The 55380-nt window shown below is 61.5% G+C and carries 51 protein-coding genes and 14 tRNA genes (2 of these 65 only partly in view); 44 read left to right on the top strand and 21 right to left on the bottom strand.

All coding sequences use genetic code 11. The annotated features are described in order from the left end of the window. Positions 1–25, bottom strand: partial view of an aromatic amino acid transaminase gene (locus Aeroheme_RS17395; RefSeq protein WP_289981527.1) — the start only. The gene continues 1172 nt to the left of window position 1, outside the view; only the first 25 of its 1197 coding nucleotides appear in the window; the start codon lies at positions 23–25; its stop codon lies off the left edge, out of view. 147 nt (positions 26–172) lie between these two features. Further along, entirely contained in the window at positions 173–448 is a 276-nt protein-coding gene (locus tag Aeroheme_RS17390; protein WP_106884936.1) for a metal/formaldehyde-sensitive transcriptional repressor, read from the bottom strand. A gap of 69 nt (positions 449–517) precedes the next feature. Between Aeroheme_RS17390 and dmeF the strand changes: the two genes are divergently transcribed. Continuing rightward, a complete protein-coding gene (gene dmeF / locus Aeroheme_RS17385; RefSeq protein WP_111913643.1) occupies positions 518–1483 on the top strand; it encodes a CDF family Co(II)/Ni(II) efflux transporter DmeF in 966 nt (321 codons plus the stop codon). A 27-nt stretch (positions 1484–1510) separates the two neighbouring features. Here dmeF and Aeroheme_RS17380 read toward each other — a convergent pair whose 3' ends face one another. Continuing rightward, positions 1511–1924 (bottom strand): hypothetical protein, encoded by a 414-nt coding sequence (locus tag Aeroheme_RS17380; protein WP_111913645.1) that lies wholly within the window; start codon positions 1922–1924, stop codon positions 1511–1513. A gap of 267 nt (positions 1925–2191) precedes the next feature. Here Aeroheme_RS17380 and pulA point away from each other — a divergent pair, with 267 nt between their 5' ends. Further along, positions 2192–6241: a pullulanase-type alpha-1,6-glucosidase gene (gene pulA, locus Aeroheme_RS17375; RefSeq protein WP_411166275.1), complete on the top strand. Its 4050-nt coding sequence runs from the start codon at positions 2192–2194 to the stop codon at positions 6239–6241. Positions 6242–6451: 210 nt separating this feature from the next. Here pulA and Aeroheme_RS17370 read toward each other — a convergent pair whose 3' ends face one another. Further along, positions 6452–8884, bottom strand: a complete 2433-nt coding sequence (locus tag Aeroheme_RS17370) for a zinc/cadmium/mercury/lead-transporting ATPase (RefSeq protein WP_411166274.1) — start codon at positions 8882–8884, stop codon at positions 6452–6454. Between the two features lie 223 nt (positions 8885–9107). Here Aeroheme_RS17370 and tpx point away from each other — a divergent pair, with 223 nt between their 5' ends. Together tpx and Aeroheme_RS17360 are read left to right on the top strand one after the other, a co-directional pair. Next, on the top strand, positions 9108–9608 hold the full coding sequence (tpx, locus tag Aeroheme_RS17365; RefSeq protein ID WP_042044238.1) for a thiol peroxidase: 501 nt from the start codon (positions 9108–9110) through the stop codon (positions 9606–9608). A 188-nt stretch (positions 9609–9796) separates the two neighbouring features. Continuing rightward, complete coding sequence (locus tag Aeroheme_RS17360) at positions 9797–11017, top strand: DEAD/DEAH box helicase (protein WP_411166273.1); 1221 nt, start codon at positions 9797–9799, stop codon at positions 11015–11017. Between the two features lie 52 nt (positions 11018–11069). Here the strand turns inward: Aeroheme_RS17360 and Aeroheme_RS17355 are convergent, their stop codons facing one another. The 4 genes from Aeroheme_RS17355 to Aeroheme_RS17340 all read right to left on the bottom strand — a co-directional run bounded on the left by Aeroheme_RS17355 (position 11070) and on the right by Aeroheme_RS17340 (position 15294). Beyond that, positions 11070–11402, bottom strand: a complete 333-nt coding sequence (locus tag Aeroheme_RS17355; protein WP_411166272.1) for a hypothetical protein — start codon at positions 11400–11402, stop codon at positions 11070–11072. A 151-nt stretch (positions 11403–11553) separates the two neighbouring features. Further along, on the bottom strand, positions 11554–13113 hold the full coding sequence (locus Aeroheme_RS17350; RefSeq protein ID WP_395948976.1) for a methyl-accepting chemotaxis protein: 1560 nt from the start codon (positions 13111–13113) through the stop codon (positions 11554–11556). Between the two features lie 167 nt (positions 13114–13280). Then, a complete protein-coding gene (locus tag Aeroheme_RS17345) occupies positions 13281–13580 on the bottom strand; it encodes a hypothetical protein (protein WP_025325786.1) in 300 nt (99 codons plus the stop codon). A 109-nt stretch (positions 13581–13689) separates the two neighbouring features. Next, positions 13690–15294 carry an ABC transporter substrate-binding protein gene (locus Aeroheme_RS17340; protein WP_411166271.1) on the bottom strand — a complete coding sequence of 535 codons (1605 nt, stop codon included), beginning with the start codon at positions 15292–15294 and terminating at the stop codon, positions 13690–13692. A gap of 173 nt (positions 15295–15467) precedes the next feature. On the opposite strand from Aeroheme_RS17340, the gene Aeroheme_RS17335 reads away from it, so the two are divergent. After that, on the top strand, positions 15468–16175 hold the full coding sequence (locus Aeroheme_RS17335) for a ParB-like protein (RefSeq protein ID WP_111913657.1): 708 nt from the start codon (positions 15468–15470) through the stop codon (positions 16173–16175). Positions 16176–16211: 36 nt separating this feature from the next. Here the strand turns inward: Aeroheme_RS17335 and Aeroheme_RS17330 are convergent, their stop codons facing one another. After that, positions 16212–16877, bottom strand: coding sequence for a CatB-related O-acetyltransferase (locus Aeroheme_RS17330; protein WP_163138179.1), 666 nt, complete (start codon positions 16875–16877; stop codon positions 16212–16214). A gap of 295 nt (positions 16878–17172) precedes the next feature. On the opposite strand from Aeroheme_RS17330, the gene Aeroheme_RS17325 reads away from it, so the two are divergent. Further along, positions 17173–17601: a DUF2753 family protein gene (locus Aeroheme_RS17325; protein WP_106884927.1), complete on the top strand. Its 429-nt coding sequence runs from the start codon at positions 17173–17175 to the stop codon at positions 17599–17601. On the opposite strand, the gene Aeroheme_RS17320 is transcribed toward Aeroheme_RS17325, so the two are convergent. Next, the gene (locus Aeroheme_RS17320) at positions 17594–18349 is read right to left on the bottom strand and encodes an enoyl-CoA hydratase-related protein (protein ID WP_368170111.1); all 756 of its coding nucleotides are present in this window, start codon (positions 18347–18349) and stop codon (positions 17594–17596) included. The genes Aeroheme_RS17325 and Aeroheme_RS17320 overlap by 8 nt on opposite strands. A gap of 89 nt (positions 18350–18438) precedes the next feature. Here Aeroheme_RS17320 and Aeroheme_RS17315 point away from each other — a divergent pair, with 89 nt between their 5' ends. The 3 genes from Aeroheme_RS17315 to Aeroheme_RS17305 all read left to right on the top strand — a co-directional run bounded on the left by Aeroheme_RS17315 (position 18439) and on the right by Aeroheme_RS17305 (position 20347). Then, positions 18439–18879 (top strand): copper chaperone PCu(A)C, encoded by a 441-nt coding sequence (locus Aeroheme_RS17315; protein ID WP_368170112.1) that lies wholly within the window; start codon positions 18439–18441, stop codon positions 18877–18879. A gap of 92 nt (positions 18880–18971) precedes the next feature. After that, positions 18972–19601, top strand: a complete 630-nt coding sequence (locus Aeroheme_RS17310; protein WP_106884924.1) for a TIGR04219 family outer membrane beta-barrel protein — start codon at positions 18972–18974, stop codon at positions 19599–19601. A 65-nt stretch (positions 19602–19666) separates the two neighbouring features. Then, positions 19667–20347 carry an SDR family oxidoreductase gene (locus Aeroheme_RS17305; RefSeq protein WP_106884923.1) on the top strand — a complete coding sequence of 227 codons (681 nt, stop codon included), beginning with the start codon at positions 19667–19669 and terminating at the stop codon, positions 20345–20347. Between the two features lie 95 nt (positions 20348–20442). Here Aeroheme_RS17305 and Aeroheme_RS17300 read toward each other — a convergent pair whose 3' ends face one another. From Aeroheme_RS17300 to Aeroheme_RS17285, 4 genes are all read right to left on the bottom strand, one after another. After that, positions 20443–20574, bottom strand: coding sequence for a hypothetical protein (locus tag Aeroheme_RS17300; RefSeq protein ID WP_289986906.1), 132 nt, complete (start codon positions 20572–20574; stop codon positions 20443–20445). A gap of 253 nt (positions 20575–20827) precedes the next feature. Continuing rightward, a complete protein-coding gene (locus Aeroheme_RS17295) occupies positions 20828–21457 on the bottom strand; it encodes a PolC-type DNA polymerase III (protein WP_163157928.1) in 630 nt (209 codons plus the stop codon). Positions 21458–21652: 195 nt separating this feature from the next. Continuing rightward, complete coding sequence (locus Aeroheme_RS17290) at positions 21653–23377, bottom strand: proline--tRNA ligase (RefSeq protein ID WP_368170114.1); 1725 nt, start codon at positions 23375–23377, stop codon at positions 21653–21655. A gap of 133 nt (positions 23378–23510) precedes the next feature. Continuing rightward, on the bottom strand, positions 23511–25520 hold the full coding sequence (locus Aeroheme_RS17285) for a methyl-accepting chemotaxis protein (protein WP_368170115.1): 2010 nt from the start codon (positions 25518–25520) through the stop codon (positions 23511–23513). Positions 25521–25745: 225 nt separating this feature from the next. Here Aeroheme_RS17285 and ruvA point away from each other — a divergent pair, with 225 nt between their 5' ends. From ruvA to nadA, 28 genes are all read left to right on the top strand, one after another. Continuing rightward, positions 25746–26360, top strand: coding sequence for a Holliday junction branch migration protein RuvA (gene ruvA, locus Aeroheme_RS17280; RefSeq protein ID WP_043128860.1), 615 nt, complete (start codon positions 25746–25748; stop codon positions 26358–26360). Positions 26361–26435: 75 nt separating this feature from the next. Further along, positions 26436–27446: a Holliday junction branch migration DNA helicase RuvB gene (gene ruvB / locus Aeroheme_RS17275; RefSeq protein WP_025325798.1), complete on the top strand. Its 1011-nt coding sequence runs from the start codon at positions 26436–26438 to the stop codon at positions 27444–27446. 937 nt (positions 27447–28383) lie between these two features. Further along, positions 28384–29940: a cytochrome ubiquinol oxidase subunit I gene (gene cydA / locus Aeroheme_RS17270; RefSeq protein ID WP_289981565.1), complete on the top strand. Its 1557-nt coding sequence runs from the start codon at positions 28384–28386 to the stop codon at positions 29938–29940. A 12-nt stretch (positions 29941–29952) separates the two neighbouring features. After that, a complete protein-coding gene (gene cydB, locus Aeroheme_RS17265) occupies positions 29953–31089 on the top strand; it encodes a cytochrome d ubiquinol oxidase subunit II (RefSeq protein ID WP_163147369.1) in 1137 nt (378 codons plus the stop codon). 14 nt (positions 31090–31103) lie between these two features. Continuing rightward, positions 31104–31220, top strand: a complete 117-nt coding sequence (cydX, locus tag Aeroheme_RS17260) for a cytochrome bd-I oxidase subunit CydX (protein WP_005331536.1) — start codon at positions 31104–31106, stop codon at positions 31218–31220. Next, on the top strand, positions 31207–31518 hold the full coding sequence (locus tag Aeroheme_RS17255; RefSeq protein ID WP_041204185.1) for a cyd operon YbgE family protein: 312 nt from the start codon (positions 31207–31209) through the stop codon (positions 31516–31518). Before cydX ends, Aeroheme_RS17255 begins: the two co-directional genes overlap by 14 nt. A 208-nt stretch (positions 31519–31726) precedes the next feature. Further along, complete coding sequence (ybgC, locus tag Aeroheme_RS17250) at positions 31727–32134, top strand: tol-pal system-associated acyl-CoA thioesterase (protein ID WP_005331541.1); 408 nt, start codon at positions 31727–31729, stop codon at positions 32132–32134. Position 32135: 1 nt separating this feature from the next. Next, a complete protein-coding gene (tolQ, locus tag Aeroheme_RS17245; protein WP_213345242.1) occupies positions 32136–32813 on the top strand; it encodes a protein TolQ in 678 nt (225 codons plus the stop codon). Next, the gene (gene tolR / locus Aeroheme_RS17240; protein WP_005331545.1) at positions 32814–33260 is read left to right on the top strand and encodes a protein TolR; all 447 of its coding nucleotides are present in this window, start codon (positions 32814–32816) and stop codon (positions 33258–33260) included. 5 nt (positions 33261–33265) lie between these two features. Then, a complete protein-coding gene (gene tolA, locus Aeroheme_RS17235; protein WP_106884918.1) occupies positions 33266–34399 on the top strand; it encodes a cell envelope integrity protein TolA in 1134 nt (377 codons plus the stop codon). A gap of 93 nt (positions 34400–34492) precedes the next feature. Next, positions 34493–35818, top strand: a complete 1326-nt coding sequence (gene tolB, locus Aeroheme_RS17230; protein WP_041206742.1) for a Tol-Pal system beta propeller repeat protein TolB — start codon at positions 34493–34495, stop codon at positions 35816–35818. A gap of 50 nt (positions 35819–35868) precedes the next feature. Beyond that, positions 35869–36393: a peptidoglycan-associated lipoprotein Pal gene (gene pal, locus Aeroheme_RS17225; RefSeq protein ID WP_005331552.1), complete on the top strand. Its 525-nt coding sequence runs from the start codon at positions 35869–35871 to the stop codon at positions 36391–36393. Positions 36394–36551: 158 nt separating this feature from the next. Further along, a complete protein-coding gene (ybgF, locus tag Aeroheme_RS17220) occupies positions 36552–37358 on the top strand; it encodes a tol-pal system protein YbgF (protein ID WP_162520034.1) in 807 nt (268 codons plus the stop codon). Positions 37359–37532: 174 nt separating this feature from the next. Next, positions 37533–37608, top strand: a tRNA-Lys gene (locus Aeroheme_RS17215). A 32-nt stretch (positions 37609–37640) separates the two neighbouring features. Beyond that, a tRNA-Val gene (locus Aeroheme_RS17210) sits at positions 37641–37716 on the top strand. A 46-nt stretch (positions 37717–37762) separates the two neighbouring features. Next, positions 37763–37838 (top strand) — tRNA-Lys (locus Aeroheme_RS17205). A gap of 22 nt (positions 37839–37860) precedes the next feature. Then, positions 37861–37936: transfer RNA gene (locus tag Aeroheme_RS17200), tRNA-Val, on the top strand. Positions 37937–37982: 46 nt separating this feature from the next. Then, positions 37983–38058, top strand: a tRNA-Lys gene (locus Aeroheme_RS17195). A 22-nt stretch (positions 38059–38080) separates the two neighbouring features. Further along, a tRNA-Val gene (locus Aeroheme_RS17190) sits at positions 38081–38156 on the top strand. Between the two features lie 23 nt (positions 38157–38179). Further along, positions 38180–38255: transfer RNA gene (locus Aeroheme_RS17185), tRNA-Lys, on the top strand. Positions 38256–38273: 18 nt separating this feature from the next. Beyond that, positions 38274–38349 (top strand) — tRNA-Val (locus Aeroheme_RS17180). A 24-nt stretch (positions 38350–38373) separates the two neighbouring features. Further along, positions 38374–38449, top strand: a tRNA-Lys gene (locus Aeroheme_RS17175). Positions 38450–38467: 18 nt separating this feature from the next. Then, positions 38468–38543: transfer RNA gene (locus tag Aeroheme_RS17170), tRNA-Val, on the top strand. A 23-nt stretch (positions 38544–38566) separates the two neighbouring features. Continuing rightward, positions 38567–38642, top strand: a tRNA-Lys gene (locus Aeroheme_RS17165). A gap of 18 nt (positions 38643–38660) precedes the next feature. After that, positions 38661–38736: transfer RNA gene (locus Aeroheme_RS17160), tRNA-Val, on the top strand. Between the two features lie 24 nt (positions 38737–38760). Beyond that, a tRNA-Lys gene (locus tag Aeroheme_RS17155) sits at positions 38761–38836 on the top strand. 18 nt (positions 38837–38854) lie between these two features. After that, a tRNA-Val gene (locus tag Aeroheme_RS17150) sits at positions 38855–38930 on the top strand. A 153-nt stretch (positions 38931–39083) separates the two neighbouring features. Then, the gene (gene nadA, locus Aeroheme_RS17145) at positions 39084–40157 is read left to right on the top strand and encodes a quinolinate synthase NadA (RefSeq protein WP_408857997.1); all 1074 of its coding nucleotides are present in this window, start codon (positions 39084–39086) and stop codon (positions 40155–40157) included. A gap of 88 nt (positions 40158–40245) precedes the next feature. On the opposite strand, the gene Aeroheme_RS17140 is transcribed toward nadA, so the two are convergent. Then, positions 40246–41112, bottom strand: a complete 867-nt coding sequence (locus Aeroheme_RS17140; protein ID WP_289986894.1) for a D-hexose-6-phosphate mutarotase — start codon at positions 41110–41112, stop codon at positions 40246–40248. Between the two features lie 108 nt (positions 41113–41220). After that, on the bottom strand, positions 41221–42216 hold the full coding sequence (gap, locus tag Aeroheme_RS17135; protein ID WP_033129683.1) for a type I glyceraldehyde-3-phosphate dehydrogenase: 996 nt from the start codon (positions 42214–42216) through the stop codon (positions 41221–41223). Between the two features lie 345 nt (positions 42217–42561). Here gap and malQ point away from each other — a divergent pair, with 345 nt between their 5' ends. The 4 genes from malQ to msrB all read left to right on the top strand — a co-directional run bounded on the left by malQ (position 42562) and on the right by msrB (position 49601). Continuing rightward, positions 42562–44751: a 4-alpha-glucanotransferase gene (gene malQ / locus Aeroheme_RS17130; RefSeq protein WP_411166270.1), complete on the top strand. Its 2190-nt coding sequence runs from the start codon at positions 42562–42564 to the stop codon at positions 44749–44751. 82 nt (positions 44752–44833) lie between these two features. Continuing rightward, positions 44834–47011, top strand: coding sequence for a 1,4-alpha-glucan branching protein GlgB (gene glgB / locus Aeroheme_RS17125; protein ID WP_408753325.1), 2178 nt, complete (start codon positions 44834–44836; stop codon positions 47009–47011). Then, positions 47011–49152 (top strand): glycogen debranching protein GlgX, encoded by a 2142-nt coding sequence (gene glgX, locus Aeroheme_RS17120; RefSeq protein WP_411166269.1) that lies wholly within the window; start codon positions 47011–47013, stop codon positions 49150–49152. Before glgB ends, glgX begins: the two co-directional genes overlap by 1 nt. A 56-nt stretch (positions 49153–49208) precedes the next feature. Continuing rightward, positions 49209–49601 (top strand): peptide-methionine (R)-S-oxide reductase MsrB, encoded by a 393-nt coding sequence (gene msrB / locus Aeroheme_RS17115; RefSeq protein WP_111913281.1) that lies wholly within the window; start codon positions 49209–49211, stop codon positions 49599–49601. A 70-nt stretch (positions 49602–49671) separates the two neighbouring features. Here msrB and chrA read toward each other — a convergent pair whose 3' ends face one another. The 3 genes from chrA to Aeroheme_RS17100 all read right to left on the bottom strand — a co-directional run bounded on the left by chrA (position 49672) and on the right by Aeroheme_RS17100 (position 52830). Continuing rightward, on the bottom strand, positions 49672–50811 hold the full coding sequence (chrA, locus tag Aeroheme_RS17110) for a chromate efflux transporter (protein WP_411166268.1): 1140 nt from the start codon (positions 50809–50811) through the stop codon (positions 49672–49674). A 245-nt stretch (positions 50812–51056) separates the two neighbouring features. Further along, on the bottom strand, positions 51057–51497 hold the full coding sequence (locus Aeroheme_RS17105) for a nucleotide triphosphate diphosphatase NUDT15 (protein ID WP_411166267.1): 441 nt from the start codon (positions 51495–51497) through the stop codon (positions 51057–51059). 328 nt (positions 51498–51825) lie between these two features. After that, complete coding sequence (locus Aeroheme_RS17100; RefSeq protein WP_411166266.1) at positions 51826–52830, bottom strand: NADP-dependent oxidoreductase; 1005 nt, start codon at positions 52828–52830, stop codon at positions 51826–51828. 199 nt (positions 52831–53029) lie between these two features. On the opposite strand from Aeroheme_RS17100, the gene Aeroheme_RS17095 reads away from it, so the two are divergent. The 3 genes from Aeroheme_RS17095 to Aeroheme_RS17085 all read left to right on the top strand — a co-directional run bounded on the left by Aeroheme_RS17095 (position 53030) and on the right by Aeroheme_RS17085 (position 54178). Beyond that, positions 53030–53455 (top strand): MarR family winged helix-turn-helix transcriptional regulator, encoded by a 426-nt coding sequence (locus Aeroheme_RS17095; protein ID WP_411166265.1) that lies wholly within the window; start codon positions 53030–53032, stop codon positions 53453–53455. Between the two features lie 30 nt (positions 53456–53485). Further along, positions 53486–53716, top strand: coding sequence for a hypothetical protein (locus Aeroheme_RS17090; protein ID WP_262113666.1), 231 nt, complete (start codon positions 53486–53488; stop codon positions 53714–53716). Between the two features lie 144 nt (positions 53717–53860). Further along, on the top strand, positions 53861–54178 hold the full coding sequence (locus Aeroheme_RS17085) for a hypothetical protein (protein WP_005324594.1): 318 nt from the start codon (positions 53861–53863) through the stop codon (positions 54176–54178). Between the two features lie 94 nt (positions 54179–54272). Here Aeroheme_RS17085 and Aeroheme_RS17080 read toward each other — a convergent pair whose 3' ends face one another. Both Aeroheme_RS17080 and Aeroheme_RS17075 read right to left on the bottom strand, forming a co-directional pair. Next, positions 54273–54749: an Lrp/AsnC family transcriptional regulator gene (locus tag Aeroheme_RS17080; protein WP_025325819.1), complete on the bottom strand. Its 477-nt coding sequence runs from the start codon at positions 54747–54749 to the stop codon at positions 54273–54275. A 310-nt stretch (positions 54750–55059) separates the two neighbouring features. After that, a protein-coding gene (locus Aeroheme_RS17075; protein WP_411166264.1) for a helix-turn-helix transcriptional regulator crosses the window boundary here: on the bottom strand, positions 55060–55380 show its 3' portion. It continues 303 nt past the right edge of the window; the window shows 321 of its 624 coding nt (coding positions 304–624); its start codon lies beyond the right edge, outside the window — the gene reads right to left on this strand; it ends in the stop codon at positions 55060–55062.

Genomic DNA, 55380 nt, shown 5'->3' with positions numbered 1-55380 from the left:
CATAGGCATCGACGTGTTCAAACATGGGGGGTCCTTGCGAAGTGGAATCCAGATGACAGAGATAAACGATCGGCGGTCATCATGGCGTAAAGCGGGCGAGGGCTCAAGTCTGAAACGGTTCCGCCCAGCCTGCTCGACGACAGTATCCTATGGCAAGCAGGCAGGGGAGCCCTTACTTCAGGTAGGAGCGCAGTACCCTCACCACCTGATCCAGATCCTCCAGCCGCTCGGCCGGGGTCGCCTCCGGCGCCCCTAAATGCTCGCGCATATGGCCTTCCAGCACCTCCAGCATCAGGCCGTTGACGGCGCCGCGGATGGCGGCTATCTGCTGCAAGATGGCGGCGCAGTCTGTCTCCTGCTCCAGGGCGCTCTCCAGCGCACCTGTCTGTCCCTTGATGCGCCTGACCCTGGCCAGCAGCTTCTTCTTGTCGTGAACCGTGTGTGACATGGGATCCTCTCGCACAATAAAACTATACTGGGGTATAGTATATTTCATCGTGGCCCACAGGAGAAATCCATGTCATCCCTGCTCTCATTCCACTGCCATCAACCCGTCGTGCATCAGGGGAATCCGCTGGCGGAGCGCAAGACCCGCTGGGCCGTGCTGCTCACCCTCATCATGATGGTGGCGGAAATCGGCGGTGGCTGGTTCTACAACTCAATGGCGCTGCTGGCGGATGGCTGGCACATGAGCTCCCATGCCCTGGCGCTTGGCCTCTCCGTCGTGGCCTATCGCGCCGCCCGCCACTTCGCCCGGGATCACAGATTCAGCTTCGGTACCTGGAAGATAGAGGTGCTGGGAGGCTTCAGCAGCGCCCTGCTGCTGGTGGGGGTGGCGGGTCTGATGCTGTTCGAGTCGGTGGCCCGGCTGCTGGATCCCAGCCCTATCCACTATCAGCAGGCCATCGGCATCGCCCTGCTCGGCCTGCTGGTGAACCTGGCCTGCGCCTGGCTGCTCAGGGACGATCAGGGCCATCACCACGGCCACGCTCATCATCACGATCATCATCACGATCATCACCAGGGTCACGACCATGATGCTCACCCCCACGACCATGGCCATCAGGATCTGAACCTGCGTGCCGCCTACCTCCACGTGCTGGCGGATGCGGCCACCTCTGTGCTGGCCATCATCGCCCTGGTGGGGGGCATGCTGTGGGGGGCCGACTGGCTGGATCCCCTGATGGGCATAGTGGGGGCCGTGCTGGTGGCGGTCTGGGCCCGGGGGTTGCTGCGGGACACGGGGCGGGTGCTGCTGGATGCGGAGATGGACGCTCCCCTGGTGGCGGAGATCCGCGAGGTGATAGCCGAGCTGCCTGACGCCGAGATCCGCGATCTGCACGTCTGGCGGGTGGGACAGGTGCAGTATGCGGCCGTGCTCTCCCTGCGGATGGCGGTCCCAGTCCCGGCCCAGGCGATCCGCGAACGGCTCGCCATCCACGAGGAGCTGGTGCACCTGACCATAGAGATAGCGCAGGGATGAGGCCAGCCAGGCCTCCGGCGCCTGGCCTCAGTGTGGCGGGCGCTCGTTTTCCCCCTTGGCCTGATCCTGCCAGAGCGAGCCCAGCATCAGCTTGAGCAGCAATCCAGGGGGATCATCCAGCAGTCGACCCGGCTCCAGCAGCAGGTGGCCGTCGGCGCGAAAGCCCAGGCTGGCGTGGGTCTTTCCCTCGTCATCCAGGATCTGGATGATGCCGACCAGGGTTCCTCGCTCGCCGGGCTGACAGCGCAGCCGCAGCTCGCGGGGCTCACCCAGCAGGGTGAAGGCCCGGCAGAGGGGCGGTGTCTCTTCGTAATCGGGCCAGCTGAAGAAGTGATACTGCTCGGCGAGCCCCCCGGCCTGCTGGCAAAATTGGTGGAACAGCTGGGCAATCCCCTGATACTCCTGATCCAGCCGTTTTGCCTGCTCCTCGATCCGTTTCATAGGCCATGACTCCTTGCTATCCATTTGAACGGAAATTGATTTTTCCGCCATGAACCCCTCTCTCTGCTGGTATGGGCCCAAAGCCGGGGCGGGTCTGTGAGCGCGATCCAATTTTCGTTATGAAAACGTTATCTTGTTGAAACGGATTGGTTTTTTTTTGCCTTGCTGCTCACATTTACAACAATCTCCGCTGATTAATATGGCATCGCTCGGCTACGACCGGGTACCTCGAGTATCGAGACCAACTACAGCGGGAATTATAAAAAAATGGATATGAAAAAGACCAAAGTGGCGCTGGTAACAGCCTCACTGCTCGCGCTTTTGTCAGGCTGTAACGACAACAGTTCTTCGACTCCTACCCCCACCCCTCAGGATGAGCCCGTCGCTCGTCTTCCCAACGTCCAGCCCCCGGCCGAGCTGCTGGTGGCCGGTCCCGATGAGGCCGTGATCGCCCTGGTGGATACCCAGAGCAGCGCGGCGCGCGGTATCACAGGGCCCTTCGCCAGCCACAGCCTGCACCTGTGGAACAACGATGCCTGCAGCGCCATCGATAAGACCAAGGTTCCCAGCTATGACGATTGGGACAGCAAGGCGAATGTTCCAGCCGATGCGGACAGCTTCGGCCCGGCCTGGGTGGTGCCGCTGGCCAAGATGGAGGGCTGCATCAACTTCATCGCGCGCAACGGCGATCTGGCCAACCTGACAGGTGCCAACATGGAGGTCATCTTCAGCGATCACCCGGATCGCACAGTGGCCATAGTCGCGGGCAAGAACGAGATCTTCGGCAGCCGTGCCGAGGCCTTCACCGCCGCCTTCGGCGTGGCGGGGGCCAGTGCCCACCTGATCGACGGTAACACACTCATCTGGCAAGGGGGCAAGGACAAGCCCTATGTGCGCCTCTACCACACCGAATCAGGCACCATCACCGCCAATGCCGAAGGGGTATTCGACTTCCCCTATATCAAGCTGACCCCGACCAGCCTCTCGGCCTCGCAGCAGGCCAAGTACCCGCACCTCAAGGATGCCGCCGCCTTTGCCCTGCCATCGGGCGCGGATCTCAAGCCCCTGCTCAAGGGGGAACTGGTGGCCATAGGCACCGATGACGAGGGCGTGCTGCAGGGGGCTACCCTGGTGCAGAGCGCCGGTGCCCTCGATGCCCTCTATGCCGATGCCGCCACCAAGCTGGCCTATGGCGCCATAGTGGAAGGGGGCAACGTCACCTTCCGGCTCTGGGCACCGACCGCCAAGTCGGTCAAGCTGGCGCTCTTTGACGAGCAGCACAAGGCCCTCGGCGAGCGCGCCATGACACAAGACGAAGCCAGCGGCAGCTGGAGCCTGCAGGGCGGCAGCGACCTGGTGGGCAAGTACTATCGCTATGCCGTCGAGGTCTATCATCCGGTCAGCCGCAAGCTGGAATCCTACCAGGTGACAGACCCCTACTCCCTGAGCCTGGCCATGAACTCCGAGTTCAGTCAGGTGGTGGATCTCGACGATCCTGCCCTCAAACCCGAGGGTTGGGACAGCCTCAAGGCACCCCATAGCCAGGCCAATCCCGCCGACATCACCATCTATGAGGCCCATGTCCGGGACTTGACCGGCAATGACGACTCCACTCCGGCCGAGCACCGCGGCAAGTTCCTCGGGCTGACCGACAGCGACAGCGTCCCCGTCACCCACCTCAAGTCCCTGGCCAAGAGCGGCGTCAGCCACCTGCACCTGCTGCCGGTGTTCGACATCGCCACCGTCAACGAGGATCCGGCCAAGGTGGCCAACATCGGCGATGACTTCAGCAAGCTGTGCGAGGTCAATGCCGAGGTCAAGAACTCCAGGTTCGCCAGCCACTGCGGCGGCGGTGAGACCATTGCGGCGGTGCTGGAAGATCTGCAAGCCAGCGACAGCAAGGAGAATCCTGTGGTGCAGGAGCTGTATGGCTATCTGCGCGGGGTGGACTCCTTCAACTGGGGTTATGACCCCTACCACTACACCACCCCGGAAGGTTCCTACGCCACCAATGCGGAGGGGACGGCCCGGATCAAGGAGTTCCGCGAGATGGTCATGGCCATCAAGCAGAACATCGGCATGAACGTGGTGATGGACGTGGTCTACAACCACACCAACGAAGCTGGCCTCGGGCCCAAATCCGTGCTCGACAAGATAGTGCCCTGGTACTACCAGCGCCTCAATCCCGAGACCGGCTCGGTCGAGAACTCCACCTGCTGCTCCAACACGGCGCCTGAACACGCCATGTTCGCCAAGCTGATGGACGACTCCCTGGTGACCTGGGCGCGGGATTACAAGATAGATGCCTTCCGCTTCGATCTCATGGGTCATCACCCGAAAGATCAGATGGTGCAGGCACTGGCCGAGGTGAAGAAGGTCAATCCCGAGATGTACTTCTACGGCGAGGGCTGGAACTTCGGCGAAGTGCAGGATGACAAGCGCTTCGTGCAGGCGACCCAGAAACACCTGGCCGGCACCGGCATCGGCTCCTTCTCCGATCGGCTGCGGGATGCGGTGCGCGGCGGCAGCCCGTTCGACGGCGGCGAGGCCATTCGCAAGACCCAGGGCTTCGGCAACGGCGCCCTGGTGGATGCCAACGAGCTGGACGGCGTGGATCTCGCCACCGCCCTGCATCAGTCAGACCTGGTGCGCCTCGGCATGGCGGGCAACCTCAAGGAGTTCGTGCTGACCGACAAGGACGGCGTGCCGAAGAAGGGCGCCGACATCGACTACAACGGTCAGGCCGCAGGTTATGCCCAGGATCCGACCGAAGTTCAGAACTACGTCGACAAGCATGACAACCAGACCCTGTTCGACAACCTGGTCTACAAGGCGCGGGGAGGGGCCGATCTGGTGCGGATGCAGGGGGTGTCGCTGGCCACCGCCATGCTGGGGCAGGGCATTCCCTTCACCCACGCCGGGGTCGAGCTGTTGCGCTCCAAGTCCATGGAGCGTGACAGCTACGACTCCGGCGACTGGTACAACAGGGTCGATTACACCCTGGGGGACAACAACTTCGACAAGGGCTTGCCGCGCAAGGACAAGGATGAGGCCAACTACGCGCTGATCGAGCAGGTGCTCGGCCAGCACGCCACGCCGGGGTCGGCCGAGATGCAGCAGATGGTGAGCTTCTACCAGGAGCTGTCCGAGCTGCGTCAATCCTCCCGTCTGCTGCGCCTTGGCAGCGGGGCTGAGGTGATCAAGCGGGTTGACTTCCGCAACACCGGGCCGGATCAGGTTCCCGGCCTCATCGTGATGAGCGTGGACGACGGTGCGAGCGCGGGTGCGGATCTGGATCCCGCTATCGACGGCCTGGTGGTGATGATCAACGCCACCAATGCCCCCCAGAGCATCGGCGACTTCCGTGACGGCAACGATCAGCCCATCGATCTTTCCGGCATGGTGCTGAGTGGCAAGCATCGCGGGGTCGACAGCATCGCCAGTGGCGCCGGCTATGACAACGGCCAGCTGACCCTCGGAGCCTGGTCTGCCGCCGTCTTCGTCAAGCCGCAGAGTGGCGCCCAGGGCGCGGGTCTGCCGGTGGGCAAGAAAACGGACCTGAGCACCCTGCCTCCCTTCGGTGACACCGCTGTCTATCTGAAAGGCTTCCTCGGGGAGTGGGGCGAAGCGAACCCGATGAGCTTCACCAGCAACTTCATGTACGAGTTCACCACCGAAGTGGCAACCGACAAGCTGGGCACGACGGAAGTGAAGATCGCCGACGCCAGCTGGGGGCCGGTCAACTACGGCAGCTGCAACGCCGCTGACAAGCTGGTGGTGGGCACGCCGCTGACCTTGTGCAAGGGGGGAGATACCGGCAATATCGGGCTCGATCTGGCCAAGGCCGGTACCTACAAGTTCGTCTTCACCGCCATGAACAAGGACAAGCCGACCTTGAGCGTCAGCTACACCGAGCCGGTGCAGGGCTGCAAGGTGCTGGACACGGTGGCGGGCAATCCGCTGGAACATAACCTGTTCGTCAAAGGCGGCTTGAATGAGTGGGGCGTTAAGCCTGAACACCAGCTCTCCTACAAAGGAATGGATGGGGACCTGGCAATTTATCAAGTGGTGTTTAACTACAGCGGTACTACAGAGTTCAAACTTGCCGATGAGGATTGGAAGTTTGAGTACCTGTACAACGGTGGTGGTGCCATTGAACCGGAAGTGGGTTATGCATTCGCTTATGCCAAACCCGGCTCTGGCGCAAAGAACAATAGCCTGACTCTCCCGCAGGGTTACTGGAGTTTCTTGGTGAAAGTCGATCCAACCGGTGCCAAGCCAGGGACTGGTATTGTTCAGGAGTGCACACCCAAGTAAGCCTTCTCATCGAGTCCGGGGCTGGCTCGGCAGCCCCGGGTTGAATTCCACCTCGCCAAGGGTGGGATAAACCGAGAGAGTAAGAACAAGGCGCGGACTGCCATCATCAGCCGCGCTTTGATTTTTTGGGCAAAGCCTCGGTGCCCGCATAAAGAAAAGCCGCAACCCAGGGTTGCGGCTTTTTGTTTGCGCCTGTCCGGGCCAAGTGCCTCAGCGCTTGCGCAGCAGTCGCAGAGCGTTGGCCGTCACCAGGGCGGTGGCGCCGGTATCGGCGAGCACGGCAATCCACAGACCCGTGATGCCGAGCAGGCTGGTGACCAGGAAGATGGCCTTGAGCCCCAGCGCCAGGGCTATGTTCTGGTGGATGTTGGCGAGCGCGGCGCGGGACAACCGGATCATGGCGGCCAGGCCGCCGAGCTGGTTGTGGGTCAGGGCCGCATCGGCGGTCTCCAGCGCCACGTCTGTGCCGCCCCCCATGGCGATGCCGATGCTGGCACGCTTCATGGCGGGGGCGTCGTTGATGCCATCCCCTATCATGGCCACCTTGCGGGTCTTTGCGAGCCTGGCTATCTCCTCCACCTTGCCCTCAGGCAACAGGCTGGCCCGCCAGTCCATGCCGAGCTCACCGGCGATGGCCTCGGCGGCGCGCGGGTTGTCCCCGGTCAGCATCATGCTGCCAAGCCCCAGCGCCTTGAGCTCGCGCAGCGCCGCCGCGGCCTCTGGCCGGATCTGATCCCGCAGCGCCAGCAGGGCGCTGGGCGCCTCTCCCATCCGGCAGAGTAAAATCACCGTCTTGCCCTGGCGCTCCAGGGCGGCGATCTGCCCCTCGAGCGCCTCGCCCAGAGCGGGAACCCGGCTCGGGGCCAGCAGTTGCCAGAGGGCGCCGTCGATGCGCCCCTCTACCCCCATGCCGGGGAGGGCGCGCAGATCCTGGGCGTTGGCCAGGGTCAGCTCCTGCTCGCTCGCGGCAGCCACCACGGCGCGGGCCAGGGGGTGATGGGAACCCTGCTCTATGGCGGCGGCCAGGGCCAGCAGTTCGGCCTCCGGTCGGCCATCCAGGCTTGTCAGCTCGGTCAGCTGGGGCTTGCCCAGGGTCAGGGTGCCTGTCTTGTCAAACGCGACTGTGTCTATATGGGCCAGTCGCTCCAGGGCCGCACCGCCCTTGATCAGGGCCCCCTGCCGGGTTGCCGCCGCCAGCGCCGAGGTAACCGCCGCCGGAGTGGAGATCACCAGGGCGCAGGGGCAGCCGATGAGCAGCAGCGCCAGGGCGCGGTAGATCCACTCGTCCCAGCTCTGGCCGAAGGCGAGCGGCGGAACCAGCATCACCAGCAGGGCGACCAGCATCATGGCCGGGGTGTACCAGCGGCTGAAGCGGTCGATGAAGCGCTCTATGGGGGCGCGCTGGCTCTCGGCCTCCTCGATGAGGTGCAGGATGCGGTCGATGGCGTTGTTGCCGGGCTCGGACACCACCTCGAGCCGCAGCACTCTATCCGCCGCCAGACTGCCGGCGGGCACCTTGTCACCCTGACGGCGCTCCACCGGGATGGACTCGCCGGTCAGGGCGCTCTCGTCAAAGGCGCCGAGGGGATCCAGCAAACGGGCGTCCGCAGGCAGACGGGCGCCGGGGGCGATTTCGATGATGTCGCCCGGGCGCAGTTCGTCGGCGGCCACCTCTTCCCGTCTTTCACCTTCTGCGGTGGTACGAATGCGCAGCGCCTGGTCGGGCACCAGGGCCATCAGGGCGGTGACCCCGGCGCGGGCACGACCGGCGGCGTAGGCCTCCAGGTGTTCCCCCAGCATGAAGAGCAGCAGCACCATGGCCGCCTCGGCGGTCTCGCCGAGGAAGAGGGCGCCGAGCGCCGCCACCGTCATCAGGGTCTCGATGGCGAAGGGGGAGCCGCTATTGGTCAATGCCCAGGCCTTGCGGGCGACGGGCCAGAGCCCCCAGAGTGTCGCCAGGGTAAAGAGCGGCTGGCCGAACTGGGCCGGCAGCAGGGCCGCCACCAACATCAGGGCGGCCAGGGAGAGGGGTTGCCCATATTTGCCAAACAAGTTGCCCAGTGTCGTCAGCCAGGGGCTGCGATGCTTGTCATCGGCGGCTTTGGCACTGGCCTCGCCCTTGAGCCGGAAGCCAGCGGCCAGCACGGCGGCGGTGATGGGGTCGGGGGAGAGGCCGGGGGCGAGATCCACCACCAGCTTCTCGGTGGCAAATAGCACGCGGGCCTGCTGCACGCCGGCCACCCGACCGACGGCGGTCTCTATCTTGCGGGCGCAGCTGGGGCAGTCCATGCCCAGCACCTGCCAGCTGTGGCGGCGACTGTTCTGAGTCGGCGAAGCCAGGGGCTCGGGGCTGTCGGCGACCGACTGATGATCATGACCAGCCTGGTCGCTATGGTCATGAGCCGGCTGCGAGTCACAGCAACCCTGACTCTGGCAACTTCCTCTGGGGGGCTCTTCATCCCCCGGTGATTCGTTTACCCCCTGCTCCTGATGGGCATGGGAGGCCGTACCGGCGCTGCAGCTGACTGGGGCCGCATTGTCGCAGCAGTGGCTGTCGTGGCTGTGCTCGGCTTGAGGCGCGGCTGCCTTGCTGACCGCCTTGATGGGGGCGGCATGGGAATGGCTGCAGCAGGATTTGCTCATGATGAGTCCCTCTTGAGTGGATCCCGCCCCTGCGGGATCCCTAATGTCTGAGCCCAGTGTAAACCTTGGTGTTAAGTCCAAGGTCAAGCCCCTCTTTGCACCCTCTCAGCGGGACGGGCGAGACAGGGCGGCAACAAATCCCTCTTGTTAGCGGGTGTTTGTCCCCTGCCGCTGGGCCTATACTGGGAACCCTGGATCCCCCATCGATAATCAAGGACCTAACATGAGCAATACCGTCACCCTGCAAGGCAACCCCGTCTCCGTCTCCGGCCATTTCCCCGTTGCCGGTGAGCAGGCCAAGCCCTTCTCCCTGGTTGCTGGCGATCTGTCCGATGCGACCCTGGCGACCTTCGCCGGAAAGCGCAAGATCCTGAACATCTTCCCGAGCGTCGATACCCCGACCTGCGCCACCTCAGTGCGCAAGTTCAACGAGCAGGCCAGCGCCCTGAACAACACAGTGGTGCTGTGCATCTCCGCCGATCTGCCGTTCGCCCAGGCCCGCTTCTGCGGCGCCGAAGGCCTGGACAAGGTGGTGAACCTCTCCACCCTGCGTGGCGTCTCCTTCCTGCAGGACTACGGCGTGGCCTTCTCCTCCGGTCCCCTGGTGGGCCTGGCTGCCCGTGCCATCGTGGTGCTGGATGAAAACGACAAGGTGCTGCACAGCGAGCTGGTGGCCGAAGTGGCCGACGAGCCGAACTACGCCGCCGCCCTGGCCGCCCTGTAAGTTTCGTCTTGCCCTGATTGCTGACGGCCTGCTGATGCAGGCCGTTTTTATTGCGGGCGCCGTGGCCCTCAGGGTTGAGGTGAACAGACTGGCTGGCCCATATACCCCCACTTCTTCTCACCGACCTTTTACTTATGGGGTCAGGCTGGCTAGACTTCGCCTCCCACTTCTTCCTGCCGCGTAGCCCCATGACCTTTAACGAACTCCACCTCGATCCCGCCCTGCTGGCCGCCTTGCCTGCCGAATTGCACACCCCGACCCGCATCCAGCAGCTTGCCATTCCGGCGGCGCTGAAGGGCCAGGATCTGCTGGCGCTGGCCCAGACCGGCAGCGGCAAGACACTGGCGTTCGGCCTGCCGCTGCTGCAGGGGCTGGACTCGGCCTCCGATCGGGTACAGGGGCTGGTGCTGGTGCCGACCCGGGAGCTGGCGGCCCAGGTTAGCGCCGCGCTGCAGGGCGGTGCCGAGGCGCTGGGGCTGCGTCTCCTGACCCTGTGCGGCGGCGTGGCCCAGGAGCAGCAACAGGCCGAGCTGGCCCTGGGGCCGCAACTGCTGGTGGCGACCCCGGGGCGGCTGCGGGACTTGCTGGCCCAGCGGCTGCTGGGACTGAGCCACCTGCGCACCCTTGTGCTGGATGAGGCGGATCGCCTGCTGGAGATGGGCTTCTGGCCCGATATCCAGTGGCTGATGAACGCCATGCCGACCGAGCGGCAGAACCTGCTGTTCTCCGCCACCCTGCCAACCGAGCTCGAGACCCTGGCCACCGGCCTGCTGACGAACCCGGTGCGCATCGAGGCAACCCCCCTCAACAGCCTGGTGAGCGAGATCGAGGAGCGGCTCCATCTGGTCAACAAGAGCAGCAAGGTGCCGGCGCTGATCGGCTTGCTCAAGGAACAGGATTGGCCTCAGGTGCTGGTGTTTATCAGCGCGCGGGACGATGCCGATGGGGTGGCCAGAAAGCTCGCCAAGGCGGGCATAGCGGTGGCGGCCCTGCACGGGGAGAAGGATCAGGTGGTGCGGGAGCAGGCGCTAGCCGATTTCAAGGCGGGCAGGGTGCGGGTGCTGGTGGCCACGGATCTGATGGCGCGCGGCATCCACGTGGAGGCACTGCCTGTGGTGATCAACCTGGACTTGCCCGCCAATGCCCCCGTCTATGTGCATCGCATCGGCCGCACCGCCCGCGCCGGACAGAAAGGCCTCGCCCTCTCCCTGGTCTGCCATGGGGAGGCCGAGACCCTCGCCGCCATCCGCACCCTGACCGGTCGTGAGCTGCCGCTGACCGAGCTTGAAGGCTTCCCGGTCACCGACCAGCCTGCGAGCGGGGAGGGCAAGCGAGCCCCCAGGGACAAGCAGGCGAATCGCCGCACCGCCAACAAGCGCAGCGTCAAGCAGTTCAAGGGCAAGGCCTGACGAACAGACCTCTTCCATGAGCCGACAGTGAACCCGGCTCATGAGGGTTCACTCAGCGCAGGTCTTGCTCCTGGCCGAAGAAGTCCCGTCGCCACTGGCCGAGCACCGCCGCCCTGTGCTGCTGCCAGCGTGCGGCGCCCATGGTGTTCCGGCTTGCCGCCAACTGCAGCTCCAGCTCGGCCAACTGCTGCTGATAGCGGGCACCTTGCTCCGCTGGCAGCCACAGCGCCATGCTGCCCTCGGCCTGCAGAAAGTGGCGGCTCAGGCTTCCCCGCATCGCCTCTTCCCACCCTTGCCATACCCCGCCGGGAGAGGGCTCCTGCCAGGCCAGATGGAGCAGCAACAGCATACTCAACAGGGCGGCATAACCGAGAGGCTTGGGCATCATGAGATCCTTGTCGAGGCTCGCCGGGAGCAGGGGGAACGGGATCCATTCACCCAGATTTTCGTGACAAGGAGATGAAGGGGTCAGCGGCATGTCGGGAGGGGAAAGGGCAGCGCGTCCAGAGACGCGCCAGGCTACACGGGGGGCAAACTCAGTCGTGGAACTGATTGATCAGGCGGGAGAGGTTTTGCAGCCGCTCCACCAGCAGGGTGATGCCATCGAGGGCCTGCCTGCTGTTGTCGGCTGTGTGGCTGGCCAGCTGGTGGATCTGGTGAATACCCTGATCCAGGGTGCTGGTCACATCCGCCTGCTGGCTGACCGCCTGGGCTATCTCGTCGCTGGTGTGGGTCACCTGGGCCAGCATCTGGTTGATCTGGTCGAGTACCTCGGCGGTGGCGCCCATGTGCTGCTGGCAGAGGACAGAGGTCTGGGCCCCCTGGGTCATGCTGTCGGAGAGCTGCCGGGTACTCTGCTGCAGCGCCCCTATCATGTCGCTGATCTCGCCGGTGGAGCTGCGGGTCTTCTGGGCCAGCGCCCGGATCTCGTCTGCCACCACCGCAAAGCCGCGCCCCTGCTCGCCGGCCCGTGCCGCCTCTATGGCCGCGTTGAGGGAGAGCAGGTTGGTCTGATCCGCAATCTGCCCGATCACCTCCAGGATCCCGCTGATCTTCTGGCTGTCCTGGGTCAGGCGCGCCAGCACCCCCTGACTGGCATCCAGCTCCTGGTGGAGCTGGTTGACCGAGGCACGGGTGGTCGCCAGCGCCTGCTGGCCGCTGGCTGACACCTGCTGCACCTCGCTCACCAGGGCGTTGGCCTGATGGGCGTTGTCGGCCACGTCGCGGATCGACTGACTCATCTGGGTGATGGCGGCGGCCAGCTGCTCGCTCTGGGCCCGCTGCTGCTGCAGGTGGGTGTCTATGGTCTGAATATGTCCCCTGTCATCTTCCGCCGCCTGCAGTATCTGCTGGTTGGTATCTGCACTGCGCCCCACCACGGCCCTGAGCTCGGCCTTCTTCATGCGCAGCAAGAGTTCGATGGCCGCCAGGCTGTCCCGCCGCCTGGCATAGAGCACCTGACAGAGGGGCGTGCCCAGCTCCTCCCCCGCCATGGCCAGCAGCCGGGCCAGCCGCTGCTGCAGATGCCAGCCATGCCCCATCTGGGCCAGCAGGCAGAGCAGGGTGAGGCCGCCCCAGGCGGCCTCACCCGTGATCAGGCTGGCCCCCATGCCGGCCAGGGCGGTGCCCGAGAGCAGCAGGCTGAGTTGCCCCGGCTCCAGGGTGAAGCGACTCTGCCAGGGCAGCGTCTTGCCCGCCCGGATCCGGGCATAGAGCCGCTCCGCCCAGGCGATGTCGTGATCCTGGGGGCGGGTGCGCACCGACTGGTATTCGATGATCTGCTGCCGCTCGTTGAGGATGGGGGTGACGTAGGCATTGACCCAGTAGAACTGGCCGCTCTTGGCGCGGTTCTTCACCAGCCCCATCCAGCTCTTGCCTTGCTGCAGCCGCTGCCACATGTCGGCGAAGGCGGCCCTGGGCATGTCGGGGTGGCGTACCAGGTTGTGGGGAACCCCTTCCATCTCGGTGGCGCTGTAGCCGGCCACGTCGCAGAAGTGCTGGTTGGCATAGGTGATGTGGCTGCTGGGGTCCGTGGTCGAAATCAATGATATGTGATCGGGGAAACGGATCTCCCCTTCTTGCTGGGTGGTGGTCATGTGCGCATCCTGAATGAGCCAAGTAACTGATAATTTTGTTTTTATTGTGTGTTGTTGTTACGGCTTCATTGTAGGGGCGACCCAAGTGGCCATCTTGGCTTGGGTCAATAAATCAACACTATGACGACTGAAAAAAGTAGTAGATGAAGGGCGACTTCAGGGCGGGCTCAACTGCGGGGGGTGAAGTCGTGGATCTCCCCCGTCCGGGGCTTGAAGCGAGGATCCTGGCTCTGATCGCGGGAGACCCAGGCCATGGCCTGGCAGAAGCTCTCCTGCTTGGCGAACTCGTCACGGGCCTGATCGATGGCCCGCTCGGCGTTGCGCCGCTCCATCTTGCTGGCCTTGCGATCGCTGAACTGCTTCTGCTGGCTCAGCATCCATTCGAGGAAGGCCTGGCGGCATTGGCTTTCATCGGCGGCCTTGGCCGGGAGGGCAAACAACAGGGCAAGCAGGAGCAGACAACGCATAGGGAGATCTATCTAACGGACTGATGGACGAAGAGAGGCGGCATTTTATGCCGGGAACTTGAATGGGTACAGTGCGAAGAGGGGGCCAGCCGGGCTGGCCCCCGAGGGATCAGTGTTTGACCAGGTAGAGCTGGCGGCTGTAGGCCACGTCTTCCGGGTTGTTGATGGGATAGCCCTTGAGCCAGGGCTTGATCAGACGGGCGTTGGTGTACTGGTAGATGGGGGCGATCGGCGCCTCCTCCTGCAATATGGTCTCGGCCTCGTCGAACAGGCGTGCCCGCTCGGCGGGATCCTGGCTGCTGGCCGCCCGGGTCAGCAGGGCGTCGTAACCGGGATTGGCGAAGCGGGCCATGTTGCCGCTGTGGTGGGTTCCCCACAGACCGAGGAAGGCGGAAGGGTCGTTGTAATCGGCGACCCAGGAGGAGCGGATCACCTCGAACTGGCCGCTCTGGCGGCTGTCGAGGTAGGTTTTCCACTCCTGATTGGTGAGCTCGACCCGGGCCCCCAGCTTCTGCTTCCACAGGTTGGCGATGGCCAGCGCCATCTTCTTGTGAATTTCAGCCGTGTTGTAGAGCAGGGTGAGCTTGAGGGGCTTGTCCGGGCCATAGCCCGCCTCTGTCAGCAGCGTCCTGGCCTTCTCGTCCAGTGCCTGCTGGCTGCTGGTGGAGAGCAGGTTGGGCTTGGGGACGAACCCGGCGGTCACATCCGGGGTGAAGTGGTAGGCGGGTTTTTCCCCCGTGCCCAGCACCTTGTCGGCGATGAGCGCCCGATCGATGGTGTAAGAGAGCGCCTGACGCACCCGCACGTCGTTCAGGGGAGCCCTCTGGGTGTTGAAGGCATAGTAATAGGTGCCGAGCTGCTCCGGGGTATAAACCTCCCCCGGGATCTGCTTCATCAGCTTCTGGTACTGCTCCTTGGGGAAGGATTCGGTGATGTGCAGATCCCCCGCCAGATAGCGGTTGGTGGCGGCACTCTCCTGATTGATGGGGACGAAGGTGACCCGGGTCAGCACCGTATGGGCGCGATCCCAGTAATAGGGGTTCGGGGTCAGCTCCAGCTTCTCGTTCACCACCCTGTGGCTCAGGACGAAGGCGCCGTTGCCGACCAGCTTGCCCGGCTGGGTCCACTGGTTGCCATATTGCTCCATGCTGGCCCTGTGCAGGGGGGAGAGGCTGGGGTGGGTCAGCAGGCTCAGGAAGTAGGGCACCGGCTGGGAGAGCGTCACCTGCAGGGTGTGGTCATCCAGGGCTTGCACCCCGAGCGCCTCGGGAGGCAGCTTGCCCTCGACTATCTCGTCCACCTTGTCGAAGTGGGCCAGCTGGGCAAACCAGGCGAAGGTGGCCGCCTCTTCGGGATCCACCAGCTTGCGCCAGCCATAGACGAAGTCGCTGGCGCGTACCGGATCCCCGTTGGACCAGCGGGCATCCGGCCGCAGATGGAATGTGAATTTCTGGTTCCCCTCGTTATCCCAGCGAGATGCCACACCGGGCAGCACCTTGCCGTCCGCCCCCTGGGTCAAGAGCCCCTCATAGAGATCTCTGAGCACTTGCAGCTCGGGCAGCCCGACCAGCTTGAGCGGGCTCAGGCTGGCCGGTTCGTCCTTGAGATGACGCACGACGGCCTGTTCGGCGGCGAGTTGGGTACCGGCCGGCACATCGGCGGCCTGGACACAGACACAGCCCAGCAGGGCCAGCAGGGGGCTCCATCCTTTCATGGCGAATCCTTCAAATTGTGTGAAGCGAGGAGAAAACTCGGCGAGAATTCATCGCCGGCAGACGGGGAATCATGATATCCCCTTTGCTGGTCAGACCGCCAGCGTGAGTCCCATGATATCCGGGGCTGCAACCCTATGTACGCCCGCCCGAGCGCGGGCAAGAGGAGCAAACGATGAGAGTATGGATGTTATTGGCCTGTGTGCTGAGCCAGGGTGCCTGGGCTCTGGCCCCTTGCGAGAAGACCAGCCAGGTGGGGAGCTGGTGCGAGGTGAGCATAGATCAACTGCATCCGACTCAGGGCGGGGTGGGGCAGTTGCAGGTCGACACCACTGTGGCTGAACTGGCGGACAAGAGCGAGAAGCAACTCGACAAGCTGATGAAAAAGAAAGAGATCCCCGTGGTCATCGCCCCCGATGGCGGCTACTGGCTGGTGGACAGGCACCACCTGACCAAGGCGCTGTGGCAACAGGGGGTGAAGGAGGCGAGGGTCAAGGTGATCGCCCGCTTGCAGGACAGGGCCAGTTTCTGGAGCCAGATGCAGAACAACCATTGGGCCTGGCTCAAGGATGAGCGGGGCCAGCCGCTCACCCCGGAACAGCTGCCCGGGCACATCAGGGATCTGCCGGATTATCCCTACCGCACCCTGGCGGGCCTGCTGCAGGATGCGGGCTACTTCAGCAAGCAGGATCAGGTCTACTTCGTCGAGTTCGCCTGGGCCAGCTGGCTCGGCCAGCAGATGGCGTGGCAGCCGGTCAATGCCGCCAATCTGGCGGATCGCCTCGCCGAGGCCAAGCGGCTGGCCTGCAACAGCAAGGCCAGTGCCCTGCCCGGCTATCCCGGCAAGCAGTGTCGCCTCAACCCGCCACGCAGTGGCAGCTGACGCGGGAGAAAAAAGGGGCGCCCAGGCGCCCCCTCGTCACAATCCCTGGCAGGCCCCTTGCCAGCGGGCGGCGGCCTGTTCCAGCAGGGCCACCTCTCCTTGCTGGATCAGCGGCAGCAGGGCCTGCACCTTGTCATCCGGCCAATCCCACCAGGCGAGCGCCTGCAGCCGGGCAATATCATCGTCGCCAAAGCGCATCCGCACCACCCTGGCCGGGGTACCCGCCACCATGGCATAGGGCGGCACATCCTGATTGACCAGGGCCCGGGCGGCTATGATGGCGCCATCCCCTATGGTGACGCCCGGCATTATCATGGCTTCCATGCCGATCCAGACGTCATTGCCGATGCGGGTATCGCCCGCGGGTCTGTAGCTGCGCTTGAGCGCCGCCACCTCGGCGAACGGATAGGTGCTGATAAAGGCCGGGTTGTGGGTGTGGTTGCCCCCCATGATGATCTTCACCCCGGCGGCTATTTGCACGTAGTCGCCGAGATGGAGCCTGTCTATGTGCCAGAGCGGCTCCCAGCCGGTGTCGGCTGAGCGGCTCCAGCTGTCGCCGTGCAGGTAGCGCACGGCTTCCTCTTCGAAAGGGCCGTCCCAGGCCCCCGAGTAGTAGCTGTGTCGCCCCTTGAGGCAGATGTTGGGATTGGTCACCGTCAGGTGCAGGTATTCGACCTGCGACCAATGTTGGCAGATGGTCATGGCTATGTTCCTCGTTGAATGGATAGGTATTGGATGCGCGGTTCGGCGCAGCTAATAGATCCAGACCAGCAGGCGGGGCACGCACAGGGTGGAGCAGCCCAGCGCCTGGGATGAACGGGGTCGTTGCATGAGGAAGGGCTCCCGACAGAAGAGGCCAGATGGTAAGGGATGGGGAGGGCGATGCCAAGGAGCAGGGGGGGAGGAGTTGGTCAAAACCTGCACAAAGGGTCTGGTTGATATTTATTCTCGATTAGCCATGATACAGGCTCCACTCGTATCGGCAGGAGAGAGGACAATGACGAATCAGAACTGGCAGCGTTACATGCTGGAGGCGGAGAATGCCCTTGGCATGGGGGCACTGGGCACGGCCATCTGCCTCTATCAGCAGGCCCTGGGGGAGGTGTATGAGCTGGCGTCCGGGGATCTGGACGAACTGGCCAGCATGCGGGTCGCCACCTGTCACCGCATGGCCGACTTCTGGCGCGCCATGGAAGAGCCCGCCTATGAGCTGCGCTACCTCAAGCTCGCCTCCGAGCTGGTCACCGCCCTGGTGCCCCAGTGCCCGAATCGGGAGTGCGAGTCTCTCATCAGCGAGCTGGGCTGCTGCCGCGCCGCCCTGCTCTCCTTCTTGAAGCGCCACCCCAACCCCGAGATCGCCAGGTTGATCCAGGTGCAGGACAAGGTGCAGGGCTGCGAGTTGATAGGCCGCTTCCGCCTCAACTAGCGGTTGTGCGCCCGAGCCGCCGTGCGATGCGGTTCTGGGCTTCCTCCCCTTGCAGGGCGAGGGAGAAGGCGCGGGCCTCCAGATCGATGACGAAATGCACCGCCTGCCTGAGCTCCTGCTTGAGCAGCGCCTTGCTCTTTAGCAGGGCCTTGGGCGCTTTGGCCGCGAGCTTCACCCCCTGGGCCCGGGCGAAGGGGAGCAGCTCCTCCACCGCCAGCACCCGGTTGGCCAGCCCGAGCCGTAGCGCCTCCCCGGCGTCTATGGCCTCCGCCAGCAACAGCAGCTCAGCTGCCTTCAGGTGGCCCACGGCGCGGGGCAGCAAGAGGCTTGAGGCAAACTCCGGCACCAGCCCCAGCTCGACGAAGGGCAGTTGCAGCCGGGCGTTCTCTCCCAGATAGACCAGATCGCAGTGCAGCAGCAGTGTGGTGCCTATGCCCACCGCCGGGCCGCCCACGGCGGCGATCACCGGCTTGGTGAAGTCGGCCAGGGTGTGGAGGAACTGCAAGATGGGGTCATCCGCTTCCAGACTGCTCTTGCCCATGAAGTCCGCGAGATCATTGCCTGCGGTGAAGCACTCCTGCTGCCCTTGCAGCAACACCACATGCACGCTCTCGTCCAGGGCGGCCTGCTGAAAGGCCAGGGTGAGGGCCAGGTACATCTCGGTGTTGAGGGCATTGCGCTTGTCCGGCCGGTTGAGGGTCAGGAGGAGCAAGCCATCCTGCTGCTCGGCCAGAATTGTGAGGGCCATGTCTGAATCCTTGTGTTCGGGGGCTGCCAAAAGCTTGCCACAGGGGTAAGCTTTGCTTCGTTTAACAACATCATAAAAGGATTTCAACCATGTTTAAACGTGCGTTTTATTCCAGCCTGGCCCTGCTCCTGGCTGCTCCCGCACTGGCCAAGGTCGAGGCCGTCGACGGTTATGTGCGCCTGCTCCCCCCGGGGTCGCCCAACACGGCGGCCTTCATGGTGCTCAAGAATGACGCGGACAAACCTGTGACCCTGACTGCGGCAGCCTCCTCTGACGCGGGCCGTGCCGAGCTGCACACCCATCTGCACGAGAACGGCGTCATGAAGATGCGCCAGGTGGAGAGCATCGAAATCCCGGCCAGGGGGGAAGCCGTCCTCAAACCCGGCAGCCTCCACATCATGCTGTTCGAGGTGGGGGCTCTCTCAGAGGACAAACCCTTCCCCCTGACCCTGACCCTGGACGATGGTCAAACCCTGAGCCTGAGCCTGCCGGTGAAGCCGGTCGAGCCGATGAAGGGCATGCAGCACTGACATTAATGGACGCTTGTTCAGCTTTTTACTCTAGGTATTCCTTGCTCACCGGGTAAAATGATGGTCTTTCCAGTCCATAATGGAGCTATGTAATGAAGAAGACCCTGATTGCCGGCACCCTGATTGCCCTGTTCAGCCATGCAGCCATGGCCGCCGATGACTGGCGTTTCGCGGCGGGTGCCGATATGTGGAACTCCCAGGGGGGCGGCCAGGTCAGCGGCGTCGGTGCCGATGGCAGCTACGACGACAACTACAACTGGAGCGGCTACCTGCAACTGGAACACGGCATCTTCCTGCTGCCGAACGCCAAGTTCGAGATGTCCGATTTCAGCACCAGCGGCGGCTCCTTCAGCAACGATCTGCTGGCCTATGATCTGAGCCTCTACTACCGCCTGATGAACAACGACCTGTTCCAGCTCGATCTGGGTCTGACCGGTCGTCGCTACGATGGCGACTTCAACACCCAGCACTACTCCTACGACAAGGACGTGCTGATGGCCTACACCGGTGGTGAAGTGCGCATCCCGGGTACCGGCTTTGCCGCCTTTGGTGATCTGCGGGTGCAGGATGCCGACAACTATGACTACCGCCTGGGTGGTTCCTACAAGTTCTCCACAGTGCCGCTCAAGATCCGTGCCGGCTGGCGTGAAGCCGAGATGGACTTCGATCGCGTCGACCAGACCATCGACGGCTGGTTCATCGGTGGCGAATTCACCTTCTAATCTGACGAAGGGTGGCGATGCGCCACTCGGGCGTGTTTGACGGGCAAGGGTGAGGAGGAGAGATAATGGGCCATATCATAGTGACTGGCGCGGGCTCCGGCCTTGGGCGCGCTCTGACAATCGGACTGGTTGAGCGCGGTCATAGAGTCTCCATGATGGGGCGCCGTTATCACAAGTTGCAGGAGCAGGAGCAGCGGCTCGGCAGCGCCGTGGTCGGCATCGCCGCCGATCTGGCCCACCACGAAGAGGTGGAGATGGCCTTCGGGGCCGCCGTGGCCTGGGGCGGCTTGCCTTCCCTTGTGATCCACTGTGCCGGCGTCGGGGAATTCGGCCCTGTCGGTGTCTACACCGCCGAGCAGGTGCGCCGGGTGGTGGAGAGCAATCTCGTCTCTACCATACTGGTGGCCCAGCAGACGGTGCGCCTCATCGGCGAACAAGGCGGGGTGCTGGCCAATGTGCTGTCCTCCGCTGCCCAGACCGGCAAGGCCAACGAGAGCCTCTACTGCGCCTCCAAATGGGGGATGCGCGGCTTTCTGGAGTCCCTGCGGGCCGAGCTCAAGGGCTCGCCCCTGCGGCTGGTGAACCTCTACCCGAGCGGGATCCGCAGCGAATTCTGGGACAACTCGGACCATGTGGACCCGAGCAGCTTCATGACACCGGAAGACGCGGCGGCCTACATGCTGGATGCACTGGAGGCGAGAAGCAGCTGCCACGTGACCGATCTCTTTATCGGTCGCAACGCCTGAGGCAGTGTCCTGCCATCCGGCTCCCGTCGTTCACGAAAGCAGAAACAAAAAGCGCGCCATCAGGCGCGCTTTTTTATGGTGGCAAGGGAGTGGAATTAACGGCCCAGCTTGGCCTTGAGCATGGCGATAATCTCTTTGATCACTACTGCCTGCTTCTCGCCGGTGCGGCGGCATTTGTACCCCACCACGCCGTTGTCCAGGCTGCGATCGCCGATGCTCTGGGGCATCGCCAGCGGGATATGGGTAATATGTCGTGCAATGGGATGTGGGAATGATTGATATATTTTAAGGCCGGCATTGTAATGTATTAATTAAGGTTGGCATTATCAAGGTGTAAAAATAAACGTTTAGAGTGAAATGACAAAAGCACCTGTTTTTATAATGCGTTATCGCAACTTACCACTCCAACATTTAATGTTTCATCCAGCCCCATACGGAATCATATTTAAATTCTGGTGGGGTTAATCGTACCTGAGTGAATCATTTTTTAGTCGCATATCCCTGCAGGAAAGACTGAACTGCATGCTTTGATTTTTTACCAAGGGTTAGCAGCAATTCAAAATCAGGGTTGAAAATGCCATGCCGGCACTCTAATTCCTTTAACAGAGCGAGCCACAGATGCGCCGTCACTTCAGCATCGGCCAAGGCGCGGTGAAATACCCCGTCATTGGGTAAATTCTGGTATTGCACCAAGGTAGCCAATTTATGGTTCGGCGCCTCGGGGAATAACCGTCTCGACAGCAGCAAGGAGCAGGCGAACTGCCCAGGATAGTGCGCCGACAGTCGCTCTATTTCAGCATCCAGAAAGCGCTTGTCGAAGGAGGCATTATGGGCAACCAGATTATCATCACCGATAAACTCGACGAAGTCCGCCATCACCTCGCCGCAAGGTGGCGCCTGTTTCAGCATGGCATTGCTGATCCCGGTATATTGCTCAATAAAGCTGCTTACGTTAAAGCCAGGATTCATCAACGCCGAAAAACGTTCACTGATGTGGCCGTTTTCAATCCGGACGGCGCCAATTTCGATCGCTCTATCACCTTGTCCTGGTGAGAGCCCGGTAGTCTCGAAATCGAGCACGACGACGGTATTGGCTAAGGCAGTGGACATAATCTCTCGGGCAATCTGGATAAAGAACGTCAGTCTAGAAAATCTGCTACTTCATGTACAGCGCAATATCGAGATGCTGCTGGACCCTTGCTTTTGTGATGAACAGCAGAGACAGGCAACATATAAAAAGCCCCGAGTGCAATTCACACCCGGGGCCTTTTTATCGAAAACGAAAAGCAGAATTAGCAGGCGCTATTAGCGACCCAGCTTGGCCTTGAGCATGGCGATGATGTCGCCAATGGCCACTTCCTGCTTCTCGCCGGTGCGGCGGCACTTGTACTCCACCACGCCGTTGTCCAGACCCCGGTCGCCGATGACGATGGCGTGCGGGATACCGATCAGCTCCATGTCGGCGAACATCACGCCCGGACGCTCTTTACGGTCGTCGAACAAGACGTCCACACCGGCGGCTTTCAGCTCGGCGTAGAACTGCTGCGCCTGCTCGGCGACGCGCTCGGACTTGTGCATGTTCATCGGCACTATGGCCACTTCGAACGGGGCTATGGCTTCCGGCCAGATGATGCCGTACTGGTCGTTGTTCTGCTCGATGGCGGCCGCCACCAGACGGGACACACCTATGCCGTAGCAACCCATCTCCATGGTGACGGACTTGCCGCCCTCGTTCAGCACGCTGGCCTTCATGGCTTCGGAGTACTTGGTACCCAGCTGGAAGATGTGGCCCACTTCGATACCGCGCTTGAGCAGCAGCTTGCCCTGGCCGCAGGGGCTGGGGTCGCCTTCCACCACGTTGCGCAGGTCGGCCACTTCATAAGTGGCGATGTCGCGATCCCAGTTGGCACCGGTCAGGTGGAAGCCGGTCTCGTTGGCACCGCAGACAAAATCGGCAAGATGGGCGGCGCTGCGATCGGCAATGATGCGACCGGCAAAGCCGACCGGGCCTATGGAACCTGCATCGCAACCGGCGGCAGCCTTGATCTGCTCGTCATTGGCGAAGGTCAGCGGGTTAGCCACGCCAGGGAGCTTCTCGGCCTTGATCTCGTTCAGCTCGTGGTCGCCACGCAGTACCAGGGCGATGACAGCCTGCTTGCCGTGCTCATCCGCTTCCGCCAGTACCAGCAGGGTCTTGGCGATGGCGGTCGGGGCCACGGCCAGGAAGGCGGCCACTTCGTCTATGGTGTGCACCGCCGGGGTGGCAACCTTGGTCAGAGCTTTGGTTGCGGCAGCGCGCTCGCCAACGGGTGCCAGGGCTTCGGCCATCTCGATGTTGGCGGCGTAATCTGATGTATCGGAGAAGGCGATCAAGTCTTCACCGCTCTCGGCCAGCACCTGGAATTCGTGGGAGCCAGTACCGCCGATGGAGCCGGTATCGGCCTGCACCGGACGGAAGTTCAGACCCATGCGGGTGAAGGCGGCGCAGTAGGCGGCGTGCATCTTCTCGTAGGTCTCGATCAGCGAGGCCTTGTCGATGTGGAAGGAGTAGGCATCCTTCATCAGGAACTCGCGACCGCGCATCACGCCGAAACGGGGACGCACCTCGTCACGGAACTTGGTCTGGATCTGGTAGAGGTTGAGCGGCAGCTGCTTGTAGCTGTTCACTTCGTAACGGACCAGGGCGGTGATCACCTCTTCGTGGGTCGGGCCCAGCACGAAGGGGCGGTTGTGGCGGTCGGTCAGGCGGCACAGCTCGGGACCGTAGTCATCCCAGCGGCCGGACTCCTGCCACAGCTCGGCGGGTTGCACCACCGGCATGGAGACTTCGATGGCACCAGCATTGTTCATCTCTTCGCGAACAATGTTCTCGATCTTTTTCAGTACCCGCAGACCGGTTGGCAGCCAGGCGTACATGCCGGAGGCCAGTTTACGGATCATCCCGGCGCGCAGCATCAGCTGGTGGCTGATGACTTCAGCGTCGGAGGGGGTTTCCTTGAGAGTGGAAAGCAGATATTGGCTGGTACGCATCGCGGTAGACCTTAGCTAGAACGGGCGCGGGGCCCTGGAAAATTTCAAGTGCGGAATTTTAACAGGCCGGGCGTTGCTGCCCAAGGGCTAAATTTGCACAGCGGGAGAAAGCGGGGGCGGGCCCCCGCCTGCGCTAGACCCGAAACTGTGACAGCAGTCGCTGCTGCTGCAAGCTGGCCTGATGGAGGGAGGAGGCGAGCTGCAGGCACTCCTGCGCCTCCTGCTCACCGGTCTGGGCCTGCAGGCTGATGTCCGAGACCTTGTCGGTGGTGTGGCTCAGGGTGTGGGAGAGCTGGCTGGTGGCATCCGCTACCTGTTGCACCATGTCCGCCAACTGGTCGATGGCCTCCTCTACCTTGAACAGGATCTGCCTGGTGTTGTCGGAATCCGCCATGCCTGATTCCACGGTTTTCAGGTTGCGTTGCATCATCAGATAGGCCTGTTCGGTCTGCTGCTGGATGCTGCTGATCACCTCGGTTATCTCGGCGCTGGAGGCGGCGGTGCGGTTGGCCAGGGTGCGCACCTCGTCGGCCACCACGGCAAAACCGCGACCCATCTCACCAGCCCGGGCGGCCTCGATGGCGGCGTTGAGGGCCAGCAGGTTGGTTTGCTCCGAGATGTTGCTGATGGTGGAGATGATCTGGCCAATCTGGCCAGCCTGCTCCTTGAGGGCATTGATGGCGGTGGCGCACTCGCCCACTTCCACCACCACGCGCTGCATGCCGTTGCTGGCGGAGGTCACGTACTGACTGCTTTCTGCGGTGAGCTGGCGGACTTCGTTGGCATTGTGCGCGGCCAGGCCGCAGTTGTCAGAGATAGAGGTGGCGACCCGCACCATCTGCTCGCTGTCATGGTGTAGCGCCTGGGCATGCTTGGCGGTTTGACGGCTGCTCTGGCTGATGGCCTCGACCCGGTTGACCGAGGTGTGCACGTGCTGGTTGATGTGCTGGTTGTTGTCCATGGTGGCGCTGATCATCTGCTGCAGTTTCTCGATGAAGCGATCCACGCTGCCGGCCAGCGAGCCCAGCTCGTCGTTTCGCTTGAGGTTGATGCGGGCATTGAGATCCCCATCGCCCGCGGCTATGTCCTGCATGCGCCGGTCAACCTGCAACAGGGGGCGGACTATGGTGCGCACCAGCCAGATGCCGCAGAGGGCGACGATCAGCAGGCTCAACACCAGGGCGCCCAGGATCAGGTTCCTGGTATGGCCGATGATGGTATTGAGTTGATTTACCTGATCCTCGACAGTGGCATCCCCCTTGGCCTCGACTTCGACCAGCGCCTGCTTGAGCTGTTCGGCACTGCTGTCGTAACGAGCCAGCTGGCTCTGGTAATCGGTCAGGGCGGAGATCCATTCACGGTTAAGGCGGGTGTTGTCGGCCAGCAGGGCGCGATACTGGGTGGCGAGGGATTGGCCGGCGAACTCCCCTTCACCGGGCACATCGAACAGGCCGGTCGCCAGCATGCCGTCGACCGCCTCCTGGTAGAAGCGGGTGGCCTCGGCCAGTTCGGCCTGGATGGCGGGGGTGGGGCCTTCACTCTGCATCTTCTCCAGGGCATAGAGCTGACGCAGGAAACCTATGTTGGCCTCCATACCGCCGTCGGCCGCCTGCCAGCGGGTGGCGAGGCCGCCATTCCAGCTGATGGCCTCATCCGGTGACCGGGTGAGGCTCTCCACCGCGCCATCACCGATCACTTCCAGCTGGGTCGAGAGGCGTGACATGCGCTCCGAGCTGGCGCGCAGCGCCCGATCAACACCGGTAAAGGTGCGGTAGAGCGTCAGCAGTTTTTCCTGCTGTTGCTGATAGGCCTGCTCATGCAAGTTCAGGGTGCCGAGCGCAGTCGCATCGATGAGCTTGCCTTGCTCCACCCGTCGCAAGGCGTCGGTGGCCGCCTGTCTGGCCCGTTGCAGCTCGGGCTCGTCAAGGGGCATGCCTCTGAGCATTTTCTGGATATAGAGCGACTGATTGCCCAGCTCGATGGATCCCTCCATGGCGCCATCGGCCGTTTGCCAGGCGGCACCCAGCACATAGGAGAGCAAATCGGCCAGCCGCTGGCTGCCATACCAGCCGATCACCCCCATGCCCAGTGTGCAGCCGAGCAAGATAGTGAGCCCAAGATTCGATGTCGTGACAATTTTCATGATGCAGGACCTTCCCTGGTTCCGAACAAGCCCACTGAGTGTTCGCTCAATGGCCAAGATGCGCCATTCCCGGTGGGAAATAAAGTGACTGCCCATATCTGCGCAGAGAGTATCAGGGTAGACAGCCTCCCTTGCTGTCCTCCATGGCCCTATGCTGGATACTTATCCAGTTATTCTTTATGCTATGACCCAATTTGCAAGAGTCTGCGTGGCGAGGAAGAGAACATGATCGGTCGCTTGAGAGGCGTCATCATCGAGAAACAACCCCCTGAGGTGCTGATCGAAGTGGGGGGCCTGGGTTATGAAGTGCACATGCCCATGAGCTGCTTCTATGATCTGCCCGAGCTCGGGAAGGAAGCTGTCATTCACACCCACTTCGTGGTGCGCGAAGATGCCCAGCTGCTCTATGGCTTCAACCACAAGCAGGAGCGGGCGCTGTTTCGCGAGCTGATCAAGACCAACGGGGTCGGCCCCAAACTGGCGCTGGCCATCCTCTCCGGCATGACGGCCACCCAGTTCGTGATGAGCGTCGAGCGCGAGGAGATAAGCTCTCTGGTCAAGCTGCCCGGCGTGGGCAAGAAGACCGCCGAGCGGCTGGTGGTGGAGATGAAGGACCGCCTCAAGGGTTGGGTCAGCCACGATCTCTTCTCCCCTGCCGCCATCAGCCTGCCCGCCCAGGAGAGCCAGCTGCGCGCCCCCGATGCCAGTGAAGAGGCAGCCAGCGCCTTGGTTGCGCTCGGTTACAAGCCGCAGCAGGCGAGCCAGATCGTGGCCAAGGTGGCCAGCGAGGGCATGTCGGTGGAAGCCATCATCCGTGAATCCCTGCGCAGCCTGGTGTGAGGATGACAATGAAGCAAGCGGACCATCCCGGGTCACTCTACTGTGACCACGGGGATGCAGAGCGTGAGGTAGTGCATGATTGAAGCGGATCGTCTCATCTCGGCCGGTGCCGCCCGCGAGGACGAGGTCATCGACAGGGCCATCCGGCCCAAGAAGCTGGCGGATTACACCGGGCAGGATCATGTCTGCGACCAGATGGAGATCTTCATCGAGGCCGCCCGCCAGCGCGGGGAGGCCCTGGATCACCTGCTGATCTTCGGCCCGCCGGGGCTCGGCAAGACCACGCTGGCCAACATAGTGGCCAACGAGATGGGGGTCAACATCAAGACCACCTCGGGCCCCGTGCTGGAGAAGGCGGGGGATCTCGCCGCGCTGCTCACCAACCTCGAACCGAACGATGTGCTCTTCATCGACGAAATCCACCGCCTCAGCCCTGTGGTGGAGGAGGTGCTCTATCCGGCCATGGAGGATTACCAGCTCGACATCATGATAGGAGAGGGGCCTGCCGCCCGCTCCATCAAGCTCGATCTGCCTCCCTTCACCCTGATCGGGGCCACCACCCGGGCCGGCTCCCTGACCAGCCCCTTGCGTGACCGTTTCGGGATAGTCCAACGTCTCGAGTTCTACAACGTCAAGGATCTCACCGACATCGTCTCCCGCAGCGCCCGCTGCCTCGGGCTCGACATGTCGGGGGACGGTGCGCTGGAGGTGGCTCGCCGCTCCCGGGGGACCCCGCGGATTGCTAACCGTCTGTTAAGACGGGTGCGGGATTTCGCCCAGGTGAAATCCGATGGCCGCATTGATGGACCCATAGCGGCCCGTGCCATGGACATGCTGGATGTGGACAACGAGGGGTTCGACTTCATGGACCGCAAGCTATTGTTGGCCGTCATCGACAAGTTTATGGGGGGCCCCGTGGGGCTCGACAACCTGGCCGCCGCCATAGGGGAAGAGAAGGACACCATAGAGGACGTGCTGGAGCCTTATCTGATCCAGCAAGGCTATCTGCAACGTACACCCAGAGGGCGGATCGCGACACCGAGAGCTTATGCGCACTTTGGCCTGCAACGGCCAGATGAGCAGTAAAAGCAGCCTTTGAACGACAAACCGCCCCCAAGGGCGGTTTTTTATTATCCGGGCAAAAAAAAGCCCACGGCGGATGCGGTGGGCAAAGACAATTCAGGATGGATGTTCACAGACAGTGAGTGCGTCTGCAGACCGGTCGGGAAAACACAAAGGAGCCGTCGCGAGGCCTCAGAGTCGGTTCATTTGATAGAGTTGAACGAACGAAAGCTTGTAGTAACGGATGGTCTTGGCAACAAACTTTTTCATCATTAATCCCAACAAACAGGTTCGAAATGTTCATCGAATACGTACCGGGAACCCGGAATGACCGGCCTGTATCCAGAGGTGTGCCCTCACTGCGAGGCGCATTGTAGGAGCTCTTGCCGGGCCGGACAAACAAGAAAATCTATGTGTTTCGGATTAGATAAATTAATGATTTTGTGAGGCGGGCCAATCCGCATAAACATGTGTTTTTGCTGGTTTTAAATTGATTTCATGATGGCCTGCATCATTCTTGAAATACCGGATTGATAAGGATGAGCCTGCTCATCTCGTCTATTTGTTTAACAGAATTGAAACTATTTTGACGAGAGTTAAAATTGATTTAAATCAAGTATTTACGGTTTAATGTTTTTTGTGAGCAAGCTCCCAAAATTAATGGGAAACGGCTTGTAAGTTGCCTTGAAAAGGCATGTATTGATGATGGGTTTACATTGATTTCAATCAAATAAAGATGATATAAAACAGCCATCATTATAGGCGAGAATAGAACTGCAGTTAATGTTTACCAGATGTTAAACATTAGCTTTTTTTGTTCCTCTATATTGCCTTGTTGTTAATGTGGTGGCAGTCGAATCCGGTCAGTCCGCGAGGGGTGATCGACCATTCGGGGACTTCCAATGGAAGCTTTGTCCTTAAAACTTAAAATAGCCGTGCCAATAATCGGTGAGGAAACATCATGATTGCTGAGCATGTGGTAGACCTATCGCGGTTCCAATTCGCTGCGACGGCCCTTTATCACTTCCTGTTTGTACCCCTGACGCTGGGAATGGCCTTCATTCTGGCGATCATGGAGTCTGTCTATGTGATGACCAACAACACAGTGTACCGGGACATGACCAAGTTCTGGGGCAAGTTGTTTGGTATCAACTTCGCCCTTGGGGTTACCACCGGGCTCACCATGGAGTTTCAGTTCGGTACCAACTGGGCTTACTACTCCCACTATGTCGGTGATATCTTCGGGGCCCCGCTGGCCATCGAAGGCTTGATGGCCTTCTTCCTGGAGTCCACCTTCGTCGGCATGTTCTTCTTCGGTTGGGATCGCCTCACCAAGCGCCAGCATCTGGCGGCAACCTGGCTGATGGCTCTTGGGACCAACCTCTCCGCCCTCTGGATCCTGGTCGCCAACGGCTGGATGCAGAACCCGGTCGGTGCCGAATTCAACTTCGAATCCATGCGGATGGAGATGGTGAGTTTCGCCGAGCTGGTGTTCAACCCGGTTGCTCAGGTCAAGTTCGTCCACACAGTGGCAGCGGGCTACACCACGGGCGCCATGTTCGTGCTGGGCATCTCCTCCTACTACCTGCTGAAGAATCGTGATGTGGCCTTCGCCCGTCGCTCCTTCGCCATCGCGGCCGCGTTCGGCATGGCCTCCATCCTCTCCGTGCTGGTGCTGGGTGACGAGTCCGGCTACGAGACCGGGGAAGTGCAGAAGGTGAAACTGGCGGCCATCGAGGCCGAGTGGAACACTGAGCCGGCACCCGCATCCTTCACCCTGTTCGGCATTCCGAACCAGGAAGAGATGCGCACCGACTACGCCATCAAGATCCCTTACGCCCTCGGCATCATAGCGACCCGTTCCCTGGACGGTCAGGTGACCGGTCTCAAGGATCTGAAGAGCGAGCATGAAGTGCGCGTGCGCAGCGGCATGACCGCCTACGATCTGCTGACCAAGCTGCAATCTGGCGACAAGTCAGACGAGACCCGCGCTCGCTTCGACGAAGTGAAGCAGGATCTGGGCTACGGTCTGCTGCTCAAGCGTTACACCGCCAACGTGACCGACGCGACCGACGATCAGATCAAGGCCGCCGTGGATGACTCCATCCCGCAGGTACTGCCGCTGTTCTTCGCCTTCCGCATCATGGTTGCCTGCGGCATGTTGATGCTGGTGCTGATCGGTCTGGCCTTCTATGACAGCACTCGCCACAAGATCGGTGAGCGCAAGTGGTTGCTCAAGGCGCTGCTGTACGGCATCCCGCTGCCCTGGATCGCCATCGAGGCGGGCTGGTTTGTCGCCGAGTACGGTCGCCAACCCTGGACCATAGCCGAGATGCTGCCGACCTCTGTCTCCGCATCCAATATCCCTGCGTCCGAGATCTGGTTCTCCCTGATCGGGATCTGCCTGTTCTACACCGTACTGCTGATCATCGAGATGTACCTGATGTTCAAGTATGCGCGTCTGGGCCCAAGCAGCCTGAAGACGGGCAAGTACCACTTCGAACAGAGCAAGGCATAAGGAGAGTAACCCATGTTTGATTACGAAATGTTGCGTCTGGTCTGGTGGGTCTTGGTCGGCGTGCTGCTGATCGGCTTCGCCATCACCGACGGCTTCGATATGGGGGTCGGTGCCCTGCTCCCCTTCGTCGGCAAGAAGGATGTGGAGCGTCGGGTGATGCTCAACACCATGGGGCCGCACTGGGAAGGCAACCAGGTCTGGCTGGTCACCGCGGGCGGTGCCCTGTTCGCGGCCTGGCCCATGGTCTATGCGGCGGCCTTCTCCGGCTTCTACATCGCCATGATCCTGACCCTGATGGCGCTCTTCTTCCGTCCGGTCGGCTTCAAGTACCGCTCCCTGCAGGAAGGCGCCCAGTGGCGCACCAGCTGGGACTGGGCGCTGTTCGCCGGTAGTGCCATTCCCCCCGTCATCTTCGGGGTGGCCTTCGGCAACCTGCTGCAAGGGGTTCCCTTCAGCTTCAACCAGTTCCTGATGCTGACCTACCACGGCAACTTCTTCGGCCTGCTCAACCCGTTCGGCCTGCTGGCCGGTCTGGTGAGCCTGTTCATGATAGTGACCCAGGGCGCTGCCTGGCTGATGATGAAGACCGAAGGTGAAGTGCTGGCCCGCTCCCGTACCGCCGCCATGATCTTCTCCCTGCTGACCCTGGTGCTGTTTGCCCTGGCCGGAGTCTGGGTGAGCGGCATGGATGGCTATGTGATCGTGGGCACCGTCGCCACCGACGCCGTCACCAACCCGCTTCACAAGGAAGTGGTGGTGCAGGCCGGTGCCTGGATGCAGAACTACAACCTCTACCCCTGGATGATTGCCGCCCCCGTGCTGGGTCTGGTGATGAGCCTGCTGACCGCGCTTGCGGCCAAGCTGGGCAAGGGCTGGATGGCGTTCCTGTTCTCCTCCCTGGCCATTGCCGGCATCATACTGACCGCGGGCTTCTCCATGTTCCCGTTCGTGATGCCCTCCAGCCTGGAGCCGTCCCAGAGCCTGACCATGTGGGATGCCACCGCCTCCTTCAACACCCTCAAGGTGATGACGGTAGTCGCAGTCGTCTTCGTACCGACAGTGCTGGCTTACACCATCTGGACCTACATCAAGATGTTTGGCCGGGTGAGTAACAAGCACATCGAAGACAACCAACAATCGCTCTACTAAGAAGGTGCCCTGATATGTGGTATTTCACCTGGATCCTGGGGCTGTTGCTGGCCTGTGCGTTTGGGATCATCAATGCGCTCTGGCTGGAGCACACCGAGAACCTGGATCGTCAGATCGATGAAGACAAGTGACAGGCTCGCCCGGCTGGCCGCTCCCCTGGAGCGCCAGCCATGGCAAGGTCTGATGTTGCTGGCGGCGGCCCTGCTGGGCGTCGCCATCTTGCAGGCACCGAATCTGGTGGCTGCCAACACCAGTGACCACGGTCTCTGGCTGGCCCCCTGGCTGATGTGGGCGGTCTGCTGCGGCGTCATGCACGGACTGGGGTTCCACCCCCGCAGCCTGGTTGGCCGCGTGCTGTTTTTCCCCTGGCTCGCCTTGCCAAGCCTGTTGTACGGGCTCTGGCTGACCAGCGGGTATTACCTGCCATAAACACCGAGGGAGGCCAGACATTTTCTGCCTCCCTCTGCTTTTGTACCCCGCAGTGCGGCCGTGGTTTTGCCCCCGGCGGATCGGCCGTTATTGCCTGCCATAAAAAACAGGGGGAGATGGGATTTCCCTGTCTCCCCCTGCTTCTTTCCTATTCAGCCCTGCGCTATGATAGCCCCCCATCTGACTGTCGAATGGATCACAGATTTTTATGGGGGAAGTCTCTGAGTTTCCGGTACGTGTCTACTACGAAGACACTGACGCCGGAGGCATCGTCTACAACGCCAATTATCTCAAGTTTATGGAACGGGCTCGCACCGAGTTCCTGCGCGCCGGCGACATCGAGCAAGATGTCCTGTTGCAGGCGGGGATCGCCTTCGTGGTGAGTCGCACCGAGATCGATTTCCGCTCCGCGGCCCGCTTCAATGAACTGCTGACCGTATTGACGCAAGTGACTGAAGTGAAACGTGCTTCCATGCGCTTTTCACAGCAGATCCTGGCGGCTGATGGACGACTGATCACCCAGGCCATGGTACAGATTGCCTGTGTCAGTCATCCGCAAATGAAACCTGTTGCAATACCTGAAAAAATCAAGGGAGTGCTGTTAAGTGCACGCTGAAATTTCGTTTATTGGTCTGTTCTGGCAAGCCAGTCTGCTGGTGAAACTGGTCATGATGACCCTGATGGGCATGTCGGTCGTCTCCTGGGCGCTGATCATCCAGCGTTCCAAGGTCATCAAGGCGGCCAACCTCGCCTCGGAGCAGTTTGAAGACAGATTCTGGTCCGGCGTCGACCTCAACCGTCTCTATCAGGAGTCCTCTTCCCGCCGCGATGACATCGAAGGCATGGAAGACATCTTCTATTCCGGCTTCAAGGAGTATGCCCGCCTGCTCAAGGCCGGCGCCCGTGGCCAGGATGCGGTGATGGACGGTACCTATCGTGCCATGCGCGTCTCGCTGTCCCGTGCGGTGGACGAGCTGGAATCCAACCTGCCAGTGCTGGCGACCGTCGGCTCCATCAGCCCCTATATCGGCCTGTTTGGTACCGTATGGGGCATCATGAACGCCTTTATCGCACTGGGTCAGGTACAGCAGGCGACCCTGCAGATGGTGGCACCGGGCATCGCGGAGGCGCTGATCGCCACCGCCATGGGTCTGTTCGCGGCCATTCCCGCGGTTATTTTCTATAACAGATTCACCAACAAGGTAGAGAAGCTGGAGAACGCCTACGCCAACTTCATGGACGAGTTCACCACCATACTGAACCGTCAGATTGCACAGCAGCAGGGTGACAAGTAAATGCAAACCTATCAGCGGATCCGGCGCAAGAAGGTCGCCGAGATCAACGTGGTGCCCTATATCGACGTCATGCTGGTGCTGCTCATCATCTTCATGGCGGTGACGCCGGTGATCACGCAAGGGGTCAAGGTGGACCTGCCCCAGGCCGAGTCCGAGCAGTTGCCCGAGGACGCCAAGCCCCCCTTCATCGTCAGCGTCAACACCGAGGGTGAGTACGTCATCAAGGCCGGTGAGGCGGATGATGAGCCAGTGCCAAGTGGCACGCCCGAGGCGATGCAGCAATACATCACCGAGAAGGCCATGGGTTATCTGGCCATCAACCAGAACGCTCCCGTGGTGGTGGCGGGTGACAAGTCCGTGCGTTACGAAGAGGTGATCCTGCTGATGGTGGCCCTCAAGAAAGCCGGTGTGCCTCAGGTTGGCCTGATGACGGATCCGGTGAACTGACGGAGATGGATGTGAAGCGTGGTATTTCCGGTTATCTCGTCGCGTCGCTGCTGCTGCATCTGATCATCGGCATCATACTGCTGGTCGGTGTCGACTTCAGCAAGCCCAAGCGCCCCGAGTCGAAGGGACAGATCGTCAATGCGGTGATGCTGGACAGCGAGTTCCTGGAGCAACAGGCACAGCAGATCCAGCAGCAGAAAGCTCAGCCCAAGGCTGCCCAGCAGCAGAAAGAGAAGGACAAGGAAGACGCCGATCAGGCCCGGCGCGAGCTGGCGAAGGAGCAGGAGCGTCTGCGCATCGCCGAGACCAAGCGCAAGGAGGCCGAGGAGGCCACCCGCAAGGCCGAGACCGAGAAGCAGAAGAAGGTAGCCGAGCAGAAGCAGGCGGAAGAGCAGGCCCAGAAGGCCGAGGAAGCCCGCAAGCTGGAGGCGCAGAAGACCAAGCAGGCCGAAGCCAAGCGCCAGGAAGAGGAACTCGCCAAGGCGCTGGCGCTCAAGAAAAAGAAAGAAGAGCTGGAGAAGAAGCAGGCCGAAGAGAAAGCCAAGGCGAAGGCGGATGCGGCCAAGAAGGCTGAAGCCGACAAGAAGGCCAAGGCCGAGGCTGAGAAGAAAGCCAAGGCGGAAGCCGAGAAGAAGGCCAAGGCTGAGGCAGAGAAAAAGGCTGCAGATGAAGCCGCCAAGAAGGCAAAAGCTGACGCAGACAAGAAGGCGAAGGCCGAGGCTGACAAGAAGGCCAAGATAGAGGCAGAGCGCAAGCGCAAGGCGGCCGAGGAGGCCAAGTTGCAGAAAGAGATGGAAGCCATGATGCAGCAGCAGCTGGAGGCCGAGGCCAATTCCCGCAGCCAGGCCGCATCGGCTGCCGCCAAGGGGGAGGTCGACAAGTACGCCGCCCTCATCAAGGCAACGGTCGAGCGCTATATGATTTTGGATCCCACCATGCGGGGCAAAACCTGTACTATCGGTGTCAAATTGGCCAGTACCGGCTTCGTCATTTCGGTGGACAACGGTCAGGGTGACCCTGCGGTCTGCCGCTCCGGCAAGGCGGCTGTGCTGAAGGCGAATCAGTTGCCGGTGCCGAAGGATCCGGCGGCGTTCGAGATGTTGAAGGAGTTTAACCTCAAGTTAGAACCTAGCATCTAGACGTGATAAAACGGGGTCATTGACCGTGGTTGGCAGCATCTGCTGATAAAGGAATTTCACCTCTCATTTTTATTGGAACAGAGTATTTAAGCCATGATAAGAAAAGTGTTTTTTGCTTTGGTTGGCTGCCTTCTGCTAGGCCAGAGCGCTCAGGCGGCCTTGGACATCGTCATCACCGGCGGTATTGACAGTGCGCGCCCCATCGCCATAGCCCCCTTCAAGTGGGAGGGCAATGGTCAACTGCCACAGGACATCGCCGAGGTGGTCTCCAACGACCTGATGCGCAGCGGCAAGTTCAAGCCGCTGGCCCGTGGCCAGATGCCGCAGACCCCGAGCAGCAGTGGCGAGATCAACTTCGCCCCCTGGGCGTCCCAGGGTGTGGAGGCCGTGGTGGTCGGTTCCATCGCGGCGGTGGGTGATGGCACCTACAAGATCAACTTCGAGCTGGTCGACGTTCTGAAGGGCCAGTTGGCCAAGACCCAGGGCGGCGAAGCGAACGGTTACATCCTCGACAGCCGCATGGCGACCATACCGGGTGCCCAGATGCGCCAGTTCGCCCACCGCATCTCCGACATCGTCTACGAGCGTCTGACCGGTGAGCGTGGTGCCTTCCTGACCCGACTGGCCTATGTCTCAGTCCAGCAGGGCACCCAGTTCCCGTACCAGCTGCGTATCTCCGATTACGATGGCTACAACGAGAAGACCCTGCTGCGCTCCCGCGAGCCGTTGATGTCACCGGCCTGGTCGCCGGATGGCAGCAAGCTGGCCTATGTGAGCTTCGAGAACCAGAAGTCCGAGATCTATGTGCAGGACATCTATACCCAGCAACGCAGTCTGATCACCAGTTTCCGCGGCATCAACGGTGCCCCCGAGTGGTCACCAGATGGTCGCCGTTTGGCTATTGTTTTGTCCAAAGATGGGCAGCCTGATCTCTATGTTGTTGATGTTGCTAGCAAGCAACTCACTCGAGTCACAAATAACCGTACCATAGACACCGAACCCTCCTGGATGCCGGACGGTCAAACTTTGCTGTTCACCTCTGAACGTGGTGGCAAACCCCAGATTTATAGCGTAAATTTGGCGACTGGCGTCACTCGCCGGATGACCTGGGAAGGGGATTCCAACCAGGGTGCATCCATCACACCGGACGGCAAGTCCATGGTGGTGGTGACCCGGGTTCAGGGACAATATCGCATCGCTCGCCAGGATATGGAAAACGGAGCCATGTTGGTACTGACCCAGAGTGCTCTCGATGAGTCGCCAAGTGTGGCTCCCAATGGCAGCATGATCATTTATGCCACCATCTATCAGGGTCGTAAGAGTCTTGCGTTGGTGTCGACCGATGGTCGCTTCAAGGCAGTGCTTCCGACCAGTAGCGGTGAAATTCGTGCACCAGCTTGGTCGCCCTTCTTGAATTGATAAAAAAATCGATTGTTTTTTGTTTTGTTATAAAGGTTTAAGGAAATAGCATGCAACTCAATAAACTGCTCAAGGGTCTGGCCATCGCACTGCCACTGTTCACCCTGGCTGCCTGTAGTTCTTCTTCCGACTCCGACGCCGCTGGCGCCGAGTCTGGCATGACCGACGGCATGGGCGGTGTACAAACCGGTGGCGCCAACGGCATGTTGTCCCCGGAAGAGCAGATGCGTCAGAAGTTCGAAGCTCTGCAGCGCGATAACGTGATCTACTTCCCGTACGATGGTTACGACATTCAGGGTCAGTACGCCGACCTGCTGGATGCCCATGCCAGCTACCTGCGTGAGCGTCCGAGCGTCAAGGTGTTGATCGAAGGCCACGCCGATGAGCGCGGTACTCCGGAATACAACATCGCCCTGGGCGAGCGTCGTGCCAAGGCCGTTGCCAAGTATCTGCAAACCCTGGGTGTGCAGGCCGAGCAGCTCTCCATCGTCAGCTATGGCGAAGAGAAGCCGCTGGATCTGTCCCACACCGAGGATGCCTTTGCCAAAAACCGCCGTGCGGTTCTGGTTTACTAAGGTTTGAACCGAACGAAGTTCGTTTATATGCAAGCGGCCATTTCGATGGCCGTTTTATTTGCACTAAACGCCAAGGTTTGATCCGAATGAAATCTGTATAAGCGAGCGACTATGGCGCTGGCCGTTTTATTTGCACTAAACGCTAAGGTTTGATCCGAATGAAATCTGTGTACAAGCAAGCTGTTGTTGCGCTGGCCGTATTGGTTGCTCTGAATGCGCATGCGGCGGCTCCTGTCAGCGATCTGGGCGGTGACTCGGGTGGTGGGGTTGTCCTTAGCGGCAACAACGGTGCCATAGTGCCCACGGGCAGCCTGGAAGACAGGGTCGCCCTGCTGGAGCGCACCCTGAACGCCCGTCTGCGCCTGCAGGCCGAGCTGCAGCAACAGGTCGACTCCCTGCAAGGGGAAGTCTCCGAACTGCGTGGTCAGCTGGAGCAGCAGACCTACCAGATGGAGCAGTCGCAAGAGCGTCAGCGCCAGCTCTATCAGGAGCTCGACAAGGTGGCCAACAGCCAGCCTGCCGCTGCCGCGCCCGCGACTCCTGCAGCCGGCGCCACGACGCCTGCCGCCGCGGCCAACTACTCGACCAATCAGGACGAGAACCAGGCCTATGACGCAGCCGTGAACATGGTGCTCAAGGAGAAGAACTACGACAAGGCCATTCCTGCCTTCGAAGGGTTCATCAAACAGTTCCCGAGCTCCAGCTATGTTCCCAATGCGCACTACTGGCTCGGCCAGCTGATGTTCAACAAGGGTGACAGAGCCGGTGCAGCCAGCCAGTTCTCCACTGTGGCGAACAAGTACAGCAAGTCGCCCAAGCGGGCCGATGCCCTGCTGAAACTCGGCATGCTGGCGCAGCTCGACGGCAAGAAAGCGGAAGCCAAGACCTTCTATGAGCAGGTGATCAAGGGTTACCCCAATACCTCGCCGGCCCAGTTGGCCAAGCAGAGCCTCGGCAAGCTGTAACATTGCTGCATGTCACTGTTTTCGTAACAGTCTTGTAAATGCGGCTCTGCTTTGTATGCGCAGTGAGCAAACAGATTTAATTTAAGATTTTTCTATTGCGCCAGGATGATAAATCCGTAATATAGGCCGCCGTCAGAGCCGGTGCAGCAGTGCGCTCGGAGCTGGTCGTGGTGAGGGTCGTTAGCTCAGTCGGTAGAGCAGTTGACTTTTAATCAATTGGTCGCTGGTTCGAATCCAGCACGACCCACCATTTCTTCACAACGGGTGAAGACAGAATTCCCAGGTCGTTTAGCTCAGCTGGGAGAGCACCTCCCTTACAAGGAGGGGGTCACTGGTTCGAGCCCAGTAACGACCACCAGTTTTAACACTGTCTGCCACAGCAGGCGGTGACAGGTTCAAGGTGTGGGTCGTTAGCTCAGTTGGTAGAGCAGTTGACTCTTAATCAATTGGTCGCTGGTTCGAACCCAGCACGACCCACCAATCTTGACCACAGAATACCCCAGGTCGTTTAGCTCAGCTGGGAGAGCACCTCCCTTACAAGGAGGGGGTCACTGGTTCGAGCCCAGTAACGACCACCAGTTTTAACGCGGTCTGCCACGGCAGGCGGTGACAGGTTCAAGGTGTGGGTCGTTAGCTCAGTTGGTAGAGCAGTTGACTCTTAATCAATTGGTCGCTGGTTCGAACCCAGCACGACCCACCAATCTTGACCACAGAGTATCCCAGGTCGTTTAGCTCAGCTGGGAGAGCACCTCCCTTACAAGGAGGGGGTCACTGGTTCGAGCCCAGTAACGACCACCATGTTTTGAAAAAATGATACAGATGGGTCGTTAGCTCAGTCGGTAGAGCAGTTGACTTTTAATCAATTGGTCGCTGGTTCGAATCCAGCACGACCCACCATCATTTAGCCATATCCCAGGTCGTTTAGCTCAGCTGGGAGAGCACCTCCCTTACAAGGAGGGGGTCACTGGTTCGAGCCCAGTAACGACCACCATGCTTTGAAAAAAATGATACAGATGGGTCGTTAGCTCAGTCGGTAGAGCAGTTGACTTTTAATCAATTGGTCGCTGGTTCGAATCCAGCACGACCCACCATCATTTAGCCATATCCCAGGTCGTTTAGCTCAGCTGGGAGAGCACCTCCCTTACAAGGAGGGGGTCACTGGTTCGAGCCCAGTAACGACCACCATGTTTTGAAAAAATGATACAGATGGGTCGTTAGCTCAGTCGGTAGAGCAGTTGACTTTTAATCAATTGGTCGCTGGTTCGAATCCAGCACGACCCACCATCATTTAGCCTTATCCCAGGTCGTTTAGCTCAGCTGGGAGAGCACCTCCCTTACAAGGAGGGGGTCACTGGTTCGAGCCCAGTAACGACCACCATGCTTTGAAAAAAATGATACAGATGGGTCGTTAGCTCAGTCGGTAGAGCAGTTGACTTTTAATCAATTGGTCGCTGGTTCGAATCCAGCACGACCCACCATCATTTAGCCATACCCCAGGTCGTTTAGCTCAGCTGGGAGAGCACCTCCCTTACAAGGAGGGGGTCACTGGTTCGAGCCCAGTAACGACCACCATGACTTGCAAACAAGAAGGCCCGTACTCCAGTGCGGGCCTTCTTGTTTTAGCTGCAGCTGGCTCCCTGTCTGGTGATCGCGATTTGTTGATGGGTTTGTGCGCGGCTTCTGGTTATAATTTTGGCCTTTCCAAGCGTTGATGGAACAGTCGCAATGAGCAATGCACTGATCAGTGTCCCTCCGGTCATCGAGATGGACTATCCCTTTCCGGTCAAACCGGCTCCCCTGACTGCCGAACAGAAGGCGGCCCTGATCATCGAGATCAAGGCGCTGCTCGAGGCGCGTCAGGCCGTGCTGGTTGCCCACTATTACACGGACCCCGAGATCCAGGCGCTGGCCGAGGCCACCGGCGGTTTCGTCGGCGACTCCCTCGAGATGGCTCGCTTCGGTCGTGATCACGCCGCCCAGACCCTGATCGTGGCCGGTGTGCGCTTCATGGGGGAGACCTCCAAGATCCTGAGCCCGCACAAGCGGGTGCTGATGCCGACCCTTGAGGCTGAGTGCTCCCTGGATCTGGGCTGCCCCATCGACCAGTTCTCCGCCTTCTGCGATGCCCATCCCGACCATATAGTCGTGGTCTATGCCAATACCTCGGCGGCGGTGAAGGCGCGGGCCGACTGGGTGGTGACCTCCAGCATTGCGCTCGAGATAGTCGAGCACCTGGACAGCCAGGGTCACAAGATCATCTGGGGTCCGGACAGACACCTGGGTGCCTACATCGAGAAGAAGACGGGCGCCGAGATGCTGCGCTGGCAGGGTCACTGCATAGTCCACGACGAGTTCAAGGCCAAGGCCCTGCGCGAGCTCAAGGCCCAGAACCCGGACGCTGCCGTGCTGGTGCACCCGGAGTCCCCGGCTTCCGTCATCGAACTGGCGGATGCGGTGGGTTCTACCAGCCAACTCATCAAGGCGGCCCGTGAGCTGCCCCAGCAGAAGCTGATAGTGGCGACCGATCGCGGCATCTTCTACAAGATGCAGCAGGCCTGCCCGGACAAGGAGATGGTGGAGGCACCGACCGGTGGTGATGGTGCCACCTGCCGCAGCTGCGCCCACTGTCCCTGGATGGCGATGAACGGCCTGGTGGCGATCAAGGAGGCTCTGACCGATGGCGCCGAGCGTCACGAGATCCTGGTGGATGAGGAGTTGCGGATGAAGGCACTGATCCCGCTGGATCGCATGCTGAACTTCGCTGCCGAGCTCAAGCTCAAGACCCAGGGTAACGCCTGAGTGTGCGAAGCGTTGAATAGAAAGGCTGAATAGGAGAGGGCACCCGTTGGGGTGCCCTCTTTCGTTACGGGTTTCGCGAAGACAAAGATCAGATGATCACGGTAGAGAAGCTGTGCTCCTCATCCGGCGCGATAACGACGCCAGCCTCGGCCGTGATGGCCGCCTCGACGCAGAGCATGGTGCGGTAGCCATCGTCGCTCATGTCCGCCATGGCGGTGGCCCCTTCCAGCCAGGGGGTCCAGACCACGACGCTGTCGTTGTTGCCGCTCACCACTTTAGTGGTGCGATCGCCGTCCTTGACCATCACCATGGCCTCGGCTTGGTGGTAGACCCGATCAATGGCAGCTGTGAGCGTCAGAGCGCCCTGCTGCTGCCCATCCTGACCCGTCAGCTTGTCGGCATAAGGCTCACCCAGGCCGGTCACGCTGACGGCCTCTGGGGCACTTATCTGCAGATAGGTGTGCAGGGCCGCATTGTAGGTGAGGGGCGTCTTGCCGGTGTTGCGGGTGGTCAGCACCAGGGAGAGCTCCTTGCCCACCAGCACATCCAGCTCCAGCTCGAAGGCGTGGGGCCAGAGGGCGCGGCTGGCGTCGGTGTCGCGCAGAGACAGATGGACTAGGGTGCCATCCCCGTGATCGGAGACACCATCCAGGGTCCAGAGGCTGGTGCGGGCGAAGCCATGGGACGGTTTGCCGCTGCCGACGCGAGCGGGGGAGGGGCCGAACCAGGGCCAGCACAGAGGGATGCCGCCTCGGATCGGCTTGCTGCCATCCAGCACGGCCTTGTCGCTGAGCCAGATCGAGGCGGGTTCGCCGTGGCGCTGATAGCGCAGTACATGGGCACCAAACAGGCTGATCTCCGCCCTGGCATGCTCGTTGTTGATGGTCAGCAGAGGCTGGCCATCCGCGGGGTGGCTGAGGGTACAGTGGGCTGTCAGAGTACGTGTCGGTTGCATGGAGACTCCTGTGCTCGCGCACATTCAAGGAAGAGGTCGGCAGATCCAGAATACAAAAAGGCGGCCAATGGCCGCCTTTTTTCAAGCTACGCGATTGCGCATCCCAAATTACTTGGAGATGTGAGCGATCAGATCCAGAACCTTGCTGGAGTAGCCCATTTCGTTGTCGTACCAGGATACAACTTTAACGAATTTGTCGTTCAGTGCGATACCAGCCTTGGCATCGAACACAGAAGTCTGACGCTCACCCAGGAAGTCGGTGGAAACCACTTGATCTTCGGTGTAGCCCAGCACGCCCTTCATGGAGCCTTCGGAGGCTGCTTTCATGGCTGCGCAGATTTCTGCGTAGGTGGCAGCTTTCTTCAGGTTGACGGTCAGGTCAACAACGGACACGTCCGGAGTCGGTACGCGGAACGCCATGCCGGTCAGTTTGCCGTTCAGTTCAGGGATAACAACGCCAACAGCCTTGGCAGCACCGGTAGAGGACGGGATGATGTTCTGAGCCGCACCGCGGCCACCGCGCCAGTCTTTGGCAGACGGACCATCAACGGTCTTCTGGGTAGCAGTGGTAGCGTGGACAGTGGTCATCAGGCCGGATTCGATACCGAAGGTATCGTTCAGAACCTTGGCGATCGGGGCCAGGCAGTTGGTGGTGCAGGAAGCATTGGAAACGATGTCCTGGCCAGCGTAGGTAGAGTCGTTAACACCCATGACGAACATAGGGGTAGCGTCTTTGGACGGACCGGTCAGTACGACTTTCTTGGCACCGGCAGCGATGTGCTTGCGAGCAGTGGCGTCGTCCAGGAACAGACCGGTAGCTTCGGCAACAACGTCAACACCGATGGCATCCCATTTCAGGTTTGCCGGGTCACGCTCAGCGGTAACACGTACGGTTTTGCCGTTAACAACCAGGTTGCCGTCTTTAACTTCAACGGTACCGTTGAAACGACCGTGAGTTGAATCGTACTTCAGCATGTAAGCCATGTAGTCAACGTCGATCAGGTCGTTGATACCAACCACTTCGATGTCAGCACGCTCAGCGGCCAGACGGAACACGAAACGACCGATGCGGCCAAAACCGTTAATACCTACTTTGATAGTCATATTTGGTTACCTAACTGTTCAGTAGTCAAAGAAAATTCCGTTTGTAAATTTACTAGAACTCACCGGTGAGTCAACCAACAATCTGCGCGAAATTGCGCTATATCATGAAAAACTGTGAAATTTATTTTCGTTTTATGTAACTGGCTACCAACTTTTGTCGAATGCATCATCAGCGGATCCGGTCGCAGAGATCAACAATAGTGCCTGTTCGGTCACACAACCAGCCGGGGAGATATGTAAAAATGTGCGCGGTTTAGCATGGCCAAAGAGCCACTGTTCAAGTACCACCCATAAAAATTAATCACAAATAGTGTAGATAGAATCCACAGCGGGAATTCTCAAACTATGACCACCCTGATTGAACAGCTGGCTGCCGCCAAAGGTATCGCCAGCGAGTATGTTGATGCCTGGGGCCACCCGGCCCAGGTATCCGAAGAGAGCAAGGCCGCCATGCTGGGCGCCATGGGCTACCGCGTCGACGACGAGGCCGCCCTGACCGAACAGCTGGAGCAGGAGCACCGTCAGCACTGGTTGCGACCTCTGGATCCCGTGATGGTAGTGCGCAGTGGCGACCCCATCAGCCTCGAGGTTCGTCTGCCCATAGAGTTCGTCAACGACGCCCTCCACTGGCAGATAGTGCTGGAGCAGGGAGCCCTGTTGTCCGGCCAGCTGACCCCCATCGAAGGGGAACTGGTCGGCGTCGCCGAATTCGAGGAGATGGAGTGCCAGGCCTATAGGGTCGCGCTGGATGTGCAGCCGGAGCTAGGCTATCACCAGCTGGTGCTGCTGGAAGAGGGCAACGACGAGCCGCTCGCCACCATGCGCCTCATAGTCGCGCCCAAGTCCTGCTACAAGCAGGCGCCCATCGCCAACGGCCGCAAGGTGTGGGGCCCGAGCGTGCAGCTCTACTGCCTGCGCAGCCGCCACAACTGGGGCATAGGTGATTTCAGTGACCTTGGCCAGCTGGTCGAGAAGGCCGCCGCCTGGGGAGCCCATTTCGTGGGGCTGAACCCCATCCACGCCCTCTATCCTGCGAATCCCGAGAGTGCCAGCCCCTACAGCCCCTCTTCCCGCCGCTGGCTCAACGTGGCCTATATCAACGTGGAAGCCGTGCCCGAGTTTCTGGCCAACGAGCGGCTCAAGGCCGATGTGGCGAGCCCGGCCTTCCAGCAGCATCTGGCCTCCCTGCGGGCCAAGGAGAACGTGGATTACACCGGCGTCATCGAGACCAAGATCGGCATGCTGCGCCAGGTGTTCGATGAGGCCAGGCTCAGCGCCGAGCGTCAGGCCGCCTTCGATGCCTTCGTGGCCGCCGGTGGCGACAGCCTGCAACAGCAGGCCGCCTTTGATGCCCTGCAGGCCCATTTCTATGGCAAGGGTGAGAACGCCTGGGGCTGGCCGGTCTGGTCGGATGCCTTCCGCGATTACCACAACCCGGAAGTGGCTGCCTGGATGCAGGATCACAGCCAGGATGTGAATTTCTATCTCTATCTGCAGTTCCTGGCCGATGAGCAACTGGCCCAGGCCGATGCCCGCGCCAAGGCGGCCGGCATGGTGATGGGGATCTACCGGGATCTGGCGGTGGGCGTCTCCGAAGGCTCCACCGAGATCTGGGCCAACCGGGATCTCTACTGCCCGAAAGCCTCGGTCGGTGCTCCCCCCGACATCCTGGGCCCCCTCGGTCAGAACTGGGGCCTGCCCCCCATGAACCCGAACCAGCTGTTCGAGGCGGCCTATCAGCCCATGGTGGATCTGTTCCGCGCCAACATGCGTGCCTGCGGCGCGCTGCGCATCGATCACGTGATGGCCTTGCTGCGCCTGTGGTGGGTTCCGCCCGGAGCGTCCGCCGCCAAGGGCGCCTACATCTACTATCCGGTCAACGACCTGCTGGGGATACTTGCCCTTGAGTCCCACCGCAACCAGTGCCTGCTGATCGGTGAAGATCTCGGCACAGTGCCGGAAGGCATAGACGTCACGCTCAAAGAGAACGGCGTTCACTCCTACAAGGTGTTCTTCTTCGAGCGCTCCAAGGGGGACGGCGGTTTCATCTCCCCGGCGCACTACACCGAGCAGGCGATGTCGGCCCTGACCACCCACGACATGCCGACCCTGAAGGGCTTCTGGCATTGCGACGATCTGGCGCTGGGCCGCGAGCTGGGCCTGTACCCGGATGAAGAGGTACTCAAGACCCTGTATGCTGATCGCCACCAGGCCAAGCAGCGGATCCTTGACAGCCTGCATGCCCATGGGGTCATCTCTGGCAACATCAGCCATGACGTGAACTGGGTCGGGATGAATACCGAACTCAACCATGGCCTGCAACTGCACATGTCCCGCGGCAGCTGTGCCCTGTTCAGTACCCAGCTGGAAGACTGGCTGGAGATGGACAAGCCGGTCAACGTGCCGGGCACCAGTTACGAATACCCGAACTGGCGTCGCAAGCTTTCAAAGGATCTGGAAGATATTTTTGCCGATGAGGCGCTCAAGGCGCTGGCGGGCAAGATGAGCCAGGCCCGTGACGAGGCCAGTCGTTGAGCCCTTGCTGTCAACATGTGACTCACTTTCATCCGCTTCGGCCCAGGCCGGAGCGGATGTTCAGCCATGAAAGGAAATGTCGATGCCCGTTGAACGTTTGGTTGCCGCCCGCTGTGCCGATCCCTTCTCCCATCTAGGCCTGCTGGCCAATCCGGATGGGCCAGGCCTGAAACTGACGGCCTGGTTGCCGGATGCCCTCGAGGTCCGGGTCAGGGACCTCAAGTCAGGCAAGATAGTTGCCACCCTGACCGCCGCCGACGAAGCGGGCCTTTTTGAAACTGTTTTCACTCGCCGCAAGAATCCCTTCCCCTATCAGCTGATCGCCAGCTACCCCGATGCCAGTGCCGAATCCATCGACCCTTACCAATTCCAGGCTGCGGCCTGGGAAGGCTTGGCGGAACTGAGCTTCCAGCCGGAAAACCTCTACCACACCCTGGGCGCGCAGTTGCGCACCGTGGAGCATCTCGGTCAACAGGTGGCAGGGGTGCGCTTCGCCGTCTATGCGCCGAGCGCCACGGCGGTGAGCCTGATCGGCGATTTCAACTTCTGGGATGGCCGTCGCCACCCCATGCAGCGCAGCCAGTGCGGTCACTGGGTGTTGTTCGTGCCTGGCCTCAAGGCCGGGGATCGCTACAAGTTCGAACTGAAAGATCCGGCCGGCCATCGGCTGCCCCACAAGAGCGATCCGGTCGGCTTCTACTGCGAGCAGTACCCGTCGTTCGCCTCCGTCATCCACGACCACGAGCAGTACCAGTGGCAGGATGCCGCCTGGCGCGAAAGCCAGCGCAATGACAAGCGGGAGCAGCCGCTCTCCATCTACGAGCTGCACGTGGGCTCCTGGAAGCGTCACCCCAACGGGGACAGCCTGAACTGGCGCGAGCTGGCGGTGGAGCTGGTCAACTACGTCACCGAGATGGGCTACACCCACATCGAGCTGATGCCGGTCTCCGAGCACCCCTTCAGCGGCTCCTGGGGTTATCAGCCGGTGGGCATGTTCTCCCCCACCAGTCGCTACGGCAGTGCCGATGACTTCAAGCATTTCGTCGACGCCTGCCACCAGGCCGGCATTGGCGTCATCCTCGACTGGGTGCCGGCCCACTTCCCGGCCGATGCCCATGGTCTCGCCCGCTTCGACGGCACCCCGCTCTACGAGTACGAGGATCCGCGCCGTGGCTGGCACCCGGACTGGAACTCCTACATCTACGATTTCGGTCGCAACAACGTGCGCCAGTTCCTGGTGGCGAGCGCCCTGTTCTGGCTCGACAAGTTCCACATCGACGGCCTGCGGGTGGATGCGGTGGCCTCCATGCTCTATCTGGATTATTCCCGCAACGCCGGTGAGTGGGTGCCGAACGTCGACGGGGGCAACCACAACTACGAGGCCATCAGCCTCTTGAAGTGGACCAATGAGGAGGTGTACGGCAAGTATCCCCACACCATGACCATAGCCGAGGAGTCCACCGCCTTTGCCGGTGTCTCCAAACCCACCTTCCTGGGTGGCCTCGGGTTTGGCTTCAAGTGGAATATGGGCTGGATGCACGACACCCTGAGCTACATGCAGAAGGAGCCTATCCACCGCCGTTATCACCACAACGAGATGACCTTCTCCATGGTCTATCACTATGACGAGAACTTCATCCTGGCCCTGTCCCACGACGAGGTGGTGCACGGCAAGCACTCCCTGCTCTACAAGATGCCGGGTGACGAGTGGCAGCAGGCCGCGAACCTGAGGGCCTACATGGGCTTCATGTATGGCCATCCGGGCAAGAAGCTCAACTTCATGGGCACCGAAATCGCCCAGAGCAACGAGTGGAATCACGATGCCCAGCTGCCCTGGCACCTGCTGCAATTCCCCAAGCACGGCGGCCAGCAACGGCTGATCCGCGATCTCAACCGGCTCTATCGTCATGAAGCTGCCTTGTATCAGGCGGATTATGAGCAGAGCGGCTTCCGCTGGCTGGATCATAACGATGCCGACAACAGCATCTTCGCCTGGCTGCGCGCCGACAAGCAGGGGGCCAATCCTGTGGTGATCGCCTCCAACTTCACCCCCGTGCCGCGCCTCGCCTATCGCCTCGGGGTGCCAGAGGCGGGCCGCTATGCCGTGGTGCTCAACACAGATAGCGAGCATTACTGGGGCAGCAACTATGATGTGGGTTTGACCTTAGTCGCCGAGCCGACCCCCTGGCAGGGGATGGCGCACAGCATAGTGCTGGACTTGCCGCCGCTCGCGACCTTGTTCATCAAACAGGAGTCCTGATGTTTGTAATGGAAAATGGGGTGGACTACCCGCTGGGGGCCCGGCTCGACGAGGCAGGCTGCCACTTCTGCGTCTGGGCCCCCCAATCGGACAAGGTGGAGCTCTGTCTGTTCGACGAGCAGGAGCAGGAGCTGGTCCGGCTGGCCCTGCCCGGTCGGCGCGGCCAATACAGATTCGGCTATGTGCGCGGGGTGAAGGCCGGTCAGCGTTACGGCTACCGGGTTCATGGCATGCCCCAGGAGGGCATGCTGTTCGACCCGGACAAGCTGCTGATCGACCCCTATGCCAGGGCACTCAGCCGGGCGACCCGCTGGAATGACGACCTCTATCAGGGGGACAGCGCGGCCATGGTGGCCAAGTCCGTGGTGGTGGACGATGCCTTCGACTGGCAGGGGGTCGGCAAGCCCGGGATCCCGCCCGAGCGGGTGGTGCTCTACGAGACCCACGTCAAGGGTTTCACCCGCCAGCATCCCGGGGTGCCCGAGGCGCTGCGGGGCACCTACCTCGGCGTTAGCCATCCGCTGATGATAGAGCATCTGCTCTCTCTCGGGGTCACCTCGGTGCAACTGATGCCGGTGGCCGCCTTCATGTCGGAGCCCAGGCTGGAGCAGCTTGGCCTCACCAACTACTGGGGCTACAACCCCATCTCCTTCTTCGCCCCCGAGCCGCGCTATGGCGCGGGGGAGGCGGTGACCGAGTTCAAGACCATGGTGCGCGAGCTGCACCGGGTCGGGCTCGAAGTGATACTGGATGTGGTCTACAACCACACCGCCGAATCCGGTGTCGACGGCCCCATGCTGTCCCTCAAGGGGTTCGACAACGCGGGTTACTACGCCTTCGAGACCGGGGCTCACGGTCCTGACTACCACCGCCATGCCAACGTCACCGGCTGCGGCAACAGCGTCAACCTGGATCACCCCAACAGCCTGCGACTGGTGCTCGATGCCCTGCGCTACTGGGTCACCGAGATGCAGGTGGACGGTTTCCGCTTCGATCTGGCGGTCACCCTGGCGCGGGAGGCGGGGGAGTTCGATCCCATGAGCGCCTTCTTCAAGGCCCTGCTGGCGGATCCCGTGCTGGCGCGGGTGAGGCTGATTGCCGAGCCCTGGGACATAGGCCCCTTCGGCTATCGCCTGGGCCAGTTCCCGAGCCAGTGGCTGGAGATCAACGACCGCTATCGCGACACTGTGCGCGCCTTCTGGCGCGGCGACGCGGGCAAGATGGGAGACTTCGCCACCCGGCTGGCGGGGTCGCGGGATCTCTTCCCGAAGAACTGGCGCTCCCCCCACACCAGCGTCAACTACCTCTGCTATCACGACGGCTTCACCCTGGAGGATCTGGTCTCCTACAACCAGCGTCACAACCAGGCCAACGGCGAAGACAACAGAGACGGCCACGGCAACAACCTCTCCTACAACCACGGGGTGGAGGGGCCGACCCTGGACCCCAGAGTGAACAACCTGCGCCAGCAGCAGAAGCGCAACCTCATTGCCACCCTGCTGCTCTCCCAGGGCACGCCGCACTTCCTGGCCGGGGACGAGATGGGCCGCAGCCAGCTTGGCAACAACAACGCCTACTGCCAGGACAACCAGATAAGCTGGGTCAACTGGCAGTTGCGCCCCGAGGATGAACGGCTGCTCGCCTTCACCCGCCAGATGATGGCGCTGCGGGCCGAGTCGGGGGTCTTCGCCAACCTGCAACTGAGCGACGACAGCTGGAACGGCGCCTCGACCAGCTGCCACAGCGTCAACTGGTATCACCCCGATGGCCATCAGCTCACCGATCAGGACTGGCATGCCCCCATGGGGCAGGCGTTCGCCATGGACATCGGCATGCTGGCGTGCGGCGGGGAGCGCTGGTACGTGCTGTTCAACGCCAGCGACTACGACATCCAGTTCCGCCTGCCGCCGCCGGGAGAGGGGCTGGAGTGGATCCAGACCATAGACACGGCCACCAACGACGGCCTGCCTTTCCTGCCGGACGACATCAAGCGGCAGGTGGCGGTGGGGCGTGCCCACTCCCTCAAATTGCTGGAGCGGGTTTCGCTGCCTGGGGTGGCGCTGGCCAAGGAAGGGGTGGTCGCCACGCCGGATGTTGCCGCCGTGTTGCCAACGGGATCACAGTTCCCGCTGGCGGGGTAGAGTCGGGGCCTGTGAGTGGGTATGCTGGGCGCCGTGATAAAAGGCAAGGAGTCAGTATGAAGGGCAACAATCCCGAGCAATGGCGTAGCAAGTTGAGTGCCGAGCAGTTTCACGTCTGCTGGGAGAAGGGTACAGAGCGCCCTTACAGCGGTGCCCTGCTGCACAATCGCAAGAGCGGTGACTACCTCTGCGTCTGCTGCAAGAGCGTACTGTTCCATGCGGACGCCAAGTTTGACTCCGGCTGTGGCTGGCCCTCCTTCGATCGGGCCATCGAGGGGACAGTGACCTACACCGAGGATCGCAGCCACGGCATGGCAAGGGTGGAGATCACCTGCAGCCAGTGCGGCTCCCACCTGGGTCATGTCTTCCCGGACGGGCCGACCGAGACAGGCCAGCGCTACTGCGTCAACAGCCTGAGCCTGGACTTCGAGCCCGATACCGACGCCTGAAAGCGTCAGAAATGAAAAATGGCGCCTCCGCTTGCGGAGGCGCCATTTTTTATGGGGTCCTGGTTAGCCCTCAGATCAGCAGCAGGCTGGCCCCCACCAGCAGGGCGGCGAGCGCCAGTATGGGCAGCCTGATGACGCGCAGCAGATAGAAGGCGATGGCGGCCAGCGCCAGATCGGCCGGGGCCAGCACGGCGCTCTGCCACACCGGCTGATAGAGGGCGGCCAGCAGCAGCCCCACCACGGCGGCGTTGATGCCGGCCACGGCCCCCGCCAGCCTGGGGTGGGCCAGCCAGCTTTGCCAGCAGGGGCCCAGGGCCCACAGCAGCAAAAAGCCCGGCAAGAATAGTGCGAGGGTTGCCAGCAGGGCGCCCGCCAGCGGTGCGGCGGGCAACAGCTGGGCGCCGAGGTAGCTGGCCAGGGTGAACATGGGGCCGGGCACCAGCTGGGCCAGGCCGTAGCCGGTCAGGAATTGTTGCTGGCTGAGGCTGTGGCCGACGCTCTCCTGCAACAGGGGCAGCACCACGTGGCCGCCGCCAAACACCAGACTGCCCGCTCGATAGAAGTCGGCGACCAGCTGGCTGGCGGGACCCTGGGCCAGCAGCGGTAGGCCGACAAACAGCAGGGCAAACAGCAGCAGGGTCGGCCAGTGGGGGGCGCGACGGGCTTGTGGCGCCGCAGGAGAGGCGCCGACCGCCTCCCGCTGGGCGCAGAGCAGGGCCGCCCCCAAAAGCATCCCCAGCTGGGTCAGCAGACCGGGCTGCCACCAGAGGGCTGCCGCGGTCGCCACCATGACTCCCTGTTGCAGCACCGTCTTGCAGAACTGGCGACTCATGGTGAGTACGGCATCCGCCACCACCACCAGCGCCAGCAGCTTGAGGCCGTGCAGGGCCCCATCCAGCCAGAGGTTGTTGGTCAGCTGACTCGCACCTATGGCGGCGGCCAGCAACAGCAGGAAGGAGGGCAGGGTGAAGCCGATGAAGGCGGCGAGCGCCCCTCCAAGGCCGGCCCGGTGGCGGCCGATGGCAAAACCGAGCTGGCTGGAGGCGGGGCCGGGCAACAGCTGGCACAGGGCCAGCAGCTGGGCATACTCGGCCTGGCTGAGCCAGCCGAGGCGCTGGACAAAGGTGCGCTGGAAGTAGCCGATATGGGCGGCCGGCCCGCCGAAGCTGATGCAGCCCAGCCACAGAAATTGAAGAAATACCTGTCCCACCACTTACTCCCTGTCGTCATCGCAGATGGACAGGGATGATATGACAGAGTGATGACTTTTTTATGACATTTCGGGCTGGGTTTCTGGTTGCGGCAGATAGCAGCGTCCGGCCAGCCAGCAGGGGATGGGGATTAGGTCGGCTGGCTTGGTTGCGGCAGATAGCAGTGCCCCGCCAACCAGCAGGCGAGGGTTACTCTGTCGGCTGGGGTAGATAGCAGCGCCCGGCCAGCCAGCAGGCGATGGGATTAGGCCGGCTGGCCCGGTTGCGGCAGATAGCAGCGCCCCGCCAGCCAGCAGGCGATGGACTGGCGACTGGCATCGAAGTGGGGTTCGGGCAGCGCGCGGGGATCGCACCAGACCCAGCCCTCGCACTTGTCCGGCTCCAGCAGTTGCGGCTCGCCCTCCACCTCGGCCAGCAGGGTGACAGAGATGTAGTGCAGCCCGCTCTCGCGCCAGGTCTCCAGGTTGTTGGTGACGGCGATGACGCTGGGGTTGGTGATGAGAAAGCCTGTCTCCTCGGCCACCTCCCGGATTGCCGCCGACTCGAAGCTCTCGCCAAGCTCCAGGTGGCCGCCGGCGATGGACCAGTAGGGGGCGTGGCTCCCCTTGCGCTTGCCAAGCAGCACCTGGCCCTGATGGTTGACGAGGATGACTCCGATCCCGACGCGAGGATAGGGAGTGGACATAAGAAGAGCTCCTTGCCGAAACGGGATGACGCTATAAAAAACGGGCCCACCTTAGGACGGATGGGCCCGTTTCGCAAGTTGCCGCTGGATGATCCCGGGGACACGGGAGCTTGCCGTTTCTCTATCTGCCAATCAGATGGCTATCGCGATATCACATCTGCCAGGCAGATGGTAAACACAAGGCCAGAGGCCCCACTGTGGCTGGCAGGCCGTCAGTCCAGCTTGACCGGCCTCTTGCCGGCGCTGTGCCCCTCGATTTGTGGCTGGTTGTCAGCCCAGCTTGATCTGCATCTTGCCGGCGCTGTGCCCCTCGATTTGTGGCTGCTTGTCAGCCCAGCTTGACCAGCATCTTGCCGGTGTTGCGGCCCTCGAACAGCCCGATAAAGGCCTGCGGCATGCTGGCCAGCCCCTCGCTGATGGTCTCCTCGGCCTGCAGGGCGCCAGCCTCGAAGGTGGGGATGGCCTCGGCCAGGAAGTCCCCGTAGTGCTGCCAGTGATCGGAGACCAGCAGCCCCTGCATCAGGATGCGCTTGCGGATCATCTGGGAGAGGTTGCGCGGGCCGCTCCCTTGGCCATTGCTGTTGTACTGCTCGATGAGGCCGCACAGCACGATGCGCCCGTGCAGCGCCATGTTGTTGAGGGCCGCGTCCAGCAGGGCGCCCCCCACGTTCTCGAAATAGACCTGAATGCCTTCCGGGGCGAGGCGGGCCAGCTCGGCGTCGAGATCCGGCGTCTCCCTGTAGTTGATCACCGCATCTGCGCCCAGGGTCTTGAGGTAGGCGACCTTGTCGGCTGAGCCGGTGGAGCCGATCACCCGGGCACCGGCCCGCTTGGCAAGCTGCACCGCCATGGTGCCGACCGCGCCCGAGGCGGCCGAGACCAGCAGGGTCTCACCGGCCTGCAGGCGGGCGACCTTGTGCAAGCCCGCCCAGGCGGTCATGCCCGGCATGCCGAGGGCGCCGAGGAAGAGTTGGGACGGCAACGTTGTGGTGGGCAACCGGGTCAGCTGATCCCCCTTGGCGACGAAGGCATCCCGCCAGCCCAGCATGCTGCTCACCTGGTCACCCGCCTTGAAGTCGGGGTGATGGGAGGCCAGCACAGTGCCGATGGCGCCGCCGTCGAGGGGGCCGTTCAAGGGGAAGGGGGGCACATAGCTTTTGGCCTCGCTCATGCGACCACGCATGTAAGGGTCTACCGACAGCCACTGGTTGGCCACCTGCACCTCTCCCTCCTGAAGCGCGGGCAAGGGCACCTCCTTCAAGATGAAGTCGCTCTGGGCAGGCAGGCCGGTCGGGCGACGGAGCAGTTGAATCTGATGGCTAATCGGGGTCATGGTCGTTCTCCAGCGGGGTAGGGGGCAGTCGGCGCCGCGCCAGCCAGTGGGCTGAGGCGGCGGCTCGGGCATTCTGTTTGTGTGCAAACTAAAATCAGGTTAATCCCGAAAAGACGGGGTGACAACTGTTTTGTGTGCAAATTATTCAGACCTCAGTTGTCCTGGGGTATACTGGCCCCAGCCGTCAGCGAGGTGCCCCATGAGTGAATTGAAAAAGCAGGTTTGTTTTGCCCTCTACAGCGCCTCCAATGCGGTGATGCGTGCCTATAGGCCGCTCTTGGACAAGCTGGATCTGACCTACACCCAGTACCTGGTGATGCTGTCGCTCTGGGCGCGGGACGAGGTCAGCCTCAAGGAGATTGGCCTGGAAACCGGCCTTGATGCGGGCACCCTGACCCCCATCGTCAAGCGGCTGGAGAGCAAGGGCTGGCTGACCCGCACCGTCTCCAGCGAAGACGAGCGACAAAAATGCATCCGTCTGACCGAGGCGGGACGCCAGTTGCAGCAGGGGGTCAGGGAGTGCTGTCTGGCGGACAACTTGCGCAATCAGGTGGATCTGGCCGATGCCGAACTGGCCGAGCTCAAGCGACTCTGTGATCGCGTGGCGGCCCAGCTCGGGCGCTGATCTCTCTCCCTTCTTGCCTGGAGCCATCCGATGAAACCCTGGTTACCCCTGTTTGTTCTGCTGCTAAGTGGCTGCGCCGGTGGCCCTCACTCCCCATCCGAGTTGCAGATCGATGATGCGGATGCCTGGCAGGCCCTCTGCAAGGATGGCGTCCGGGTCAGGGCCATCAGCGAGGAGGGGATCTGCGCGGATCACCGCGGTTTGGCCATGTGGACGAATAAGCCAAGGGCGGTTCGAATGGCAGAGGAAGCCGCCAAATAGTGTGATCCAGACGCCATAAAATGACACAGCCGGCCCCTTGGCCGGTTTTTTTCGCGATCTCGCCTGCACTTTGCGGCCTTGTTCATGGTGCACTCATGCTTCCCTTTCCATACTGGCCCCACAGTTTCATGAGAGGAGAGAGAGATGCAGTCATCCATCGTCGGGCTCTCCATTCTGTGGGGGCTGGCCAGTTTTGGTGTTCAGGGGGATTTCATCGAGAGCCGTGATTCCGTTGCGCCGTCCTGGCAAGCCGAGTCCAGAGTGGAGATGGAAGGTTATCTGATTGAGTCGCTTGGCGAAGATCGCTGGGTGTTCGACAACGGCAGCGAGAGTCTGCTGGTCTCCCTGCCCGAGGGGCAGTGGGTGTCAGAGGGCGAGCGGTTGCGACTGAGCGGCGAACCCCAGCAGGAGCAGGCAGGCTGGCTGTTGCAGGTGCAGGACGTCAGCCAGGTCGGCGTCTGACCCTGTCACTCCCTGACATCAGAGACGACAATGAGGAGGCCTGGGCCTCCTCTTGCTTTTTGCGCCTCTGGCCCTCAGCCCAGGTGCCGGGCTGTCAGCCCAGGTGGTTGAGGGGCAGCGCCGTCTTGTGCTTGATGCGGCGCAGCACGAAGCTGGAGCGCACCCCGGTCACGCCGGAGATGTGGGTCAGCTTGTCCAGCAGGAAGTGCTGGTAGTGCTCCATGTCCCGCACCACCACCTTGAGCTGGTAGTCGGCGTCGTTGCCGGTGATAAGGTCGCATTCGAGCACCTCTGGCAGATCCTGGATGGCCCGATCGAAGTTTTCGAACCGCTCCGGGGTGTGCCTGTCCATGGAGATGTGAATGTAGGCGGTGAGGGTGAGCCCCAGCTGGCGGGCGTTGAGCAGGGTGACGTGGGTATCGATGAGACCGGCATCCTCCAGCGCCTTGACCCGGCGCGAGCAGGGAGAGGGGGAGAGCCCGACCAGTTCGGCCAGCTCCAGGTTGCTGATGCGGCCATTCTCCTGCATCAACTCCAGAATATGCCTGTCTATGCGATCAAGTTTCAGCATTCTCCGTTCCTCGTTGCAATTACTGATTCACTTTTCCTAGATTAAGGGTGAACTATTGCAAAAACAACTGAAAATACCTACTACTTCACAACCACTCACCGCACCGGCAGGAGTACCATGGTTTCATCTTCCGGTGGCAAGACAGATGCCCAACCAGGCCTCTGTGGTGAAGGACCTTACCGGGTCAACAACCCCATCAGCCGTCCGACCTTATCGGGAAACGACGGGCTGGAACGAGAGCATCCCCTCCCCGAAGGCAACAAAGCAGGCATCCCGGCGCCTGCTTTGTTGTTTTTGCGCGCCGGCATCCTCAGGCCTGCGGCGGCCGGATGCGATAGAGGCAGCGCCTGTCCCCGTCCAGCAGGTATTGCTCCCGCTCCACCCCGGCCGGTGCCAGCAACTGGCGAAACAGCGCCAGCTCGCTCCGGCAAAAGCCCCGGCAGGCCCGCGCCGCGGCGCAGATGGGGCAGTGACTCTCCCACCATAACCAGCTGCCATCCTCCTCCTGGCTCATGTCCGCCATATAGCCTTCCCGGCTGCGCAGCTCCTTGAGCGCGGTCAGTTTATCCACCAGCGCCGGCTGGGTCAGCCTGGCCTGATAACGGCTCAGCATCTGCTGCTCCCGCCGCGC

This window comes from Aeromonas sp. DSM 116730, from assembly GCF_046581335.1.
Classification (GTDB): domain Bacteria; phylum Pseudomonadota; class Gammaproteobacteria; order Enterobacterales; family Aeromonadaceae; genus Aeromonas; species Aeromonas rivipollensis.
This window is presented reverse-complemented; position numbering and strand designations above follow the sequence as displayed.

Coding starts and splice junctions, on each gene's coding strand:
- Aeroheme_RS17390 (WP_106884936.1), bottom strand. CDS start 448: ATGTCACACACGGTTCACGACAAGAAGAAGCTGCTGGCCAGGGTCAGG.
- dmeF (WP_111913643.1), top strand. CDS start 518: ATGTCATCCCTGCTCTCATTCCACTGCCATCAACCCGTCGTGCATCAG.
- Aeroheme_RS17380 (WP_111913645.1), bottom strand. CDS start 1,924: ATGAAACGGATCGAGGAGCAGGCAAAACGGCTGGATCAGGAGTATCAG.
- pulA (WP_411166275.1), top strand. CDS start 2,192: ATGGATATGAAAAAGACCAAAGTGGCGCTGGTAACAGCCTCACTGCTC.
- Aeroheme_RS17370 (WP_411166274.1), bottom strand. CDS start 8,884: ATGAGCAAATCCTGCTGCAGCCATTCCCATGCCGCCCCCATCAAGGCG.
- tpx (WP_042044238.1), top strand. CDS start 9,108: ATGAGCAATACCGTCACCCTGCAAGGCAACCCCGTCTCCGTCTCCGGC.
- Aeroheme_RS17360 (WP_411166273.1), top strand. CDS start 9,797: ATGACCTTTAACGAACTCCACCTCGATCCCGCCCTGCTGGCCGCCTTG.
- Aeroheme_RS17355 (WP_411166272.1), bottom strand. CDS start 11,402: ATGCCCAAGCCTCTCGGTTATGCCGCCCTGTTGAGTATGCTGTTGCTG.
- Aeroheme_RS17350 (WP_395948976.1), bottom strand. CDS start 13,113: ATGACCACCACCCAGCAAGAAGGGGAGATCCGTTTCCCCGATCACATA.
- Aeroheme_RS17345 (WP_025325786.1), bottom strand. CDS start 13,580: ATGCGTTGTCTGCTCCTGCTTGCCCTGTTGTTTGCCCTCCCGGCCAAG.
- Aeroheme_RS17340 (WP_411166271.1), bottom strand. CDS start 15,294: ATGAAAGGATGGAGCCCCCTGCTGGCCCTGCTGGGCTGTGTCTGTGTC.
- Aeroheme_RS17335 (WP_111913657.1), top strand. CDS start 15,468: ATGAGAGTATGGATGTTATTGGCCTGTGTGCTGAGCCAGGGTGCCTGG.
- Aeroheme_RS17330 (WP_163138179.1), bottom strand. CDS start 16,877: ATGACCATCTGCCAACATTGGTCGCAGGTCGAATACCTGCACCTGACG.
- Aeroheme_RS17325 (WP_106884927.1), top strand. CDS start 17,173: ATGACGAATCAGAACTGGCAGCGTTACATGCTGGAGGCGGAGAATGCC.
- Aeroheme_RS17320 (WP_368170111.1), bottom strand. CDS start 18,349: ATGGCCCTCACAATTCTGGCCGAGCAGCAGGATGGCTTGCTCCTCCTG.
- Aeroheme_RS17315 (WP_368170112.1), top strand. CDS start 18,439: ATGTTTAAACGTGCGTTTTATTCCAGCCTGGCCCTGCTCCTGGCTGCT.
- Aeroheme_RS17310 (WP_106884924.1), top strand. CDS start 18,972: ATGAAGAAGACCCTGATTGCCGGCACCCTGATTGCCCTGTTCAGCCAT.
- Aeroheme_RS17305 (WP_106884923.1), top strand. CDS start 19,667: ATGGGCCATATCATAGTGACTGGCGCGGGCTCCGGCCTTGGGCGCGCT.
- Aeroheme_RS17300 (WP_289986906.1), bottom strand. CDS start 20,574: ATGCCCCAGAGCATCGGCGATCGCAGCCTGGACAACGGCGTGGTGGGG.
- Aeroheme_RS17295 (WP_163157928.1), bottom strand. CDS start 21,457: ATGTCCACTGCCTTAGCCAATACCGTCGTCGTGCTCGATTTCGAGACT.
- Aeroheme_RS17290 (WP_368170114.1), bottom strand. CDS start 23,377: ATGCGTACCAGCCAATATCTGCTTTCCACTCTCAAGGAAACCCCCTCC.
- Aeroheme_RS17285 (WP_368170115.1), bottom strand. CDS start 25,520: ATGAAAATTGTCACGACATCGAATCTTGGGCTCACTATCTTGCTCGGC.
- ruvA (WP_043128860.1), top strand. CDS start 25,746: ATGATCGGTCGCTTGAGAGGCGTCATCATCGAGAAACAACCCCCTGAG.
- ruvB (WP_025325798.1), top strand. CDS start 26,436: ATGATTGAAGCGGATCGTCTCATCTCGGCCGGTGCCGCCCGCGAGGAC.
- cydA (WP_289981565.1), top strand. CDS start 28,384: ATGATTGCTGAGCATGTGGTAGACCTATCGCGGTTCCAATTCGCTGCG.
- cydB (WP_163147369.1), top strand. CDS start 29,953: ATGTTTGATTACGAAATGTTGCGTCTGGTCTGGTGGGTCTTGGTCGGC.
- cydX (WP_005331536.1), top strand. CDS start 31,104: ATGTGGTATTTCACCTGGATCCTGGGGCTGTTGCTGGCCTGTGCGTTT.
- Aeroheme_RS17255 (WP_041204185.1), top strand. CDS start 31,207: ATGAAGACAAGTGACAGGCTCGCCCGGCTGGCCGCTCCCCTGGAGCGC.
- ybgC (WP_005331541.1), top strand. CDS start 31,727: ATGGGGGAAGTCTCTGAGTTTCCGGTACGTGTCTACTACGAAGACACT.
- tolR (WP_005331545.1), top strand. CDS start 32,814: ATGCAAACCTATCAGCGGATCCGGCGCAAGAAGGTCGCCGAGATCAAC.
- tolA (WP_106884918.1), top strand. CDS start 33,266: ATGGATGTGAAGCGTGGTATTTCCGGTTATCTCGTCGCGTCGCTGCTG.
- tolB (WP_041206742.1), top strand. CDS start 34,493: ATGATAAGAAAAGTGTTTTTTGCTTTGGTTGGCTGCCTTCTGCTAGGC.
- pal (WP_005331552.1), top strand. CDS start 35,869: ATGCAACTCAATAAACTGCTCAAGGGTCTGGCCATCGCACTGCCACTG.
- ybgF (WP_162520034.1), top strand. CDS start 36,552: ATGAAATCTGTGTACAAGCAAGCTGTTGTTGCGCTGGCCGTATTGGTT.
- nadA (WP_408857997.1), top strand. CDS start 39,084: ATGAGCAATGCACTGATCAGTGTCCCTCCGGTCATCGAGATGGACTAT.
- Aeroheme_RS17140 (WP_289986894.1), bottom strand. CDS start 41,112: ATGCAACCGACACGTACTCTGACAGCCCACTGTACCCTCAGCCACCCC.
- gap (WP_033129683.1), bottom strand. CDS start 42,216: ATGACTATCAAAGTAGGTATTAACGGTTTTGGCCGCATCGGTCGTTTC.
- malQ (WP_411166270.1), top strand. CDS start 42,562: ATGACCACCCTGATTGAACAGCTGGCTGCCGCCAAAGGTATCGCCAGC.
- glgB (WP_408753325.1), top strand. CDS start 44,834: ATGCCCGTTGAACGTTTGGTTGCCGCCCGCTGTGCCGATCCCTTCTCC.
- glgX (WP_411166269.1), top strand. CDS start 47,011: ATGTTTGTAATGGAAAATGGGGTGGACTACCCGCTGGGGGCCCGGCTC.
- msrB (WP_111913281.1), top strand. CDS start 49,209: ATGAAGGGCAACAATCCCGAGCAATGGCGTAGCAAGTTGAGTGCCGAG.
- Aeroheme_RS17105 (WP_411166267.1), bottom strand. CDS start 51,497: ATGTCCACTCCCTATCCTCGCGTCGGGATCGGAGTCATCCTCGTCAAC.
- Aeroheme_RS17100 (WP_411166266.1), bottom strand. CDS start 52,830: ATGACCCCGATTAGCCATCAGATTCAACTGCTCCGTCGCCCGACCGGC.
- Aeroheme_RS17095 (WP_411166265.1), top strand. CDS start 53,030: ATGAGTGAATTGAAAAAGCAGGTTTGTTTTGCCCTCTACAGCGCCTCC.
- Aeroheme_RS17090 (WP_262113666.1), top strand. CDS start 53,486: ATGAAACCCTGGTTACCCCTGTTTGTTCTGCTGCTAAGTGGCTGCGCC.
- Aeroheme_RS17085 (WP_005324594.1), top strand. CDS start 53,861: ATGCAGTCATCCATCGTCGGGCTCTCCATTCTGTGGGGGCTGGCCAGT.
- Aeroheme_RS17080 (WP_025325819.1), bottom strand. CDS start 54,749: ATGCTGAAACTTGATCGCATAGACAGGCATATTCTGGAGTTGATGCAG.